Here is a 56,041-nt window from a genome sequence, read left to right as displayed (position 1 = left end):
CACCTTCTTCGATCTCTTCTTTCAGGCCGTCATAAAGATCGTCGAACATCTGTTCGACAAGTTCGTCGTCGTTGAGTTCGGACAGGACGATGTCTTCTTCATCGGACATGGGGCATTTCCCTGTGCTGGGCGGGCCATCGGCCCGTGGTGGCATTTTTTCCGTTTTGGCCATTTCGTCGCAGTTAGACTGTTACGATTGCGACCTTGGCGGTTCCGGGACCGACCTATACGTCAAATTGTTTGCGATCACGATGGAATTATCTGCAACAACATCCTGCATTCTGTTCACAAACGGGGAAAAACCAGGCGCCCAACATCGGGGGCTAAAAGGGCGGTTCGCGCAGTTTTCCTTGTCGCATGGCGATACAGGGTTTATTGATTCCCGAATGAGAACGTAACAGGAACAAATATGCCTGCACTCAACATAAAGGCCCGCGGCGTGGCCAGCAATGAATCAGGCAGATTCGAACGCTTTGCGACCGAAGCCTGCGATGACGGCTGGGAGATGGAAGAGGAGCTTCCGACGCTCAGAACTGAAGTCCGAGAAGAGGTAGCGCGCAGTGTGGTCACCTACAACCGATCGCCCGATCTGCCGTTCGACCGCTCGATTAACCCGTATCGCGGGTGCGAGCATGGGTGCGTGTACTGTTTTGCCCGTCCGACCCATGCCTATCTAGGGTTGTCGCCGGGATTGGATTTTGAAACCCGGTTGATCGCCCGGCCAAACGCGGCCGAGGTTCTGAGGAAAGAACTGTCCTCGGCCCGGTACAAAGTAGCGACCATTGCGATGGGAACGAATACCGACCCGTATCAACCGATCGAGAAACAGCACAAGATAACGCGGGCTTGCCTTCAGGTCTTGCGAGAGTTCCAGCATCCTGTCGCGATCGTGACCAAAGGCGCGATGATCGAACGGGATTTGGATATTCTTGCCTCCATGGCGAAACTTGGGCTGGTTCGGGTCGGTGTTTCGTTGACTACTTTGGACCCTGGCCTATCTCGGCGGATGGAACCGCGCGCGCCATCCCCTGTAAGACGGCTGGCGACGATCCGACGATTGGCCGATGCAGGTGTGCCGGTGCGCGTCATGACATCGCCTTTGATACCGGGTCTGACGGATCATGAATTGGAAACCATGCTGGACGCCGGGGCCGATGCCGGGGCAGATGCAGCAAGCTGGATCATGCTGCGCCTTCCGCGCGAAGTATCTGAGCTGTGGCAATCCTGGTTGCAGCAGCATGAGCCGGCGCGGGCCGAAAAGGTCATGTCCAAGCTACGCGAGATGCACGGTGGTCGTGACTATGATCCGCGCTGGGGGCACCGCATGCGGGGTGAAGGTGAGTATGCTGGTATAGTTGCCAAGCGGTTTGCATTGGCAGTCAAACGATTGGGGTTGGCCACAAAAACAGCACCGTTACGGTGTGACCTGTTTTCCAGGCCCGCGCAGGCAGGGGATCAATTGACCCTTTTCTGAAACGAAAAACGCCCCGGACGGAGGTCCGAGGCGTTTCGAATTTGCCACCGGTAATCAGCGGTTTTCGATGTCTACGTAATCGCGGGTCGTTTCGCCGAGATACAGCTGACGTGGACGACCGATCTTGTTCTGAGGATCTGCGATCATCTCTTTCCACTGGCTGACCCAGCCAACAGTGCGCGACAGTGCGAAGATCGGTGTGAACATTGAAGTGGGGAAACCCATCGCCTCGAGGATGATGCCCGAGTAGAAGTCCACGTTCGGGAACAGTTTCTTTTCGGCAAAGTACGGATCTTCCAGCGCCTGCTTCTCCAGCGCCTTGGCAACCTGCAGCTTGGGATTGTTCTCGACGCCAAGCAGGTCCAGTACTTCGTCGGCCGATTGCTTCATAACCGTCGCGCGCGGGTCGAAGTTCTTGTAGACACGGTGGCCAAAGCCCATCAGGCGGAACGGATCGTTCTTGTCCTTGGCGCGGTCGATGTACTCCGGAATGCGATCGACGGAACCGATCTCTTCCAGCATTTCCAAACATGCTTGGTTCGCACCGCCATGAGCAGGGCCCCAAAGGCAAGCAACACCAGCCGCGATACACGCGAACGGGTTTGCGCCCGAGGATGACGCCAGACGTACGGTCGAAGTCGAAGCATTCTGTTCGTGGTCCGCGTGCAAAGTCAGAATCCGGTCCATCGCACGGCTGAGGATCGGATTGACCTCATATTCTTCTGCCGGCACGGCAAAGCACATGCGCAGGAAATTGGACGCATAGTCGAGATCGTTGCGCGGATAAACGAAAGGCTGGCCGATGTGGTACTTATAGGCCCAGGCCGCGATGGTCGGCATCTTGGCGATCAAACGGTGCGAGGCGACCTCACGCTGATGCGGGTCGGATACGTCGGTCGAGTCGTGATAGAACGCCGACATTGCGCCAACGACACCCACCATGATCGCCATTGGGTGCGCATCCCGACGGAAGCCGCGATAGAAATATTGCATCTGCTCATGCAGCATTGTGTGGCGCGTGATGGTGGTTTCGAACTGCTCAAGGTCTTTGGCTTGCGGCAGCTCTCCGTACAGCAGCAGATAGCATACCTCTAGGAAATGCGATTTTCCGGCCAGCTGGTCGATCGGATAGCCACGGTGCAACAGCTCACCTTTTTCGCCGTCAATATAGGTAATGGTACTGTCACAGCTTGCGGTCGACGTAAAACCAGGGTCGTAGGTGAACACTCCGGCATCGCTGTACAGCTTACGGATGTCGATGACGTCAGGTCCAGCGGTCGGAGAATGAACCGGCAACTCGTACGTTTCACCATGGACTGTCAGAGTGGCTGTTTTATTGCTGTCGGTCATAGTGTCCCTTCCTCATTCTTACGCATGTCGAATCGCTGTCCGACCTTGCGGGCAACGGCTGCGCGCGGGCGCGCAGTCCGGGTGTTAGCGGAGCAGCGTTACCCAAATATGAAGATTGGGTTTACGTCGCTGCGTCAGAAAGCCGGGCCAGGGTTTCTTCCTTCCCCAGCACAAGCATCATGTCAAAAACTGAAGGCGTCACTGCCCGACCTGCCAACACGGCCCGCAACGGGCCCGCCAGTTTGCCGAACTTAACCTCTTTCGCTTCTGCAAACGAATTTAGGGTTTGCTCCAGTTCGTTTCGCGTCCAGCTAGCATTTTGCACGTGCGGCGTCAATTCGTTCAGTATACCATCGGATACTGAGGCCAGTGCTTTTGCGGCCTTTTCATCCGGCTCAATTGGGCGAGATGTTAAGACAAAGTGAGCTTTTTCAAGAAGTTCCGGGAAAATGCGCGCACGATCCTTGAGGCAATACATCGCACGTTCCAGATCACCGGATTGTGTTTCCGTGAGGTCAGGCAATTTCGCCGCCGCTAAATAGGCTTCGATCTCTTGCCGCAATGCAGCATCAGCCGCGATGGCGATATGCTGTCCACACAGATTTTCCAGCTTTTTCAGGTCGAAACGGGCAGGGCTTTTGCCGATTCCATCCAGATCGAACCACTCCTTTGCCTGTTCGTCAGTAAAGAATTCATCATCGCCATGGCTCCAGCCCAAACGCGCCAAATAATTGCGCATTCCAGCTGCGGGGTAACCCATGGCCTGATATTCCTGCGCACCCAAAGCGCCATGGCGTTTGGACAGCTTTTTACCATCCGGCCCGTGGATCAGGGGGATATGCGCCCAGACCGGGACGTCCCAGCCCATCGCCTCATAGATCATCATCTGCCGCGCGGCGTTGTTCAGGTGGTCGTCGCCACGGATTACATGGGTCACGCCCATATCGTGATCGTCGACCACAACTGCCAGCATATAGACCGGAGTGCCGTCCGACCGCAGCAGGATCATGTCGTCCAACTGATCGTTGCGAATGGTCACGTCACCCTGAACCTGATCGCGGATTACCGTCGTGCCGTCCTGAGGCGCCTTGATGCGGATCGCAAACGGAGCGTCCGGATGGGAGGACGCGTCTGCATCGCGCCAAGGGCTGCGGAACAGGGTCGATTTCCCCTCGGCCCGCGCTTGTTCGCGGAAGGCCGTTATCTCGTCCTGCGTTGAAAAGCACTTGTAAGCCTTGCCCTCAGCCAGCAACTGATGCGCTACCTCGGCGTGACGTTCGGCACGCTCGAACTGGCTGATCACATCGCCGTCGTGATCCAGACCCAGCCACTCCATGCCTTGCAAGATTGCGGCGGTTGCTTCGGGCGTCGAACGTTCGCGGTCGGTGTCTTCGATCCGCAACAGGAACTTGCCACCACGTCCACGTGCATAAAGCCAGTTGAACAATGCGGTGCGTGCCCCGCCGATATGCAGAAAGCCGGTTGGGGACGGAGCGAAACGAGTGACGACCTGATCGGACATTGTGTGGATTAACCTTTTGGTAACCGTGTCGGGCATAGTTTGGCGCCTGTCTAACGAGCCGGAAGGACGGGGGCAACCATGCGTGTTCTGGCACGGGTCGAGACCGCATTACTGAACCAGACAGGGTATTTGTTTCAGTGGTCTCCGGTGTGTTTGGCAGTCGGTATTGGTCTGTATTTCAGCCTGCGGTTTGAACCGGGGTGGATGATCTATGCAGGCCTCGTTGCCGTGATCGCGATTTGCTTAGGCTTGGTGCGCTGGCTTCCGTCTGGCTGGGCTGCGTTGACAACAGGGGGGGCGCTGATCGCTGCCGGGTTTATCCTGGCGGGCGGGCGCGCCCACACGGTGGCAGAGCCGGTCCTGTCCTGGCGTTATTACGGCCCGGTCGAGGGGCGGGTTGTAGCCATGGATCGCTCTGCGTCGGATGCGCTGCGGATTACGCTGGATCGGGTGCGTATAGGGGATGTGCCCGGTGACCGGCGGCCGCAGCGCGTCCGGCTTTCCTTGCACGGAGGCGCACGTTCGCTGGCGCCCGGCCAAAGGATCATGACCACTGCCCATTTGTCGCCCCCTCAAGGTCCGGTGGAACCGGGAGGATTCGACTTTCGGCGACACGCGTGGTTTCAACGGCTGGGGGCCGTGGGATACACCCGAGTTCCGGTGCTGATCGCTGCGCCCCCGCAGCCCGAAGGCATCCGCATTACGGCATGGCGAATGGTGATTTCCCACCATGTCCGCACGATCCTGCCGGGTGAGATTGGCGGGTTTGCGGCCGCCGTCACAACGGGTGATCGCAGCGGTATGGGGCAAGAAACGCTAAAGTCACTGCGCGCATCCAACCTGGCGCATCTGTTGGCGATTTCGGGCCTCCACATGGGCCTGCTGACCGGGTTCGTCTACTTGATGTGCAGGCTTTTGTTTTCTACCATTCCTGCGCTGGCTCTCAGATTGCCTGTGCGCAAACTGGCGGCTGTCTGTGCGATGGTCGCGGCCACGATCTACTTGTTACTGTCTGGGGGGAATGTCGCCACGGAACGCGCCTTTGTCATGGCGAGTGTCATGTTGATGGCCATACTGATCGACAGACGCGCGATTTCCCTACGGGCCGTTGCGGTCGCCGCACTTATTGTACTCAGTCTGCGCCCCGAATCCTTACTTAGCCCGGGGTTTCAAATGTCTTTTGCCGCAACGACAGCGCTTGTGGCGGTGTTCGGAGCGTTGCGTGACATTGGACCGATGCCGGGGCCAAAGTGGCTGAAACCTGTTGCGGGCCTACTGATGTCCTCAGCTATCGCGGGATTTGCAACCGCGCCAATTGGTGCGGCGCATTTCAACACATTGTCTCACTATGGTCTTCTGGCCAACATGCTGTCGGTGCCGGTCATGGGCATGGTTGTCGTCCCTTCGGCCGTGGTGGCAGCACTGCTGTCGCCATTCGGCTTTGAGATAGTGCCGCTGGCACTGATGGGGCTGGGTTTAGAGTGGATTCTTGCGGTTTCGCAATGGGTATCGGGATTTGACGGCGCGCAAGGATATGTTGTCAGCCCGCCGACCCCTGTCCTGCCGCTAATTGCGCTTAGCGGCCTGTGGCTTGCGCTGTGGCAAGGACGGGCCCGATGGGTTGGGGTGGCACCAATGGCCGTGGCGTTGATGTTATGGGGGCAGGGAAATCGCCCTGAAATACTGGTTGCGGATAGTGGCGGTCTTGTTGGCGTAATGACTGAACAAGGACGCGCCTTGAGTAAGAAAAAGGGAAGCGGGTTTGTCGCAACCGTCTGGCTGGAAAATGATGGGGACGGGGCAGATCAGTTGCAGGCGGCCAGCCGTTGGCCGCATGATTCCGGCACCATTCAACGGTATGACTGGCAGGGCAAAGAGGTGTTGCACGTTACAGGCAAACGCGCGGCGCGCGGGTTCAGTGCCTGCAATACCGATCAGATCGTGATTTCTGCCGTGGCGCTGCAACTGTCCGGCGGCTGTGAAGTCTTCGATCCGAAACGGCTGCTGGCAACGGGAAGCCTGTCCCTGTCGGGCGGCAAGATCACAACGTCTAAAGAGGCGATGGGCGACAGGCTCTGGTCCCCGAACACATCCGGGAACCGGGATACCAAGCAGTTTTAGTAGCTGCGGATCAGCCCAACCAGACGACCCTGCACCTTGACCTTATCTTCCGGCAGAACGCGGGTTTCATAGGCGGGGTTCGCGGCCTCAAGCGCAATCGCCTGACCTCGGCGGAAGAACCGCTTCAATGTGGCTTCCTGATCTTCGACAAGAGCAACAACGATATCGCCGTTATCGGCAACCGAGGTTTCCCGGATTACCACTACATCTCCATCGTTGATCCCTGCGTCAATCATCGAGTCGCCGCGCACTTCCAGTGCGTAATGCTCACCCTTGCCGGATACCATTGAACCGGGCACGGCGACGCGGTGCGAGACATGGCTGATCGCCTCAATCGGGACGCCGGCGGCGATGCGGCCCATCACTGGCAATTCCATCGCATCCACGGTCACCGGCTCAAAATTCGCGGGGCGGGGGCCGGACGGCTTGTCGCCTTCTATCACACGCGGCTTGAAGGCCACTGTGGGTTCTCCACCCAGGCTTTCCGGCAGTTTGACGATTTCAATGGCCCGCGCACGGTGCGCCAGACGCCGAATGAACCCACGTTCCTCTAGAGCCGTAATCAATCTGTGGATGCCAGATTTGGACCTGAGGTCCAGCGCGGCCTTCATTTCATCGAAACTGGGCGGAACACCATCCGCCTGAACGCGTTTGTGAATGAATTCCAACAAATCCAACTGCTTCTTGGTCAACATTGCTCACACCTCGTCGGTCATGCGTTTTCTTTTGTTCTACGCATGTTCACGTTTTGTGTCAACGGATTTGAGCGGGATTTAGATCGGCAGGTATTGAACCTCATCCCCGGCAGGTCGGGCGGGGTCATGCGGAATCCTCACCAACAGAGCGTTTGCCTGCGCCAAAACGCTGAGCAGTGAACTGTCCTGATCGGAACATGCGCGAATGCCGGTTTCATCCAGCATAGCCCGCATGTAATGCTCACGCGGACCGTTTTCGCCGAGCGGTTCAGCAAGCCTTGCGGTTCGCAATGGGGGCAGTACCTGTTCGACACCCAACATCCGACGCACCATTGGCAACAGGAAGAGATAGCCGCAAACCATTGCACTAACAGGATTTCCGGGCAAGCCGACCATTGCCGTTTGTCCCAATCGACCCGCCATCAGGGGTTTGCCGGGACGCATTCGGATCTTGTAGAAAGATTGCTCCATTCCCAGCCCGGTTGAGACATCTGACACCAGATCGTAGTCTCCAACCGATGCGCCGCCGATGGTCACAACCAGATCCGCTCCTTCGGCCAGTCCGAAGGCAGTTTCAAGCGATGACACCGTATCGCGCGCGACCGGAAGGATGCGGACGTGCGCGCCAGCGCCCTCCAGCAGTGCTTTCAAGCCAAACGTATTGGATGCGATGATCTGATCGGGGCCCGGGGTTTCGCCCGGCATCACCAATTCATCACCGGTGGAGATCAGCGCAATAACAGGCTTTCGAGTCACTGGTACGGTCGCAATATTCATCGCCGCCATCAGCGCGATGTCCTCGGCGCGCAACTGACGTGGGGCCGAGATCTTTGTGCCTGCTTTGAAATCGACGCCCGCAGGTCTGATATTCGATTTTGGGCCGGGCAGGTCCGAGATTGTGATCAGGTCGCCGCGACGTTCGGTATCTTCTTGTATGACAACGAAATCAGCACCTTCGGGAACCGGGGCACCAGTGAATATGCGCACCGCCTGTCCGGGCCCGACGCGACCGGTGTAGCGGTTGCCAGCTGCCGACTCGCCGATGACCTTGAACATGGCGTGCAGCTCGACCTCGGTCGATTTCAGCGCGTAGCCGTCCATCGAGGACGCTTCAAATGGCGGCTGGTCGCGGGTGGCCTCGATATCCTGAGCCAGAACACGACCTGCGGCGTCGGACAAAGCAACGGTCTCGGCTGGAAGGGGCGAGACCAGTTCAAACAACAGCGCGCGGGCCTCTTCGACGGTGATCATTTTGCTTCGTAACGCCCTGATTTACCGCCATCTTTCAGCAATACACGGATACCGCCAATTTCCATCGCCTTATCCACGGCCTTGGTCATGTCATAGACCGTTAGCGCAGCCGTGGACACGGCGGTCAGCGCCTCCATCTCGACACCGGTCTGGCCCGATGTTTTGACTGTGGCTTCGACCAGCACGCCGGGCAAGTCGGGATCCAGCGTCAGTTCGACTGCAACTTTGGTGACTGGAAGCGGGTGACACAAAGGGATCAGATCAGGCGTTTTCTTTGCGCCCATGATGCCCGCAAGACGTGCCACGCCCAGAACATCACCTTTCTTAGCGCGGCCTTCGGAAATCAGATCAAAGGTGTCCTGCGCCATTTTGATGTGACCAGCCGCCACGGCGACGCGGTCGGTGACTTCCTTGTCCGAGACATCGACCATATGGGCCTGTCCCTGAGCATCAAAATGGGTCAAGGGCATCACATGACTCCGGGGATCAGAGGGCTTGCGAGAAGGTGGCGGGTGGCTGCTGCCACGTCGTCCTGACGCATCAGGCTTTCACCGATCAGGAAGCTGCGCGCGCCGTAACGTGCGATGTCGGCCAGATCTTCAGGCGTGCTCAGACCGCTTTCGCAGACGATCGTCCGGCCCGCTGGCACAAGCTTGGACAGATGCCGTGTGGTATCAAGAGATGTCTCGAAGGTCTTGAGATTACGATTGTTTATCCCAATCAGTGAGCTTTTCAGCTCTGCTGCACGTTCCAACTCGTTCTGGTCGTGAACTTCGATTAGGACATCCATACCCCAGTCGAATGCAGTCTGTTCCAGTTCAGCGGCTTGCGCGTCGTCGACCGATGCCATGATGATCAAGATGCAATCCGCACCCAAAGCACGCGCCTCGACCACTTGATAGGGGTCGTAAATGAAATCCTTGCGCAGCGCCGGAAGCTCCGTGGCAGCCCGGGCTTCGGTCAGGTATTCCTTTGCCCCCTGAAAACTGGGTGTGTCTGTCAGCACCGAGAGACATGCGGCTCCACCTTCTTCGTAGGCTTTGGCCAGCGCGGGCGGGTCGAAATCCGGGCGGATCAAACCTTTGGATGGGCTGGCTTTCTTGACTTCGGCTATCAGGCCATACCCCCGACGCGCCGCTGTTCGAAGCGCATCGGCAAAGCCGCGGACCTCGGGCGCATTGCCGGCCTCGTTTTCCAGCGTTTCCAGCGACTTCTGCGCTTTGTCTGCCGCAATTTCCTCAAGTTTATAGGCTTTGATCTTATCCAGAACCGTCTCGGTCATGCGGCCTCCTGCGTAATTCGGGCCAGCGCCGCGATTTTGTCTTTGGCTTTTCCGCTGTCGATGCTTTCCCGCGCCTTTGCGGCGCCGTCTTTCAGGTCATCGGCAGCGCCCGCAACCACAAGGGCTGCGGCAGAGTTTAATAGCACCGCGTCCCGGTAGGCCGAGGGCGCGCCGTCCAGCAAGGCGCGGAACGCAACGGCGTTTTCTTCGGGCGTTCCGCCAATGATGTCTTCGAAGGGATGAACTGGCAGACCTGCGTCTTCGGGATGCAGTTCAACCTCTTTCACAACGCTGTCTTCCAGCGCAGCGACCCAGCTTACACCGGTGATCGTCAACTCATCTGTGCCATCCGATCCGTGCACCAACCAGGCGTGTTCAGCGCCGAGCAGTCCCAACGTTTCCGCCATTGGGCGGATCAAGTCGCGACTGAACGCACCGGTCAGTTGACGCCGAACACCAGCGGGGTTGGTCAACGGGCCAAGAATGTTGAAAATCGTACGCGTCCCAAGCTCTTGCCGGCTGGGCATGACATGCGCAATCGCAGGATGGTGCATGGGGGCCATCATAAAGCCAATGCCGACTTCTTGCAGAGCCTTTTCAACGGTTTGCGGGCCAACCATAACGTTGATTCCCAATTGTCCCAGCGCATCTGCAGCGCCTGATTTGGAGCTCAGGTTTCGGTTGCCGTGTTTGGCGACAGTTACGCCCGCGCCGGCAACGACAAACGCCGTGGCGGTCGAAATGTTCAGTGTGCCTTTGCCGTCGCCACCGGTGCCGACGATATCCATCGCGCCCGCCGGGGCCTTGACCGCATTGCATTTCGCGCGCATCACGGCGGCAGCGGCTGCATATTCGTCTACCGTTTCACCACGTGTGCGCATCGCCATCAGCAGGCCGCCAATCTGGCTGGGCGTGGCTTCGCCGTCAAACAGAATACCAAAGGCCTGTTCAGCCTCGGCACGCGTCAGGGGCCGATCGGCTGCGGCTCCGATCAGTGGTTTCAGAGCGTCGCTCATGCAGGAACTTTCATCTCGGACAGGAAATTCTTGAGCAGAGCGTGGCCATGCTCGGAGGCGATTGATTCCGGGTGGAACTGGACGCCGTGAATGGGCAATTCTTTGTGTTGCAGGCCCATGATGGTGCCGTCTTCCAGTTCTGCTGTGATCTCAAGCGTGTCGGGCAGGGTGTCACGATTCACAATCAGCGAGTGATAACGGGTCGCCTCAAACGGGGTGGGCAGGCCCGCGAAAACACCTTTCCCAGTGTGATGCATCATTCCCATCTTGCCATGAACGATTTCGTGGCAGCGGACAACGTTGCCGCCAAACACCTGTCCAATCGTCTGATGGCCAAGACAGACGCCCAACAGCGGCGTCTTTGTTTCAGCTGCCGCTTCAGTCAACGCCAGGCAAATCCCTGCCTGATCCGGGTCACATGGACCGGGGCTGAGAAGGATCCCCGCCGGGTTCATCGCCATGGCTTCTTGCACATCCAAGGCGTCATTCCGCCGAATGACCATTTCGGCGCCAAGTTCGCCTAAATAATGTACCAGGTTGTAGGTAAACGAGTCGTAGTTGTCGATCAGCAGCAGCATTTGGGCACTTGTCTCGGCTTGGGCATTTCGGACTGGCGATACAGCCCCTGGCCACGGTATAATGTCGGGACATACATGCTCAGGCTTGCGGGGCAGCGTCAAGAGGACATCCTGTTCAGGGCGCAATCGCAGGCCAAAGGCGCGGTAAACGGCGTTGAGGCGATCGAAGCAGGATGAAGGCGAGAGGCAGTTAAGATGGGCGGATTTCTAGGCGGGATGATCGCAGGGGCGGTCGTTGTTGGTCTGCTTGGTGCGGTACTATCCCTGAATACCCCGTTGACCCGAAAACCGGTTGTGAACGCCGAGGCGCCCGAGCCTGCACCGGCGGCGGCCCCCGAGGTCAGCACCGAAGCGGCCGAGACGGTGGCAGATGCCGATCTGGTGACCGCGCCGCCGGTGGCATCCGATGCTTCCAGGGATCAAACGGACAATCTTGCCGGACTGGCGGACGTGGAGACTGTGCCAGACTCTGAGCCGACGATCAGTGAGGCTGTCACGCAGGTCGAAGGGGTCGAAATACCTGACACGGCTGAGGTAACCATATCAAACGAGGCACCGGTTGTGCCGCAGTCGCCTGCGCAATTGCAGCCATTGCCCAGTACCGAAGGTGAGCCGATCATCTCGGAAACCGCGCCCGAGCCGCCGGTTGCACTCAAGGAAGAAGAAACCATCGTTGAGGTTGAGCCGCAGCCTGCGCCGGAGGTTCTGGAAATACTGCCCGAGCCGGAAGTAGAACAGGTGCAGCCCGAAGTTGCTGAGACCCAGCCTGAAGTCGCAGAGGCATTGCCGGCAATCATCGAAACAGAAAATGAACCCGAGCCGAAGCCCGAACCCACGGCAATCGAACCGCAGACGCCTGAGGTCGATCCACTTGAGAACAACCCGATTGCCGTAGAAGGGGAAGAAGACCCGCAGCTTAAGAAGCTGCCCCGGATCGCGGCGGTCCCGCAGATCGGCGGTGAAGAAACGGATACCGACGGTTTGACCGTTGGCAAACGAGTCGTCCCGCTGACTGAACGCGATGACGCGCCGGTCTCCGAAGATGAGCAACCCGCGATACTTCTGCCCGGTAAGCCAATTGATGCCTATGCCGCCAAGTTCGAAAACCCCGAAGCCAAACCGCTAATGTCGATCATTCTGATTGATGATGAAGGGGCCTTTGGAGCCGAGGCGTTGAAGGATTTCCCGTATCCGCTCAGCTTTGCTGTCAGCCCGTCTGACCCTGATGCGGCCGAAAAAATGGCCCGCCATCGCGCAGCGGGTTTCGAGGTTCTGGCCCTTGCCGATTTGCCCAAGGCGGCCAGCGCACAAGATGCTGAGGTTTCGATGGCTGTGTGGCTGGACACTCTGCCGGAAACCGTTGGTATTCTGGAAGGCGTGGGAACTGGAATTCAGGGTAATCGCAAACTGGCCGATCAGGTGGCTGCAATTGCCGGTGATACCGGGCGCGGGCTTATCACCCAGGACAATGGCCTGAACACCGTCCAGAAACTGGCCGCTCGCAATGGCATCCCTTCCGGGGTCATCTTTCGCGACATCGACGGTGCCCGTCAGGACCCAACGATCATGCGACGTTTCTTGGATCAGGCGGCGTTCCGGGCTGGTCAGCAGGGAACTGTTGTCATGTTGGGACGGCTGCGCCCGGACACGATCTCGGCCCTGTTGCTATGGGGACTGGAAGATCGCGGTGGCCGCGTGGCCATGGCCCCGATTTCAGCGGTCATGACGCAAGAAGCTCAGTAAGGCTGATAATGAAAAACGGCTGACCATGAGGTCAGCCGCTATTCTTTAAGAGTTGCCAGAGCCAGTAAACCGGGCCGCGTCTGCAGCCGCACGCCGAATGGCGTTCGATTTGTGAACGGTTTCCATGAATTCGGCCTCGGGGTCGCTGTCATAGACCACGCCTCCGCCTGCCTGAATATAGAGCTTCTGGTCTTTCACGATGGCCGTACGCAGGGCGATACACATATCCATGTCGCCGCCAGCACTGAAATACCCCACACCACCGCCATAAACGCCGCGCTTTTCGGGCTCGAGCTCGTCAATGATCTCCATAGCGCGAACCTTTGGCGCGCCTGAAACGGTGCCCGCAGGCATTCCCGCAAAGAAGGCATCCAGCGCGTCTTTGTCCTCGGCCAACTCACCAACCACGTTGGATACGATGTGCATCACGTGGCTGTAGCGTTCGATGATGAACTCTTCGGTAGGGCGCACAGTGCCGATCTTTGCCACGCGCCCGGTGTCGTTACGGCCCAGATCCAGCAGCATCAGATGTTCTGCCAACTCTTTCTTGTCGGCCAGCAGATCAACCTCGTTGGCCTTGTCCTCTTCGGGGGTCGCGCCGCGTGGCCGAGTGCCGGCGATGGGGCGGATCGTGACCTCATCTCCGAAAACGCGGACCAGAATCTCGGGGCTGGCGCCCACGACCTGAAAGCCGCCAAAGTTGAAATAGAACATGAAGGGCGACGGGTTCGTGCGCCGAAGCGAACGATAGAGCGCGAAGGGAGGTTGCGGAAAGTCCTGAGTCCAGCGCTGTGCCGGAACAACCTGAAAGATGTCGCCCGCGCGGATGTATTCCTTGGCCTTTTCGACCGCTTCTAAATAGCCGGATTTGGTGAAATTCGACGCCGGTGCCGCGACCTCGGACGCATCGCCAAGATCGCGCGTCTCGGCGGGCATGGCGCGTTCCAGATCGCGCACCGCGTCCATGACACGTTCTGCGGCCTGTGCATAAGCAGCCTTGGCCGACTGGCCCTCGCTGACCCATGCAGGTGACACAACCGTAACCTCGCCCTTAACGCCGTCCAGCACTGCAATGACCGAGGGTCTGAGCATGATGGCATCAGGCAGGCCAAGCGGATCGGGGTTCACGTCGGGCAGGTATTCCACCAGCCGCACCATGTCATAGCCGAGATAGCCGAACAGCCCGGCAGCGGCCTGGGGCAGGTCGTCCGGCAGGTCGATCTTACTTTCCGCCAGCAGCGCTCGCAGGTTATCCATCGGGTTGCCGGTTTGGGGTGAGAACGCATCGGGGTCGAACCGCGCCGAGCGGTTCAGCTCGGAGGTCTCGCCTTGGCACCGCCAGATCAGGTCCGGCTTCATCCCGATGATCGAATAGCGGCCACGAACCTCACCACCGGTAACCGATTCCAACATGAACGCGTCTTTCTGCGCGCCTGTCAGCTTGAGCATCAAGGAAACCGGCGTGTCCAGATCAGCGGCTAAGCGGGTGTAGACAACCTGATTCTCGCCTGCCTCATAGGCGCGGGCGAAGCTGTCGAAGTCGGGGGTCAACGCCATATTCAGTCTCTTTTAATAGCTCGCCTGAACAGCATTCAGGGCCTGCTGATCCACGACGGGACGGGCACGGACCTGTGCATCGCGGACAAACGCATCAAAGATGTTCTGGGCCAAAGCCTGATCCAACTGGGCGGTAAGGGCCGCTTGCACCTGACGCAGTTCATCTGTTTCGGCAGGCGGCAACAGTTCATCCAGACGCACGATAAACGCGGTTCCGGCACCGGGAATGACGCGCAGGCCACCTTGCTCCATTTCAAAGACCTGAGTCATGAAATCTGCAGGTACATCTTGCAAAAAGGCCGTGCGGGTCAGGGCGTTTTCTACCCGGAACGGCAATCCGGTAGCCGTAAAGTCACCATCGGTCTGCACCTGCTCCAGAACAGCATTTGCCTGTTCTTCCAACGCCTTGTTGGTTTCGGCCTGGGTCCAGGCGGCAACAACGCGGTCACGTGCAGACTCAATCGGTTCCGGCCGGGGTTCAAGGACCTCATTCAGGCGCAGGGCAAAGATCGAGCCATCTTCAAGAAACGCTACCTCGGGAAAATCGCCGTCCTGCACGGCTTCGGCTGCACTACGGAACTCGTCATAGGCGGCGACGCCTTCACCGGTTTGCGCGGTCCAGTCGATCTGGCCCAGCTCCATTTCGGTCTCGGACGTCAGTTCTTCCAAAGTCGCGCCGCCGGCCAGCAGGTCATTGATGTCCTCGGCCTGCGCCTCGATCTGGCGGCGGGCGCGATCGGCTGCCAATTCCTCGCGCAGGGCAGGGGCGGCATCTTCAAACGACGTGTTGTTTTCGGCAAGCGAGCCATTGATGCGGAACAGCGCCGGTCCGAAGGTGGAAGGCAGCGGGCCGACAACAGCGTCCAGATCGGCAGCAAAGACACCATCGGCGGCTTCGCCCAGATCCTCGCGGGTGACGTCGCCAAGATCGATATCGCTGAGCTCAAGCTGGCGATCCCGCACCAGTTGTTCGAAGGTTGCACCGCCGACCTCTAGCTGAGCCATGGCCGTTTGTGCTGCTTCTTGATCCGGAAAGGTCAGGCGTTCAACTAGGCGACGCTCGGGCTGTTGGAATTCAGCCGCGCGCTGTTCGTACAAACGCTTTACCGAATCCTCGTCGACTTCCACGTCGTCGAGCAGCATTTCGGGTGACAGGATCGCATAAGTCAGCTTTTTGGTGCGAGGCAGGGTGAACAGCTCAGTGTTCTCATCATAAAACGTTTGGACCTGCTCGTCGGTCGGGGCGGCAACAGGTGCGGGCAGGGCGTCAGGAGCCAAAGTTGCGACGGTGAAGCTGCGGCGGGCACCAACGTAGTCGGTCAACACCTGCGTGAGGGTTTCGGGCATCTTCACACCGCTAACCACGGCACTCTGCACGATTGTGCGGGATGTTTCCTTGCGCAGGTCCGATTCGAACTCGGTATCGGACATGCCGACCTGTTCCAGTTGGAACTGATACGCGTCGCGGTCAAATGTACCGTTGACGCCCTGAAAAGCTGGAATCGCAACAATTTCTTCCTGCAGGTTCTCATCACCGATCGAGATACCCAACAAACCGACCTCATTGTCCAGCGCTGCTAAAGCCGTCAGGCGCGACAAGGCAAGACGATCCAGACCAAACTCAATGGCCTGCGACATTTGCAAAGGCTGGCCTGTCTGTTGTTCAACCGCGCGGATCTCGCGCTGCAGCTCGCGGACATAGTCATCAACCGAGATATCCTCGTTCCCGACCTGGGCCACCGAACGCACGGTGCCAGAGAGGCTGGTTGCGCCAAACCCTGCAAGTCCGAGCATCAAAAGGCCCATGAGAATCCAGACAAAGGTCTTTGATAACTTTTTTACGCCTGCGGCCATTGTGCCCTCTTCGTGCTTTTGTCGGCAGGTAACTGCCCCGTCGGTTGCGGCCCTGAATACGACGCGCACCGTCGGGGAGCAAGCTCAGAAGGACAGAGCAGCCAGCCGTTCGAACAATTGCCCCAATCCGGCGCGGTCCAGATTGGCAAATGCGATACGAACCTGACGTTTTCCGGCCGCATCATTTTCGGGCATGAACATTGTGCCGGGCAGCAGCAGGATGCCGGCCTCGGGGACCAGTCGTTGGGCCAGTTCGTTCGATGGGATATCGAACGGGTGTTCGAAATAGGCGAAATAAGCGCCCAGACCCAGCAGCCGCCAACCCTTGTCCGTCAGGCTTGGCAACAGCTCGGCAATTGCGGCGCGGCGGTCGAGGATCTCATCCCGTTCACCTGCCAGCCATTGCGACAGGTTCTGCATTCCCCAAAGGGCTGCGTGCTGGCCAATCTGGCTTGGGCAGATGGCGACCGTGTCCAAAAACTTTTCAATCTCGGATAGCAGGTCAGTGCCGGTCGCAATCGCGCCGACACGGTGGCCGGTCAGCCTGTATGCTTTGGAAAAGGAATAGAGGTGGATCAGGGTTTGATCCCAGGCAGGCTGGGCGAACAGGTCATGCGGTGGGCCGCTGCGGCTGTCGAAGTCCCGATATGTTTCGTCCACGATCAGCCGGATGCCGACCTCCTGCGCAAGATCAAAGAATGCGCGCACCAAAGGGGCAGGGTATTCCACTCCGCCGGGATTGTTCGGGGTCACCAGAACGATAGCGCGTGTTTTGTCAGTAATCAGGGCAAGGGCTGCGTCCGGATCGGGCAGCAGAGCGTGATCGGTTGGCAGATCCACGGTTCGGACGCCTGCCATGTCCAGCCACATCTTGTGATTAAAGTACCAGGGCGTCGGAACAATCACCTCGGCATCCTGATCGGTGATTGCTGTGATCGCAGCCGCAAATGCCTGATTGCAGCCCGAGGTGATTGCGACCTGATCGCTGGACACCTGCGCGTCATATTGAGTCCCGATCTGACGGGCGAGTTCAGATCGCAAGGCAGGATTGCCCAGAACCGGCCCGTAAAGATGGGCGCTGTCTTCGGTCACGGCAAAGCTGGCAATCGCTTCGCGCAACGCCAGGGGCGGTGGATCGACCGGGGCCGCCTGGCTGACGTTGATCAGGGGACGGTCATCAGGAAACTCCACCCCCTCCAACCAGCGCCGCGCCTCCATGACCGGAGGGGCAAATGTCGCGGTGGTACGGGACTGGGTCATGACGGGCCTGTCCTTTGTAAGGCTTTGCCTCACTCTTTGTGGGTTGAGAGGGTTCTTTTAGTCGGTCCCGCGGTAGGGCTCGACATATTGCAGGGCCATATCCCAAGGGAAAAAGATCCAGGTGTCCTGGCTGACCTCTGTGATGAACGTGTCCACCATCGGACGACCCTTGGGCTTGGCGTAAACTGTCGCGAAATGCGCTTTGGGGTACATTGCGCGCACCAGCTCCAGCGTTTTGCCGCTGTCGACCAGATCGTCGATAATCAGAATACCTTCGCCGTCGCGCATCAGCTGGGCATCGGGGGCTTTCAACACCTCGGCTTCGCCTTGGTCCTGATGGTGGTACGAGCGCACGCTGACTGTGTCGACGGTGCGAATGTCCAGCTCGCGGCTGACGATCATCGCAGGTGCCATACCACCACGGGTGATGGCCACAACTGCGCGCCATGCGCCGTCATCCGGGCCTTGCCCGTCCAAACGCCAGGCCAAGGCGCGGGAATCACGGTGAATCTGATCCCAGCTGATGTGAAACCCTTTTTCGTGGGGCAGGCGATCCTTGGCGCTCATGTCTTTATCCCTTTTCGACGTCAGGTGCGTCGACGGCTTTCATGCCGACAATGTGATAACCCGAATCCACATGCAGGTTTTCACCGGTCACGCCGCTGCTGAGGTCAGACAGAAGATACAGAGCTGATTTGCCGACATCGTCGATGGTCACGTTGCGACGCAGGGGCGAGTTATACTCGTTCCATTTCATAATATAGCGGAAGTCGCCGATACCGCTGGCGGCCAGCGTCTTGATCGGACCGGCCGAGATCGAATTCACGCGGATACCGTCCTTGCCCAGATCCTCGGCCAGGTATTTGACCGAAGCCTCAAGCGCGGCTTTGGCGACACCCATCACGTTATAGTGCGGCATCACCTGCTCAGCACCATAATAGGTCAGAGTAATTGCGCTGCCGCCCTCGGACATCATCTTCTCGGCCCGTTGCATCACGGCGGTGAAGGAATAGACCGACACGTCCATGGTCAGTTTGAAGTTCGCACGCGACGTGTCGACGTAGCGGCCCCGCAGTTCGTTCTTGTCCGAAAAACCGATGGCGTGAACAACAAAGTCCAGCTTGCCCCATTTCGCTTCCAAAGATGTGAAGAGCGCATCAATCGATTCTTCGTCACTGACGTCGCAGGGCAGAACAATTTCGCTGCCAAGCTGTGCCGCCAGTGGATCAACGCGTTTCTTAAGTGCGTCGCCTTGATATGAAAAAGCCAGCTCCGCGCCGGATTCGGACAAAGCACGGGCTATTCCCCATGCGATTGATTTATCATTGGCCAGTCCCATGATGAGGCCGCGTTTGCCGGCCATCAACTGATTTGACATGTTTGGTTCTCCGCCTGTCTTCGCGTTATGTTGGGATGGTTTATGCCATTGGGTGCGCTGCATCAAGGCCGCGCGCTCTTGCCCGTGGCGGGTTCTCGCCCTAGGGTGGACTTTATTAGTTTCCAGGGGATGGGAATGAGCGAACGTAGCGGCATATTTGCCGGCACCGATCCGTTTGAAATAGCGGGGCGGTGGCTGGCTGAGGCCAAAGAGAATGAACCGAACGATCCGGATGCGATCGCTTTGGCGACCGTCGATTCGGACGGCATGCCGAATGTGCGCATGGTTCTTCTGAAAGAGATCGAACCGGCGGCTTTTGTGTTCTACACCAACTACGAAAGTGCCAAGGCGGCCGAGTTGGACAGCGCCGGAAAAGCTGCGTTTGTGATGTATTGGAAATCTCTGCGGCGGCAAATCCGAGTTCGTGGTACAATAACCAGAGAAAGCGGGCCGCAGGCAGATGAGTATTATGCGTCCCGCTCGCTAAAAAGCCGATTGGGGGCCTGGGCGTCCAAGCAGTCTCAGCCTCTCAGCAGTCGCTCGGTTCTGATGGCCGAGGTGGCCAAGGTAACAGCCAAGTTGGGCCCGAACCCGCCACGCCCGCCGTTCTGGGGCGGCTATCGGCTGGTGCCAACCGAAATCGAATTCTGGGCCGATGGGGCCTTTCGGTTGCACGACAGGTTCCGATGGCAGCGGGATCAAGTGGGTTCCGACTGGCAGATACAGAGGTTGAATCCATGACGTTCGCGTATCGTGAAATGCAAGAGGCCGAAAACAAAAGGTTTTTTCAGCTTGAATTTGCGCGCCATTCCCATACACATCGGACCCTTAACGAAATGACAATTTTCGCGATGGGAACGCCGTGCCAGAAGATCTGAACAACATGTACCGCGTCCGTGGACACGTGAAATGGTTCGACCCTGCAAAGGGATTCGGATTTGTTGTGTCTGATGAGGGCGGTCCGGATATTTTGTTGCACGTCAATGTGTTGCGCAATTTCGGCCAAAGTTCGGTCGCGGATGGTGCGGGCATAGAAATCATGACCCATCGCACGGACCGTGGTGTTCAGGCGGTTGAGGTCATCAGTGTCGATCCGCCCGCCCGGACGGACACGATGATGCTGGCTGATTTTGCCGAGCTTGATCCTGTTGAGATCGCCGCTGCCCCGCTAGAGGCCGCGCGAGTCAAATGGTTCGACAAAGGCAAAGGCTTTGGGTTTGCCAATGTTTTTGGCCGCGGTGAAGACGTGTTCCTGCATATCGAAGTGCTGCGCCGCTCTGGCCTGTCGGATCTGCAGCCGGGCGAGGCCCTCGCGATGCGTGTCATTAGTGGCAAGCGTGGACGTATGGCGGCTCAGGTATTGGCCTGGGAAGCTGCTTTGGACGACTGAGTGATTCATGCCAAAGTTTCTTCCGGGTCTATTAGCGATTTTGTTGCTTTGGTCCGGAATGACCTGGGCTGCGTGCAAGCCTGATCAGATCGACATCAAGAACGACTCGGCGCAGATCCGATTCAATATCGAATTGGCGATTAGCCCGCAGGATCGGTCGCGTGGACTGATGTTCCGCGAGTCGCTGCCAAACCGTTCGGGCATGCTGTTCGTTTTTGACCCGCCGCAACCGGTGGTGTTCTGGATGAAGAACACACTGATTCCCTTGGACATCATTTTTATCGATAGGGCTGGGACCGTGACGCATGTTCATCAAGGTGCGATTCCCGGTGATCTGACACCAATCGAAGGTGGCGATTCCGTCTTTGCGGTTTTCGAAATCAACGCGGGACTCGCCGCGCGCTACTCAATTAAGCCCGGAACCGTCATGCGACACGAAATTTTTTCGCAAGGTCCTGCAATTTGGTCCTGTTAGGGCTTTTCAAATCAGATTGGCATGGTTAGGAAGGCGCACGGTTCGGGGCGTGGCGCAGTCTGGTAGCGCACCTGTTTTGGGTACAGGGGGTCGTAGGTTCGAATCCTGCCGCCCCGACCACTTCTTCCACTTATGTTGGCGATCCACCCAACGCTTGGTAAAGCGCGCCAAGCGCCTTATCCAGCGTTTCGCTTTCCACTGGTACTTTGACCGACGGGCCGCTTTTGCGTGGGACGTTGAAATACAGCTCGGCATCGACGCGGTAGCCCGAGTTGTTCTTGGTCGTTGTTAGCCGCATCACGCTTTTGGGCAGGTCCTGAGGGTATCCGTCATAGTTGAGAATCAGAAACGCGGTTGTGTCCGGGGGCAGAAACTCGGTGCATTCAAATACCCGATTCCCTTTTTTTTCAAAGCGCTCCCCCGGGCCGTCGCAGCTGATCTCGAACGTGTCGAACAGTTTTTTTGGGTAGCTGTCGAATTGAGCGCTGCGAGCCGGTGGGGGCACATCTTGTGGTGTACAGGCCACGATCAGGGCCAGAATCGGAATTAAACGTAACAACGACATCTGTCCGTTCCCCTTTGAGTGATCGCGCCCGGCGGTCTACCCAGCGCCGCGGTCCAAAATGACCGCTTCGTGATTCTACGCCAACGTAGACACCTTAGCGTTAGATTATCAAATTCCGATAACTGTGCGGGGAAACACAGTTAATTTACCTACGGGTTTTTGGAATCGCTGGGTGGACTTGGTGGATGAAACTGTGGAGGAATCAGAACAGGGTGTCCCGAAGCAAGTTGTCAGAAATGGGTCAACACAAAAGATATCAAAAATGACCTAAAAATGGCGTTGACGATCTATGGGTGGATACGCCAAGTTGTATGGGCCGGAAGGGATGCCACAAAATCTGGTACCAAAACCAGTATAAGGCACAGGGCGAGGGTCGGAAAGCACATCATAGTAACGTGCAACCGTTTGATCGGTTTTGCGCTGCGGAATGCAGCGGCTGGTCAATTGCGCCCAATTTTATACGGCATGGCGATCGGTCCGCGTCTGAGGACCTGACGCTGAAAGACAAGTTGATTGAATCTAGGGCGTGCGGACATGAAGATTGACAGGAAATTTACGAAACCGGGGCAGGACGCTTATGCGGAACTGGACTTTGTCTCAGCAACGTCTGAGATCCGAAACCCGGATGGCACCATCGTTTTTCGCCTGGACAACATCGAAGTGCCCACGCGCTGGAGCCAGGTTGCCAGCGACGTCATTGCGCAAAAGTATTTCCGCAAAGCAGGCGTCCCGTCCAAGCTGAAGAAAGTTAAGGAAAAAGACGTCCCCGAATTCCTGTGGCGTTCGGTCCCCGCCGATGGCGCAGAATTTGATGGCGAGACGTCTTCGAAGCAGGTTTTTGACCGCCTTGCAGGAGCCTGGGCTTATTGGGGCTGGAAAGGTGGCTATTTCTCGACCGAGGAAGATGCGCGCGCTTACTTTGACGAGATGCGTTATATGCTGGCGACACAGCGCGCCGCGCCGAACAGCCCGCAGTGGTTCAACACCGGTCTGCACTGGGCTTACGGAATCGACGGTCCTGCGCAGGGTCACCACTATGTCGACTACAAAACCGGCAAGCTGACCAAGTCGAAATCCGCTTACGAACATCCGCAGCCGCACGCATGCTTCATCCAGTCCGTTGATGATGATCTAGTGAACGAAGGCGGCATCATGGATCTATGGGTGCGCGAGGCGCGCCTGTTTAAATACGGCTCGGGTACCGGGACCAATTTCAGCCACTTGCGCGCAGAAGGCGAAGCACTGTCAGGTGGCGGCAAGTCCTCGGGCCTCATGGGCTTTCTCAAGATCGGCGACCGCGCCGCTGGCGCGATCAAATCAGGCGGGACAACCCGTCGAGCAGCAAAGATGGTAATCGTCGATGCCGATCACCCGGACATCGAGAAATTCATCGAATGGAAGGTGATCGAAGAGCAGAAGGTGGCCTCGATCGTTGCCGGATCGAAGATGCACGAGAAGATGCTGAACGGCATTTTCGAGGCCATCCGCTCATGGGATGGTGCGCGGGACGATGCGTATGATCCCAACAAGAATGACAGCTTGAAGAAAGCGGTTCGCGAGGCCAAAAAGGTTGCGATCCCCGAGACTTATATCAAGCGCGTGCTTGATTATGCAAAGCAGGGCCACGACAGCATCGAGTTCCCGACCTACGATACGGATTGGGATTCGGAAGCCTACAGCTCGGTCTCGGGCCAGAACTCGAACAACTCGATCCGTGTGACCAACGCATTCCTGACCGCAGTTGAAAAAGATGCGGATTGGGAACTGATCAACCGGACGGATGGCAAGGTTTCCAAGACCGTCAAGGCGCGCTATCTGTGGGAGAAAGTCGGCCATGCGGCATGGGCCTGTGCTGATCCGGGTATCCAGTTCCATGACACCGTTAATGAATGGCACACTTGCCCCGAAGACGGGGCAATCCGCGGCTCGAACCCTTGCTCGGAATACATGTTCCTCGATGACACGGCCTGTAACCTGGCGTCGATGAACCTGCTGACCTTCCTCAAGGATGGTGAGTTCCAGGCGGAAGACTACATGCACGCCTCGCGCCTGTGGACCCTGACGCTGGAAATCTCAGTCACGATGGCGCAGTTCCCATCCAAAGAAATCGCGCAACTGTCCTATGATTTCCGCACCTTGGGTCTGGGCTATGCCAACATCGGCGGTCTGCTGATGAACATGGGTTACAGCTACGACTCGGATGAGGGTCGGGCGATCTGTGGCGCACTGACCGCGATCATGACCGGCGTGGCCTATGCCACCTCGGCCGAGATTGCCGGAGAGCTTGGACCCTTCAAGGGCTACGAGCGCAACGCAGACAACATGCTGCGTGTCATCCGCAACCACCGCCGTGCCTCGCAAGGTGTGACCGATGGGTATGAGAAACTGGCCGTGAAGCCGGTGCCTCTGGACCACGGCAATTGCCCGGACAAGCGTCTGGTCGATCTGGCGATGTCGGCTTGGGACGAGGCGCTGAGCCTTGGCGAAAAGAACGGATACCGTAACGCGCAAGCCACGGTGATCGCGCCCACTGGGACCATTGGTCTGGTGATGGATTGCGACACGACCGGGATCGAGCCGGACTTTGCACTGGTGAAGTTCAAGAAGCTTGCGGGTGGTGGTTACTTCAAAATCATCAACCGCTCGGTGCCGTCGGCGCTGGAAAAGCAGGGCTATTCCTCGTCTCAAATTGAAGAGATCGTGGGTTACGCGGTTGGCCACGGCACCATCGGCAACGCGCCGGGGATCAACCACACCTCGCTGACCGGTCACGGGTTTGGCCCAAATGAGCTGGCCAAGGTGGATGCTGCACTGGAAAGCGCCTTTGATATCCGGTTCGTCTTCAACCAGTGGACACTGGGCGAGGATTTCTGCACCGGCGTTCTGGGCATCCCGGCGACCAAGCTAAATGATCCGACCTTCGATCTGCTGCGCCATCTGGGCTTTACCAAGGCGGATATCGACGCGGCCAACGACCATGTCTGCGGCACCATGACGCTGGAAGGCGCGCCGCACTTGAAGGAAGAGCATTATTCGATCTTCGACTGCGCCAACCCGTGCGGCAAGAAAGGTAAGCGTTTCCTTGGCGTTGATAGCCACATCACCATGATGGCTGCGGCCCAAAGCTTCATCTCGGGTGCGATCAGCAAAACGATCAACATGCCGAATGACGCGACCATCGAGGATTGCCAGAAGGCTTATGAGCTCAGCTGGTCGCTCGGTGTGAAGGCCAATGCGCTATACCGTGACGGCTCGAAACTGTCGCAGCCTCTGGCGGCAGCGCTGGTCGAGGACGACGACGAGGCGGCAGAGGTGCTGGAGAGCGGCACGGCCCATGAAAAAGCCGTCGTTCTCGCCGAAAAGGTCATCGAGAAGGTCGTCGTCAAGGAAATCATCCGCAGCCATCGTGAGAAACTGCCGCATCGCCGCAAGGGGTATACCCAGAAAGCGATCGTCGGTGGCCACAAGGTCTATCTGCGGACAGGTGAGTTCGAAGACGGCAAGCTGGGCGAAATCTTCATCGACATGCATAAGGAAGGCGCTGGCTTCCGGGCGATGATGAACAACTTTGCCATCGCAGTGTCGGTTGGCCTGCAATACGGTGTGCCGCTGGAAGAATTCGTCGACGCCTTTACCTTCACCAAGTTCGAACCGGCGGGAATGGTGCAGGGCAACGACTCGATCAAGAACGCGACGTCGATCCTGGATTACATCTTCCGCGAACTGGCCGTGTCTTATCTGGACCGCACCGATCTGGCCCATGTGAAACCCGAAGGTGCCACATTTGATGATCTGGGCCGGGGCGAGGAAGATGGTCTGTCCAACGTATCCGAAATCAGTGACAGCGCCGCGTCCAAGTCCTTGGAGGTGTTGAAACAAATAAGCTCGACCGGTTATCTGCGCAAACGTCTGCCGCAGGATCTGGTGGTGTTCAACGGCGGCCAACCCGAAGTGAACGGCATGGCAGAACCGGCCGCGCAATTCGAAGTTCCGGTTGCGGAAACTGCCGTTGCCACGGGCATGGACGCACGGACCAAGGCCAAGATGCAGGGGTACGAGGGCGATCCTTGCGGCGAATGCGGAAATTACACGCTGGTGCGCAATGGCACCTGCATGAAGTGCAACACCTGCGGGGCAACCAGCGGGTGTAGCTAAGGAAAACGCCCCGTCAGGCGGGGTGTAGGGATCAGGGTTTCCCCTCGGATGTCCGATCCCGACGAACACGGAGCAAGGCGTTGAGACTTACCAAATACGCCTTGGTCCACTCGGTCGACATGCCCGTGTCGACCGGGAACAGGGTGGGGCGGAATATTTGCTCTTTCCCACTCTCTCACGGGACGGGTGCGCTCGTCCCATGCGACGTCCAGGCCGCAGGCAAACAAAACACCGGGCGGTCAACGAATGGAGCCTGGATGGCGAAACTGACAGGGGGCTTCGGTCCCCTTTCTTTTTGCCCCCCCGAGTCGGTGATTTAGGCAGGGCCTTGCCGGAACGGCACAGGCGCATCGGGCAAGAACCGCCGAAACGTGGATTGTACATTTCGCCCAGCGGTTGATTGCAGACGCGACTCGGACAAACACGCGGAGAATGGCGCGAAACAGGACGTGTTGCCGGGTTGGGGTGACGACGTTCTTCGATTTGGTGTCTGTGGTGCCTGTCCGGACGAAAACACACACACAAATACCACTTAGGAGGCATCACAATGAAACCGCAAAACTTGGCAATCATTTCCGCATTCGTATTGGGCCTGCCGGCGATGGCTGCTGCGCAGTCCTCGGCGGACACCAATGGCGATGGAGTTCTGACCATAGAAGAAGTTCAGGCCGTTCTGCCCGAGGTTGACGCCGATGGTTTCTCGGCGATGGACGCCAACGGCGACGGGTCGCTGGACGCAGATGAAATTGCCATCGCGCAGGAAGCAGGGTTGCTACCGCCCAGCAACGGTTAATCCCGCGAAGGCATCGGCGGCCCGCACCCCCACGGGCCGCCATATTTCAATGGGTTACGCGGGCAAGTAAATGTTGAATCTACCGCGCAGTTCGGCGTCCAAAAGCGGATCGAATCTGGCCGGAGACGGCGTCGAGAGGATCTCTTCCTTCCGCTTCACCGCCTTTTCGATCAAATCGGGTTTGCCAATTTCAACCCATTCCTTCGGAGACGACCGGTCGCCAAAAGTCGGGTAGACATAGTCCGCCTGCATGCGGCTCAGCGTTGCATCGGTTCCCAGATAATGACCGGGTCCGCCGATACAGACTTCGGCCATCTGATCCAGTGCCAGCGTTTCGTCCGTCACTTCGATGCCGCGAACACAGCGTTGCGCTTGCCCGATTAAATCATCGCTGAGGATCAGGCTTTCATGGCAGAATCCCAGCAGCGAGGCATGCATGCCTGCGGACTCATACACCATGTTCAAACCTGAAAGCCCGGCCATGACGTTCGAGCACATCTGCTCCCACCCGGCTTGCATGTCGGGCAGTTTCGCATCCGATGCACCGGCGGCCGCGCCGCCCGGCAAGTCGTAGAAGTGGTGCATTTGGGCGCAGCCCGCTGTCAGGAGTGCTTGTTCGCCAGACCCGATGGACATCGCACCTGTGCGCAGATCAAGGCCAAAGGGCCAAGTGCCAAAAATCGCAGAAGCGCCGGGACTTACGGCGTTTACATAAACCAACCCAGCCAGGCATTCGGCGGTGGCTTGCGCGATTGCACCGGCGATTGTCGAAGGCGCTGTGGCTCCGGCCATTCCTGCCGACAGCAGCAAAACGGGCATGCCCGCCTTGATGCATTCTTCCAACACCTCGCAGCTTTCGGTCGCGAACTTCATCGGCGGAACAACAAAGCAGTTCGAGTTCGACATAAAGGGCCGTTCTCGCCACTTATCCTCGCCACCAGCGATCATGTGCAGCATCTCAATCGCAGGGGCCACATGGCTGGGTTCGGTGAAGGACGTGCCGATATGTTTGAACGTTCCTGACGTGGTGGCGTAGACCGTGTTCAAATCCATCTCGAGGTTGTCGGCGATGTCGCGGCACACCATCGGGCGCTGAACAAAGTGAATGTTTTCAAGTTGTTCACAGATTCGGGACGCGTCGTGCAGGTCTTGAAGTGTCGAATCCCGGTATTCCTGCCCGTGAACATCAACCATGCTGACAGCCGCGCCGGCAGTACCAAAGTGGACGCGGTTGCCCGACAGTTCCAGATCGGAGTTGCCATCTCTTGAATGCAATGTGACCGAGCGATTGGCCTTGGCGATTGTGTCTTCGACCAAGGCGCGGGGGAAGCGGATACGCCCGTCGTCACCCAAGATACAGCCAGCGCCGACAAGATAGTCGATCCCGCTCTGTGGGGCGTCCGCCAGACCAATGGTTTCCAGCGCGGTCAGCGCGGCTTGGTGGATACGCTCGATCTGCGCCGGGGTTAGCACCTTCAGCATGCCGCCCTCCATGCCGGGGCGGATCGGGCGCAGATGTTCGGGCAGCGCTGTGGCACGGGCCGCACGGCGCGCGGCACGACCGCCGCTGCGCGATGAATTTCGGGTTTGTTCGTTCATAATTTTAGGTCCGGTCGAGAAAGTACGTTCAGGGTGAGTGTACTCAGACCACAACTGGCCGCCCACGCGCGGCACGCCCGCGATCCGCACCAATGGTACGGCTGATCAGGCGAATCTTCCAAACGTCACTTTGCATACGGGTCCTCATTTGGTGATGTGAACTCTCTCAATATGAAGGCGCACAATCTGTCCTGTTTGCGACCTGAGGGGCCAAAAACGAAGCGTTGTGCCCTGTCGGCATCACGTTCTTGCCGCAGGGTAAAGTTTTTTCCCGAATGTGGGAAATTCTGTTAAGCTTCTATCACTTATTTAAGAGTGGTCCGTGATCTCAATGGATTTTTAACGATTGCAGACCAAGTTTTATGTGATGAAGCCCATCGTTTGGTGGGCGCGCTGCAAGGAATTTTGGAGAGGTTGATGAAAGCCCTGATGGCCCTCATGACCACTTGCCTGACAATCGGCACTGCACCGGTGTATGCAGAGGATTGGACGGGGGCGTATGCGGGCTTCAGCTTTGGTTATGCGGATGTTGATGGCCCAAATAATTCTGGCGGAAACGACACGACTTTTGGCCCGCTTGTTGGTTATGACCATGACTTCGGTAATTTCGTTCTTGGCGGTGAGCTGGAATACAATCGACTTTCTCTGGATCTGGGGCAGGGTGAAGGCAGCGTGGACAGTCTGACCCGCCTTAAGTTGCGCGGTGGTTATGATTTCGGACCGGCCCTGGGCTATGTCGTCGTGGGCGCGGCCCGGTTGGATGCGTCACCGGAAAATGACACCGCTGCAGTGTACGGCATCGGAATTGCCTATCCCATCGGCGACAGTTTCGTCATCAGTGGTGAGGCCTTGCGACAGAATTTTAACGACGTCACCCGAAGCCAGGGCGATATTGACGCCAACGTGTTCAACCTGCGTACAACCTTCCGGTTTTAAGGCCGTCTATTCCGCCGCGTGACTTTCCGCCAGGGCGGCGGCGAAATCGCAAATCGTTTTGAGTGCTGCAGCAAAGCGGTCGTCGTCAATTGTCATAGCAACGCGCACGTGACCTGCCGCCGCTTTGCCAAAACTTTCACCCGGCATGACAGCAATTGCGTGAGTGTCCAGCAGCGCGTTGGCAAAGTCCTCGCCGCTCATCCCCGTGGCGCGGATATCCAACATCAGGTACATCGCACCCTGCGCGGGCACCAGGCCGACGATGTTTTGTTGAGCCAGAATGTCGACCGCCAATGCGCGACGGCGCCGGAACGGGGCCGCTATTTCCTCTTCAAGGTCATGACCCGCGCTCAAGGCAAAACTGGCGGCGTCCTGAATGAACCCGGGCACGCCGTAAGTTGTGTGCGTTGCCAGATTGATGAGATGGGCGATCACCTCCTCGGGGCCGACCACCCAACCGCATCGGGACCCGGTCATCGCGTGTGACTTGGACATCGAACCAACGACCAATGTACGCTCGGCCATTCCGGGCAGCGTACGTGGCGAGATATGCTCACCCTCCCAGACCTGCGTGTCATAGACCTCATCCGAGATCAGCCACAGGTCGCGGTCACGGCAAACACCTGCGATACCGTTCAGCGTCTCGCGCGAATACACGACGCCAGTGGGGTTGTTCGGGCTGTTGATCAATAGCGAAACCGCACCATCTGCCGCCGCATCGATCTGCTGCGCGCGCGGCTGGAATGCATCCTCGGCGGTGGTCTGGATGGCCAGTGCTGTCGCACCGGCACCCCGGATCGTGCCGGGGTATGTCGCGTAATAGGGATCGAGATACAGACCGACATCACCGGGATCGCACACCGCCACGTGGGCAGCAAAAAGGGCAGATTGGCCGCCCGGGGTGATCAACACGTTGTTTCGGCTTGTCTTCTGACCAGTGCGGCCCTGAATGCGCGCGGCAACGGTATCGCGCAGCAAATCAGACCCGGGCACCACAGCGTAGCCGGTGTTTCCCTGACGTGCCGATAGATCCATGGCATCCAGAATGGTCGGGTGCGTGCGAATGTCATGCTCACCAATGGTGAGTTCAGTAATGACGTGCCCTTCGCTGGTCATCCGACGCGCACGATAAAATACATCCCACCCATCACTGCCACCTCCGGTCAGATGAGTGATACGCTGCGACAGTTTCATGGCACGCTCCGATCTTGTCTTCAGCGCAGAATGGGCCAGAGGCATCGGAAAATGTCAATCAGCTTCGTGGGGGCAAAGTGGACTGCACTTTTTTCGTCAGGGAAGACCGAACCAGATCGTAGGATGTGGCCAGCCGATGACGCATCTCATCCTCGTCACAGTCAAACGGCAGGCGGATCCAGCTGCGATGAAAATAAGGGGCCTTTGTGCCAATTCCGGCGTCTATCAACATCTGGGCTGTCTCGATATCCGGCGTTTTGACGGACACGCCGTCATTGGCAGTGCCGATACAGGCAAACATTTTACCACCGACCTTCCATGCGTCATGGCCACCGCCCCAGGGGTCGGAAAGGTCAGCGCCTGGAAACGTGCGGCAAATTGAATTGACGAATTCACGGCTCATGGTCGAAAGGGTGCGCCACCTTGAGATTGAACTCAAGTCTTGGCTGAACGCTTTGTCCATGTTAGGGGAAGGACATGAACCGTATGACCTGCATCATTATCTGCTGCATTACCTGCTGATTTATCAAGCGGGCCGGTTTCTTTCGTTTTCATCCCTGAGACAAGTTGCTAAGCCCGCGCCAACGCGACACGCTTTGCCGTTCTTAGGAGCCGACCGATGACGACGATCAAACTGCACAACACACGGACACGGACGAAAGAGGATTTCGTTCCGATCGATCCTGAAAACGTGCGGATGTATGTCTGTGGTCCGACGGTCTATGACCGCGCCCATCTGGGCAATGCGCGACCCGTAGTGGTTTTCGATGTGCTCTATAGGTTGCTGCGCCATGTCTACGGCGCGGATCACGTGACCTATGTACGCAATTTCACCGACGTGGATGACAAGATCAACGCGACCGCGCTGGCGCGTCAGAAAGCAGGCGCTGAGGGCACGCTGGAGCAGTTGGTGCAGGAACGGTCGGATGAAACCATCGGCTGGTATCTACATGACATGGGCGCGTTGGGCGCGCTTGAGCCCGACGAGATGCCGCGTGCGACTCAGTACATCGCGCAAATGGTTGCGATGATTGAGGATTTGATCGCGAAGGGGCACGCCTACGCAGCCGAAGGGCACGTTCTGTTCGCGGTTGACAGCTGGAAGGAACACTACGGCGCTTTGTCTGGTCGGTCGGTGGATGACATGATCGCCGGTGCCCGGGTTGAGGTTGCGCCATACAAGCGGAACCCGATGGATTTCGTGCTGTGGAAGCCCTCGACCGATGAGTTGCCGGGGTGGGACAGCCCTTGGGGCCGTGGTCGTCCGGGCTGGCACATCGAATGCTCGGCCATGAGCTATGAGCTTTTGGGTGAGAGCTTTGATATTCACGGTGGCGGAAACGACCTGATGTTCCCGCATCATGAAAATGAGATCGCGCAGAGCAAATGCGCCCATCCGCACGGTGAGTTCGCGCGATACTGGCTGCACAATGAGATGTTGCAGGTCGAAGGCAAGAAGATGTCCAAATCGCTGGGCAACTTCTTCACCGTGCACGACTTGTTGGAGCAGGGCGTACCGGGCGAGGTGATCCGCTTTGTGTTCCTGCAGACGCATTATCGCAAGCCGATGGATTGGACCGAGAAGAAGGCCCGCGAGGCTGAAGCGACGTTGCGCAAGTGGCGGGCGCTGACAGCGGGCATCGAGCCCGCTGCCAGCGCTGCGCCCGCTGTGGTCGCTGCACTCAGCGATGACCTGAACACTGCGGGCGCGCTCACAGAGTTGCACCGTTTGGCTGCAGATGATGATGCGGCGGGATTGTTGGCGAGCGCACAGGTGCTGGGCCTATTGTTGTCAGAAATGGGAGCATGGGCTGACACAGCGTCGGTGGACCTGTCGTCTCACGCAGATCGGTTGGCCGATGCCCGCGCGAGTGCAATGCAGAACAAGGACTTCTCGGAGGTTGACCGTCTGAAAGCGGCCTATGTTGCAGCAGGGCTGGAAGTACGCATGAGTAAGGATGGGGTCGAACTGGTTCCGGGCACCGGGTTCGATGCGGCCAAGCTGGAGGGCGTATGATGACTAAAGAACGCCTCTACCTCTACGACACTACTCTGCGCGACGGGCAGCAGACACAGGGTGTGCAGTTCTCGACCGCTGAGAAGGCGCAGATCGCGCAGGCTCTGGACGAGTTGGGCGTGGACTATATCGAGGGCGGCTGGCCGGGGGCGAACCCGACGGACAGCGCGTTTTTTGATGCGGCTCCCAAAACGTCAGCCTGCTTGACGGCCTTTGGGATGACCAAACGGTCGGGCCGGTCGGCTGAGAATGACGATGTTTTGGCGGCGGTGATGAACGCGGGTACGCGGGCTGTCTGTCTGGTGGGTAAGTCGCACGATTACCACGTGACCCATGCGCTTGGCATCTCATTGGATGAGAATGTCGAGAACGTACGCGCCTCGATTGCACATATCGTAGCGCAGGGGCGCGAGGCGCTGTTTGATGCCGAGCATTTCTTTGACGGCTACAAGGACAATCCGGCCTATGCGCTTGAGGTCTGTCGGGCCGCGATGGATGCCGGTGCGCGCTGGGTTGTTTTGTGTGACACCAATGGGGGCGCTTTGCCCGCAGAAGTGTCGCAGATCGTGTCCGAGATGGTCGCGGCGGGCCTGCCGGGGGACCGGCTGGGTATCCATACCCACAACGATACGGAAAACGCGGTGGCCTGTTCTTTGGCGGCTGTCGATGCGGGCGCGCGGCAGGTTCAGGGAACCTTGAACGGATTGGGAGAGCGTTGCGGAAATGCGAACCTGACCTCATTGATCCCGACGCTGCTGCTGAAGGAACCTTATGCATCGAACTTTGACATCGGCGTCAGTGTCGAAGCGCTGGCGGGTCTGACCCGCGTCAGCCGCATGCTGGACGAGATCCTGAATCGGGTGCCCAGCAAGCAATCGGCCTATGTCGGGGCGTCCGCATTTGCGCACAAGGCAGGGCTGCATGCCAGCGCGATCCTCAAGGACCCGACGACCTATGAACATGTGGATCCGGCGTCGGTTGGGAACACACGGATCATTCCGATGTCGAACCAGGCGGGGCAGTCGAACCTGCGCCAGCGCTTGATCGAGGCCGGTTTGTCGGTCGAACCCGGTGACCCGTCCCTGGGCCGTATCCTCGAACGGATCAAGTTGCGTGAGGCGGAAGGTTATTCCTACGACACCGCGCAGGCCAGCTTTGAGCTGCTGGCGCGGGATGAACTGGGTCAACTGCCTCAATTCTTTGAGGTAAAGCGGTACAAGGTCACCGTTGAACGGCGCAAGAACAAGTACAACAAGATGGTCAGTTTGTCTGAGGCCGTTGTTGTGGTGAAGGTCGATGGTGAAAAGAAACTGTCGGTCAGCGAGTCTCTGGATGGGTCCGGCGGTGACCGGGGTCCGGTGAACGCGCTGGCCAAGGCGCTGGCCAAGGATCTGGGGCAGTATTCGCGGATATTGGATGATATGCACTTGGTCGACTTCAAGGTACGTATCACGCAGGGCGGCACCGAGGCCGTGACCCGCGTCATCATCGATAGTGAAGACGGGCAGGGGCGCCGGTGGTCCACCGTCGGCGTCAGCGCGAACATAGTCGACGCCTCGTTCGAGGCATTGCTGGATGCGATCCAATGGAAACTCGTGCGCGATTGCGGCCCACAGTCGGCAGTCGCCGAGTGAGTGCGCCTTTTGACGATGACGTCAAGGCCTGTGCCGCGCTGTTGCATCGGGCCGATCCCGACCGGTTCATGGCGGCCATGGCGGCACCAGTGTCCGCCAGGGCGGTGTTGTTTCCGATCTATGCGTTAAATATCGAGGTCGCCCGGGCACCCTGGGTGACGCAAGAACCGATGATTGCCGAGATGCGCCTGCAATGGTGGCGCGATGCTTTACAAGAGATTGCCGAAGGTCCAACCGTGCGTCGGCATGAGATCGTTACGCCGCTGTCGCGTGTCTTGTCCCCTCATCTTGCGTCGATGATGGATGAATATGTGGCCGTAAGGCGTTGGGATATCTATCGCGACCCGTTCGAGGACGAAGATCATTTCGACGCGTACATAAACCACAGCGCGGGCACGGTCACGGTGGTAGCGGCACAAGCGCTGGGGTCGGCGGATGAGGATGTCGTGCGGGACTTTGGCTATGCCGTTGGGGTCGCCAACTGGTTGCGCGCCATCCCGGACCTTGAAGCGCGCGGGCGAATTCCGCTGCTGGATGGCACGCCTGCGGGTGTTCAGCGTCTGGCCGAAAAAGCGTACGGGCGGTTGAAACGGGCACGTACTCAACGATACTCGGTTTCGGCAAAAGCTGCTGCCGCGTTGCATGCCGGTTGGCAAACTGAATTGGTTCTAAAGCAGGTCATTGCGCGCCCGGACAGGGTCGCTTCTGGAACCCTTGGGCCGGGTGAAATCCGCCGCCGCCTGTCGCTGATGGTCCAGGCGGCAACGGGGCGCTGGTAGTTACTCCCAGCCGCCGGCGCGCATTTCGGCCGAGATTTTCAGCTGCACCAAGTCTGACGTTCCCGGGGCAAACATCCCGACGCCGTATTCGCTGCGTAAAAGCTGGCCAGCAGCTTCGACGCCAACCCAGTCACCTTTGTAATAATCGAAAAATCCGGCCAGGGGATGTTCGCCCATGAAGGTCAGGTCGATCTCAAGCGTTGCGGGCTTGGTCTGATCCTTGATTGTCAAATCACCGATCATTTGCAGGGTGCTTGCACCGGTTTGCACCGCCGAGGTCGAGACGAATTTGATGTTTGGGTAAGCTTCGACATCGAAGAAGTCACCGCTTTTGAGGTGATCGTTGAGCGGCCCCCAACCGGTTTCGACACTTGAGGCGTCGATTGTGATATCCGCGCTGGTTGCGGTGACATTTTCAGGGTCAAACTCGACCGTGCCGGATACGGCGGTCCATTCGCCGGATTGTTCGGTCAGTCCCGCGTGGTTGTAGTAGAACCGGATTTCGGTGTGACTTTGATCAAAGTGATAGGTTTCGGCAAGGACTGGTGTGGCCAGTGCCAAGACGAGGGCAGATGCGGTAAACAGCTTCATGACATTTCTCTGATTTGCAGGGTTGATAATTAACATGTAAATGCATCTAAATTGATGAGCAAAGGAAAACCACAATCCTCGCGGAGGCGTGATGAGCGGATTTGAAGAACGAGAGGCGGCCTGGATCGCTCTGAACCAGACACGCACCCGGATCTTTTCCCGGGCTGAGCGCGCGCTGGTGGCAGCGGGATATCCACGGCTGCACTGGTATGACGTGTTGTGGGAGTTGGAACGAGCACCAGACGGCCTGCGACCTAAACAGCTGGAGCAACAGCTGCTGTTTGATCAGTCCAGCTTTTCCCGTCAGGTCGCACGGATGGCGGAGGACGGATTGTTGACGCGCCATGCTGCAGCGGGGGACGGACGGGGAAAAATCCTGCGCATTACCGAAAAAGGCCGTACCCTGAGACGGCAGATGTGGGATATCTACCGCATGCACATTGATGAGGGGATCGCCGAGGCACAGAGATTAGGTGCCTTTGCACCGATACTGAACATTAACGATTAGGCCGTTCGGGGCCGCATCGTCAGCCACAAAAGCGCGCCGCCCGCCAAAGTCAGAAGGGGGATCATCGCGACGTTCACCGCGGTCCAACCTTCAATCGGAGAGCCGCCAGAACAGTTCATCAGCCCACCGGAAGCCAGTGAGGCAAACGTGACGCCACCAAACACCAGCAAGTCGTTCAACCCCTGCATGCGTCCGCGCTCGCTGACTTCATGAGATTCAGCCAACATGGTGGTTGCGCCGATAAAACCAAAGTTCCAGCCGATGCCCAGCAGGATCAGCGCGACAAAGAAATTACCCAGCTCAACGCCCTGTAAAGCAACCACTCCGGCCGCGGCAAGAATGAGTAGGCCCAGTGCCACGATCCGTTCGACCCCAAAACGTGCGATCAACTGTCCGGTGAAAAAGCTGGGAATGTACATCGCCAACACGTGGCTGGTGACGACATCCGCCGCGTCATTGGCGCTGAACCCGCAGCCCACGACGGCCAGCGGTGTCGACGTCATCACAAGGTTCATCAGCGCGTAGGACACCATGGCGCAGATGATTGCAACCGCAATACGCGGCGTTTTCAGAAGCTCGATCCGGGACCGACCTTTGGGGGCATCAGCGGCAGGTTTGGGCGGGGTCGGGATGTCGAGAAAAAAGAACAGGGCCGAGCCAATGACGTTCACTGCGATGACAGCGATATACGTACCGAGAAAAGGGATGACATACGCGGTCGAGGTCAGTTTGACGATCTGAGGCCCGATGATTGCCGCTGCCAGACCGCCCGCCATGACATAGGAAATCGCTTTGGGACGGAATGCGTCTGATGCGGTGTCAGCAGCAGCAAAGCGGTAGAAACCGTGCGCGCTCATGTAAATGCCGGTCAGCAGGCTGCCAGCAAGAAACACAGGGAATGACCCCAGAAACAGGCCATAAGCGCCGACAAGCCCGCCGCAAGCGCCTGCCGTTGCCCCCACCAGAAATCCAGCCCGGCGACCCCAGCGTTGCATGATGGCCGAGATCGGCGTGGCCGCCAGCATTGAGCCAAGGACGATCAAAGATATGGGCAGAGTCGCCAGGCAGGGATTGGTTGCCAATGATTGGCCGGCCAGCCCACCGACGATAAAGATCATCGGCATCTGTGCGCCAAGCAGGGCCTGCGCGGCCACCAGAACGGCGACATTGCGTTTGGCCTGACTGTTGTCCGGGGTTGTGGCGGTCATGGTCATGAGCACATGCGTAATGTCGAAAACGATTGTGCACAAGCGGGTTGCATCTGCGGCAAAGCGGCCTAACGTGCAGTCGATCATCGAGGCCGGAGAGCACATGTCCGTTGGACGGATCATAGAAACACCCGACTGCGTGGAAGAAGGCGCGACCTGGCTGGCCGAAAGCTGCCCGCGCATGGCCTATGCGATGGAACAGACCGGTCCGTTGCCCTTGCGCCGTCGCCCGGACGGGTTTGCGCAACTGCTTAGCGCCATAGTCAGCCAGCAAGTGAGTGTGGCCTCGGCCAATGCGATCTGGAACCGGTTGAAGGATGCGAAACTGACCGGCCCGCGCAAAATTATGTGGGCCACCGACGATGATCTGCGTGCAGTTGGGTTAAGCCGGCAAAAAACCCGCTACGCCCGCGCTTTGGCTGAGGCGCGCATTGACTACAAAGCCTTGCGGGACGTTTCAAACGATGACGTAGTGGCGATCCTGACCGAGGTGTCGGGTATTGGTGTCTGGACCGCCGAGATCTACGCCATGTTTTCGCTCGGTCGCGCTGACGTGATCGCGCCGGGCGATCTGGCGCTGCAAGAGGCTGCGCGCATCCTCTATGATTTGCCCGATCGGCCGACCGACAAACAGCTGCGCCAGATGGCCGAAGCCTGGTCGCCCTGGCGGTCGGTTGCGGCGCGGGTTTTGTGGGCCTATTACCGGGTGGCAAAAGAACGAGAAGGGATCAGATGACACGGGTTTTGAATGCGCTCCGAAAAGAGCCGGTTTCGGGCGATACACGCTCGGTCGTGGTGTTCGTGCACGGCTATGGCGCCAACGGGGCCGATTTGCTGGGGTTGGCCGATCCGCTGGGGGAACATCTCCCCGACACGTTGTTTGTGTCACCCGATGCACCGGAGCAGATCCCCGGAATGCCCAACGGATATCAGTGGTTTCCGATCCCGTGGATTGACGGGTCGTCCGAAGAAGAAGCACGCCGTGGCATGGAAATGGCCGCCGACGATTTCAACGCCTTCCTCGATGCGCTTATGGTGGATGAAGATGTGCTGCCCGAGCAGGTGGTCCTGTTTGGGTTCTCGCAAGGTACGATGATGAGCCTGTACGTCGCGCCGCGCCGCGAAGACCCGGTGGCTGGTATTGTTGCGTTCTCTGGCCGGTTGTTGGAACCGGACTTGCTGCCCGACGAAACCGTCAGTCGAATGCCGATCCTTTTGGTGCATGGTGATGCCGACGACGTGGTTCCACCGCAATCTCTGCCCGAAGCCGCCGAAGCACTGCAGGCTGCAGATTTCAAAGAAGTATATGCGCATGTCATGAAGGGCACCGGCCACGGGATTGCCCCCGACGGTCTTAGTGTCGCGCTTGCCTTCATGCGCGACAAGCTGAGCCTGTAGCCATGATCGCGGTTCGTCCCATGATGCCTGAGGACGTGGCAGTTGCCTGCCAAATTCTCAACGAAATCATTGCTATCGGCGGGACGACCGCGTTTGAAACACCGTTTTCCGAGGCGCTGTTTGCTCAAGTCTACCTGAATGGCGCAGACAAAATCTGTTGCCACGTTGCCCTGGATGAACAGGGTGAGGTGGCCGGATTTCAATGGTTAGGCACCAATGAGGACTTGCCAGAAGATTGCGCGGATATCGCAACCTTCACCCGGCGAGAGCCGGTGTTGAAAGGGGCAGGGCGGGCGTTGTTCTCGGAAACCACGACCTATGCCGCAGCCGTTGGGTTCCGTGCGCTCAACGCGACCATCCGCGCCGACAACCGGCAGGGGCTTAGCTATTACGACAAGATGGGTTTCCGCGACTACTCGGTCACATATGCTGTTTCTCTGCAAGACGGAACGCCGGTCGACAGGGTTTCGAAACGGTTTGAATTGAAGAAGGATACGACATGCTGATTGTCACCGGAACGGTTGAAGTCTCGACAGATGGCGTCGGCAAAGCCATTGAGGCGGCACAGAAAATGGTCGCCGAGACTGTGAAAGAGCCCGGCTGCCTGATCTATGAATTCAGCCAGATACTCGGGCAATCTAACAAGTTCCGTGTTTATGAAGAATGGCAGGATCAGGCCGCGCTCGAGGCGCATTTTGCAGCCCCGCATATGGCCGAGTTTCAGGCTGTTCTGGGCGAAGTGGGCGTTGTTTCGAGCGACATCTACCGGATTGTCGGGGGAGAAAAGCAACCGCTGCGCTAAGTGATCAGTTCCACAGGTGACCTTCAGCGAATTCCACCGAGTTTCCGGCGGGGTCCCGAACATACAGCGATCGTGCCCCGCTTGGCCAATCGAACTCGGCGTCTATGGGGATGTTCCACTCCAGCAGATGCTTGCGCATTTCGTCTATCTCTGTCCGCGATAAAGTCATGCAGACGTGACCGGGACCGCGTGCGCCATGCGGCGGGACGGGAAGCTTCGGATTCTCCGGCGGCTTTGCCGTCTCATCTGCGTTGAACAGCAACAACACCGATCCGCCGACGCGGAAAAATACATGTCGGTTCGCGACGCGTTGGATACATTCTAACGCCAGTATTTCACCATAGAATCGTTCGGCCGCGTCCAGATCGCCAACATAAAGCGCGGCCTCAAGGATACCCTCTGGGGATGGTGTGCTTCGGGTGACTTTCATGCCTTAAGTCTATTACAAAAGGACGTTTTTGTCACCTGCGCGGTCGGCGGTCCCGTTTACGTTGCGGCGCGGAATCTAATGTAGGGGCTGTCAAGCTGTCCCATTGGCCGGGCGCCAACCCCTCTAGCGTCCAGTCCCCGATCCGGGCGCGGATCAGGCGCAGGGTGGGATGACCGACCGCTGCCGTCATACGTCGAACCTGCCGGTTGCGGCCTTCGCGCAAGGTCAGCTCAATCCAGCTGTCCGGTATAGTCTGGCGGACGCGGATAGGTGGGTTTCGTGGCCACAGGCCTTCGGGCTCATCCATCAACCGGGCCTTGGCCGGGCGCGTTTTACCGTCCTTCAGATCGACCCCGTCGCGCAGCGCTTTCAGCGCAGTAGCATCGGGCAGACCTTCGACCTGAACCCAATAGGTCTTGGGCATCTTGTGCTTTGGGTCCGATATTTGCGCCTGCAGCCGACCGTTGTCGGTCAGCAGCATCAGGCCCTCGCTGTCGCGATCCAGACGTCCAGCCGGATACACACCGGGCAGGTCGATAAAATCCGACAAAGTGCTGCGCGGCGAGTCGGCGTTTGCACGGTCGGTAAACTGCGGCAAAACATCGAAGGGTTTGTTGAATCGTATGAACCAGCTCATGATCTCGCCATAGCCCGCCGGGCACAGCGAATGCAACCTGTGGATAACTGTCATGCCTCTGTTACGGATTCGGCATACCCAATACCCGAGATGTTGTGGAAACTCAGGGCTTGTCAGAGTTTTAACACGATATATAGTTAAGTTAAGGCCGGGGCGGGTGTTCCCCGCTCTGGTGTCAATAACGGGCAGAGCAGAGCGAGGAGCGATTCCGATATGGACGGAGAATTCAGGACCGAATTTGTCAGGGAACCGGGTGCCCTAAAGCACCATCCGGCATTGGTTTTGAACGCCGATTATCGCCCCTTGTCCTATTACCCCTTATCCCTGTGGCCCTGGCAAGAAGCGATCAAGGCGGCCTGGCTGGACAGGGTGGACATTGTGGCCGAATACGACGAGGTCGTCCGAAGCCCAAGTACCGAGATCCGAATACCGTCGGTCGTTGTCCTGAAAGACTATGTAAAACCCAGAAAGCGCGTGGCCTTCACGCGCTTTAATTTATTTTTAAGGGACGAGTTCCGCTGCCAGTATTGTGGAAGCCGGGACAACCTGACCTTTGACCATGTTGTTCCGCGGGCTGCCGGGGGTGTGACCAGTTGGCAGAACGTTGTGGCGGCGTGCAGCCCCTGCAACCTGAGGAAGGGATCGAAGTCGCTGCGGCAGGCGGGCATGTCGCTGCGCAAACCGCCGCGTCAGCCAGATGCCGAGGCACTGCGAAACATCGGACGCAAGTTCCCCCCGAACCACCTGCATGACAGTTGGATCGACTTTCTGTATTGGGATGCCGAACTGGACGCGTAGTAACGCTTATTTCGCACGGAACGCGGCCAGCCAGACCAAAACTAGGCCAGCAGATAGCAGAGCGTTCCACCCGGCCATCGACAGGCCGAACATCTCCCACGGGATATCATCACAGCGCACAAGTGGCGCGGACATGATCTGATCCATCAATTCTTCAGCGGACAACCCGCCAATATCACCCGACGTGCAGCTGGTTGGACCTTCCCACCATTTCTGCTCGACACCTGCGTGGTACATGCCAATCCCGGCAGTCACCATCGCAGCAACTGCACCCAAAAGGGGCAGGGGGCGGATGCCCGGAAAGGCAAAGGCCAACACGCCAATCAGAACGGCCGCGCCGTGGGGATAGCGTTGCCAGATGCACATTTTGCACGGGGCCATGCCGCCCAGGTGTTGAAACGCCCACGCGCCCAGCAAGAGTGCAGCGGAACCGCCAGCCGCTATCAGGATCAACAGTTTTTTGCGTGTCATAAGAACTTCACCGCTAAGAACCCACCGAACAGCAGGATGACAAACAGAGTGAACATAAGCCCCAGACGCTTTTCGATGAAGTTGCGAATGGGTTCACCAAAGCCCCAAAGCAGCCCGGCAACAACAAAGAACCTGAGCGCGCGGGCCAGAATCGACGTGGCGATGAATGTGCCCAGCGGCATGCCCGTCCAACCGGACATGATGGTGATTACCTTATACGGGAATGGGGTAATCCCTGCGCCCAGCACGGCCCAGAATCCGAAATCGTTGAACTTGGTGTTGAACTCTTCCATCGCATGCGCCTTGCCCATGGATTCGAGGATGGGTTGGCCGATGCTTTCATAGAAGAACGCGCCAATAGCATATCCCAGCATGCCCCCCAGCACCGACGCCACCAGGGCAACTGTCGCGATCAGCCATGCACGCGACGGGCGCGCAAGAATCATGGGAATCATCAGAACGTCCGGGGGAATCGGAAAGAACGAGCTTTCGACAAATGCCACAATGGCCAGAGCCCAAAGCGCGTGCGGGTGTTCGGCCAGACGAATGGTCCAGTCATAGAGCGATCGCAACATCAGATGTTAAAACCCCGTTCCTTTGTTGCGTCAGCCAAACCATGCGCCTGATGGGCCGTCAACCGTGCCCAGAGAAAACAAACTGAATATCGGTTGTTTTTTGCCTCTGGACCTTCCCGAATATGAGCGCTAATCCAGTGTTCGTGGCCCAAGTGGCGGAATGGTAGACGCAGGGGATTCAAAATCCCCCGTCCTAACGGACGTGCCGGTTCGAGTCCGGCCTTGGGTACCAAGGTAAAAACAGAGGGTAAGGGGAACCTGCTCTCTGTTTTTTCTTTTTTGGCGTTTCAAATGCTCATGTTGCCACTTTTGACCAGGGTATCGAAAACGTTGGGTTTGTGACGGTCCTTGGGAAGCTTGACGAAAATCTGAGTGCCGCGGTGCGCGCGGGCAGTTTCTTAGAGCGAGTTTTCCGGCAAACTCAGGAAAAAGCGAACAGACTAGGGTTGTTCGGGGCGAATCTGTTCCCAGTTTCTGCGCTCACTTACTGCGTCGCAGGATCAGCCACGCCAGAAACCCGATATAGGCGAAAACGCTTAGGTTCAGTGCGGTGTCGATCAATTGGCCACTCATGATCGATCCTCTTGCGCCAGACGTTTGAAGAGGCAGACAACAAGAACGGGCACGATAAACACGAAAGCGATGGCTGACAGCGCTATGATGGACCGAACCAGAGAGATATCGCCCACCAGAATCATCGCCATCCCTAACGCGCCAAGGATAATGCCCCAAATCGTACGAATTCGGGGAGAGGGGTTGTCGTCGCCTCCGGTCCCTATCATCGCAAGGGTGAACCCGGCGCTGACGACGCTGGTGACCACGAACAGGAACGCGGCCAGGATTGTTGCTATTCTTGTGATGCCGTCCAGCGGGAAGCGCTCAAGCAACGCAAATGTTGTTGCGTCGAGGTTCTCTGCGTTGACGGCTGATAAGGCTCCGTCCTGACGCAAAGCATCGAAAAAACCCAAGCCGCCAAAAACGCCGAACCACAGGATAGAGAAAAGTGTAGGGGTGACGACGACTCCGATCAGAAACTCTCGGATCGTGCGTCCGCGGGAAATCCGGGCGATGAAAATGCCCACGAAGGGTGACCAAGCCAGCCACCAGATCATATAGTTCAGCGTCCAGCCGTGGAACCAGTCGACCAACTGGTCGTCGAAGAATTCCGCGGTCGAGAACCCTGCAGGCAGGACACCGAACAGGTACCGTCCGAACCCGGAAACAATGCCGTCCATCAGATAAGAGGTTGGGCCGAGCACCAGAAGATAGACCATCATCCCGACGGCGATCAGCATTGCCGCGTTGGACAGCAGGGCCATTCCGTCGCCCAGATCGCGACGCAACGGTATGATGAACGCAATACACAGCGCGGCAAAAACGGGCAGGGTCAGCACGCCTGAGGTTTCTATACCCAACAGGCCTGCCAGTCCGGTTTGGATCTGAAATACCCCCATCGCCATCGAGCCCGCCAAACCGACGGCAATTGCGACGATCGAGAGTAGATCGAAAATCCACCCCAGCGCTTTTGTCCATCCTGCTTCGCCAAGTGCGTCGGTGACTGGGGCACTCAGCAACAAAGTGCGATTTCGGCGATAGGCAAAATAGGCGATGACCAATCCGACGATTCCGTAAATCGCCCAGGCGTGGAACCCCCAGTTCAAGTAGGTCACGAACATCGCATAACTGGCCGCTTCTGCGTCGCTATTATATTGACGCAGCACTTCGTAGTGGGTCAGCGGCTCGGCTGCGCCATAGAACAGTAGACCGACACCCATTCCTGCGGCGAATAACATCGCGATCCATGCGGTCGTTGAAAACTCTGGTTCGGCTGTGTCAGCGCCAAGGCGGATATCTCCAAATCGTGACAGGGCCAGAAAGAGGACCACAAACAAAAGCCCGCTGACCTCAAGCATGATGAACCAGCCGCGGCTGTTGAATTGCGTCTCAACCGCCGATGCAGCAATGCGACCCAGGCCTTGCGGGTCAGCAATGCCCCAGGTTGCGATGGCCGCACTAAGGGCTAGGGCGATCACAAGCATCGGACTGGGTGATTTGCCGTCCACTGTCCAGAACCCTTCCGCGTAAATTCATGAAACATCGGGTCGTTTGGCCAAGCCTAGGTTGCGGAATCCAAACTTTCAAAGTGTTTTTGGATATTTAGCTGGCGCAGTTTCTCATGATCCGGCCCAGTGATGCCGATCTGTGCGAAACCGCCCCGTTAAAGGGGGAAACTTTCGGAAATCTCCTCACATCTGCGGATCGGGGCCTTCATACCCCGCGCAGGGGTTGACAAGCGGAGTGTCTGAATGAAACGTCAAAGGCGTTGGGAGACTTTTAAATTTCAGATGCTTGACCCGTTGCAAGACGGGTTCGCTTGCCGTACCGGCAAGGTCCCTGGATGGGGGCCGCTGAACTGTCTCTCATCCACAATAAGAGTTGGGAGTTCTCAAAAATGAAAAATAGCAGCAAGCTTAGCCTGGGCGCGGTCGTTACCGCAGCTCTTATGGCTCCGGCCGCTTATGCAGAAGAGTTTATCACCATTGGTACCGGCGGTGTGACCGGCGTGTACTATCCGACTGGTGGCGCGATCTGCCGTCTGGTGAACAAAGGCCGCAAAGAGCACGGCGTGCGTTGCTCGGTCGAGTCGACCGGTGGTTCGGTCTACAACATCAACACCATTCGCGAAGGTGAACTGGAGTTTGGTGTTGCCCAGTCCGACTGGCAGTACCACGCCTATAACGGCAGCTCGAAATTCGAAGAGGCTGGCCCCTTCGAAAACCTGCGCGCCGTCTTCTCGGTACACCCCGAACCGTTCACCGTTGTCGCACGTGCCGATTCCGGCATCACCAACTTCGAAGACCTGAAGGGCAAGCGCGTCAACATCGGCAACCCCGGTTCCGGTCAGCGTGGCACGATGGAAGTCCTGCTGGGCGAAATGGGTTGGACCACCGACGATTTCGAACTTGCGACCGAGCTGAAAGCGGCTGAACAGTCGGCGGCTCTGTGTGACAACCAGATCGACGCGATGGTTTACACCGTTGGTCACCCGTCGGGTTCGATCCAGGAAGCCACCACAGCCTGTGACTCGGTTCTGGTGAACGTCAGCGGCGACGCCGTCAGCAAGCTGGTAGACGACAACTCGTTCTACCGTACTGCGACAATCCCTGGTGGCATGTACCGTGGTTCGGATGGCGACACCTCGACCTTTGGTGTGGGCGCGACGTTCGTGACCTCGGCAGACGTGTCGGATGACGCGGTTTATGCGGTTGTCAGCTCGGTCTTCGAGAACTTCGACGACTTCAAAAAGCTGCACCCTGCATTTGCCAACCTCAAGCCCGAAGAGATGATTGCAGATGGCCTTTCGGCTCCGCTGCATCCGGGTGCCGAGAAATACTACAAAGAAAAAGGCTGGGTTCAGTAAGCCAGACCTAAAGCAGGGTGCCCAACGGGCGCCCTGCAACCAAAACCCGAACAAATCGGGTGGTTCAGAAGGCCAAAAATGGCCGCGACGGGGAGACATTTCATGAGTTCCGACACACAATCCAATCGTCCGCTATCCGAAGAAGAGCTACAGGATCTTGTGGCCTCATCCGATGCGGGTGGACGTAATCCGGTCGGTAATGTCGGGATATTCCTGGCCGTTGTGGCCGCGATCTGGTCGATCTTTCAGGTCGTCCTGGCCTCGCCACTTGCGAACTATGTGCTGCCCGGCAGCGTTGTGAACAACGCGCGGCAGTTTCACCTGGCCTTTGCGTTGTTTCTGGCCTTTGCAGCCTATCCGGCGCTGAAATCAAGCCCGCGCAACTATATCCCGGTTCAGGATTGGATCATGGGGCTGCTGGGCGCGTTTGTCGCGCTGTATGGCTATTTCTTTTACAACAAGATCGTCGATGCAGGCGGTCTTGCGGATGACACCGACAAATGGGTCGCCCTTGTTGGTCTGCTGTTGTTGTTCGAGGCCGCGCGTCGCGCGCTTGGCCCCGCGATGGCGATCATTGCGACGATTTTTCTGGTTTATGTCTTCTTCGGTTCATCCGACTGGGTGCCCGAAGTTATCCGCTGGAAAGGCGCAAGCCTGAAAAAGGCGATGAGCCACATGTGGATCACCTCTGAGGGCGTGTTCGGTATTGCCTTAGGTGTCTCCACCAAATTCGTCTTCCTGTTCGTGCTGTTTGGGGCCTTGCTGGATAAGGCTGGGGCAGGGAACTACTTTATCAAGATGGCATTCGGCGCCCTTGGCCACCTGCGTGGTGGTCCGGCCAAAGCAGCTGTTGTCGGTTCGGCCGCGACCGGCCTGATCTCGGGTTCGTCCATCGCCAACGTTGTGACCACCGGTACATTCACCATCCCGCTGATGAAGCGCGTCGGGTTCAGCAGTGAACAGGCCGGATCGGTCGAGGTTGCCTCCTCCGTGAACGGACAGATCATGCCACCCGTGATGGGGGCTGCGGCCTTCCTGATGGTGGAATATGTCGGCATTTCTTATGTCGAGGTGATCACCCACGCCTTCCTGCCTGCCGCGATTTCCTACATCGCGCTGGTCTACATCGTGCACCTTGAGGCCGTGAAGCGGAACATGCCCACGCTGGGCGACCGCGACGTAAAGCTGGCGCGCACGGTTGTCGGGATGCTGTCCTTCTTCCTGGTCTTTGCTGGGCTGTGCTACGGTTCTCAGTTCCCGGTCGAAGCGGTGACAAACTGGGTGCCGTCATCGGCTGGGCTGGTCCTCAGCCTGATTGTCTGTGCCATCTACGTGGCTCTGCTGTATCTGGCCGCTCAGGTGCCGGATCTTGAGCCGGATGATCCAAACGCAAAAGAAGTGACCTTGCCGGTCATAGCTGATATCTACAAGGCCGGACTACATTACCTGTTGCCGATCATCGTGCTGGTTTACTTCCTGATGATCGAGCAGAAGTCACCGGGTCTGTCCGCCTTCTGGGCCACGACGCTGTTGTTCGTGATCCTGCTGACGCAAAAGCCGCTCAAGGCGATATTCCGCGGGCAAAGCAACGTCTACAACACGTTCATTGATGGCGTCGCTGACCTTTGGCAGGGCATGATCGACGGCGCGCGGAACATGATTGGTATCGCGCTGGCAACGGCAACAGCCGGCGTTATCGTGGGCACAGTGACCCTGACGGGTGTCGGACAAGTGATGGCTGACCTGGTTGAGTTTCTGTCAGGCGGCAACCTGATCCTGATGCTGATCATGGTCGGCCTGCTGAGCCTGATCCTGGGCATGGGCCTGCCGACCACCGCAAACTATATTGTGGTCAGTTCGCTGATGGCGGGTGTGGTTGTTGAGCTGGGTGCGCAAAGCGGTCTTATCGTTCCCTTGATCGCGGTGCACCTGTTCGTCTTTTACTTTGGGATCATGGCAGACGTGACCCCGCCGGTTGGATTGGCAAGCTTTGCGGCTGCCGCAGTATCCGGTGGTGACGCAATCAAAACCGGGTTCATCGCGTTCTTTTACAGCCTGCGCACCGTGGCCTTGCCGTTCGTGTTCATCTTCAACACCGACCTGCTATTGATCGATGTGACGTGGGTCGAGGGGATAACGGTGGCGATATTTGCGACAATCGCCATTCTCGTCTTCACAGCCGGCACAATGGGTTACTTCCTGACCCGCAGCCGCATCTATGAAAGCATCGCGCTGATCCTGGTGGCGTTCGCGCTGTTCAGGCCCGACTTCTTCATGAACCGCATCGCGCCGCCGTTTACCTCGGTTGAACCTTCGGCATTCGTAGAAACCATAGGCGAAACCCCTCCGGGGACCGAAGTGCGCATGGTCATCAGCGGGCCAGACTTTGACACGCTTGAGATGACGGACACGACGGTTGTTGTTCCCGTTGGCAGCGAAGAGGGAGGCCAAGCGCGCGTAGACGCGATGGGTCTGCTGCTGCTTGAAGAAGACGGACTGGTCAAATTGGAAGAGCCGCTGTTCGGGACACCTGTCGCGGATGACCTGGATATCTTCGACTATTACGGGGATGAGGCCGTCCGCCTGACCTCGGTCAGTTTGCCCGCCAGCCAGCCACCCAAACAGTTGATCTACATTCCGGCAATGCTATTGCTGGGCCTGATCGCTTTCCTTCAGCGCGGCCGTGCCGCCAGACAAGAGGTGACCGCATGACAAACGCTGTTCTCTGTGCCGTCGATATCAGCAACGGCGATCTTGATACGCATGTTCTGAAGAAAGCTGCGAAGCTGGCCGATCAGGATGGTGCGCAACTGGATGTGGTAACCGTTCTGCCGGATTTCGGGGAAAGCTGGGTGTCTGGCTTTTTCGAAAGTGATTTTCACGACAAGGCGCTGGAAGAGGCGCACACCAAACTGGCCGAGATGTGTGTGTCCACACTGGGTGCGGATCGGAATGAAAAGATCCGCCATGTGGTCGCGACGGGTACTGCCTATCAGGAAATCCTGAAAACTGCAGAAAGCGCCGGCAGCGATCTGATCGTGATCGGTGCGCACAAACCCGACTTGAAAGATTATCTGCTGGGCCCGAATGCTGCACGGGTCGTGCGCCATTCGGACGTCTCTGTCTACGTGGTGCGCTAAGAAGACCGGGCGGATCAGTACCCTGTCATCTCAAGATATCCCCGTCCGGAATGGCTGCCGCTGATCTGGACGGGACCTTCCCAATATTCAAACCGGGTGGCCATCCACGCGTCGGGTGTCAGCGCTGACACCTCGACGTCCAGATCCCGGTCAGGCAATGTGACGCGCCATCGGACAGGTATGTCGCGGCCAGCAACAGGCGCGGTCGTCAGCGGCTCAAACGCGACTGAACCATCGGGGATCGCGGTCGTCGTACCATCGGCGGCGATCCACGTGGCCGCGGTGAAATCACCTCGGTCGCCGCGCAACCGAAAAGCCATCATCTTGTCGCCATCGTCAAAGCTGAGCGAGAACCAGTCCCAGCCGCTTTGATCTGCGGCCAAAGGTTGTGATGACCATTCGCGGTCCTGCCACCCTTGTCCGGTGACGGCGACATCTCCACCCGGCAGGCGCAAGACGCCTTCGACTTCGTAAAACGGCTGGGAATAGTAATAGCTGGCTTGCCCGTCGCCGGATTTCACCGAATATCCGTTCTCGCCGTGAAAAACGAACGGCCCGTTGGCTTCGAGTTTTAGGTCATAGCCGAAGTCCGCACCGTTCGCAGACAGGCTGACCGCGTTTGGATCTGACCCGCGCATGTGCCATTCGTCGATCCACGCCTCGAATGGCGCTGCCGTAACCCCTGCCTGACCGATGCCGCCGCGCGACAGACGCTCCGCGAAATAGTGTTTGTCGGGCGTGGTCACCGCAGCATGGCCCATCCATATCTGCGGGCTTTGCCACCCTTCAGCCTCATACGGTTTCAGTGCCGATCGGAACAGGGTCCACTGGATACCATAATCGCGCTCATCTTCACCTTTTAGGTTTGCCGTCAGGTACCACCATTCAATCCGGTAGTCCGGGTGGGGGCCGTGATCCTGTGGGAATTGAAAAGTATAGCCCGGCTGGGGCAGGGCAAACCCTTCGGCAGAACCACCCAGGCCTGCGTATCCCTGCGCGCGGGCAATGCCCGGCAAGGCCAGCAGCAAGACGATCAGCCAGATCCTAACGTTCATTGGCAAACACCTTCAGTAGATCCGCAGGCGGCAGGCGCAGCAAACGGGCGGCAGGCAGGGCCGCGGCAACGGTTGCCGCAAGCAGGGTCAGACCCAACAGATAGACCCAGTCGACAGGGAACAGGTACATCGGCAGCCTCCAGCCAAACGCTTCGACGTTGATGACCGTCAGCAAGGTCCACGCCAAAGCCAACCCCAGCGGCAGAGCCAGCAAGGCGGTCAAGGCGGCCAGCAGCACGCTGCGCAAAAGCTCAAGCCGGGCCAGTTCTGCACGGGTCAGGCCAAGTGCCCAGATGGGCGCAATCTGGGGCAGGCGCTGGGTCCACAATGTCAGCAGACTGGTCAGAATGGCGAACCCTGCAACCCCCAGCGTCAGGATGTTCAAGGCAGAGGTCACAACGAATGTCTTTTCGAACACCTGCATGGATTGCGCCTTCATTGCGGCTTGCTGGACGACTGCTCGGCGGGGCAGGTCAAACTGCTCGCGCAAGGCCTGGGCCAGCTCTGTGGTCCTGTCAGGCGCGACACGAATGCCAAACCGGCGCGCCTCAGCGCCGGGCGCGATCTGATCAAGTTGGGCCATAGAAACGATGGCCTGACCGGTTGGGTTGCCATAGTCCGAATAGACACCTGCGATGGTCATCGTGTCGGCGGGTGTGATGGCCAAAGAGTCGCCAGGCCAAAGGTTTTCCCGGCGGGCAAGTTGTTCGTTGATCAGCACAGCGGTTCCGTCGTGGACCCGGTCCCAAACACGTTCCGAGGTGCTGATAAGCGGCCATTTCTCACGATAAGTCTGATCGTCGATGATACCATAGAGAAACAAGGGTCCCGACGAATGCGCCAGTTCAACGCTTCGGATCGGCAGGATGGCATCTACCTGCGGGTTCAGCCATTCCGCGATGTTCCGACCCTGCTGATCGGTGGTGGCCGTGACGTAGAGCTCGGATGTCAGGCGCTGATCCAGCCAGCCAGTAAAGGTCAGCCGAAAGCTGGAAACCATTGTGCCCACACCGATATTCGCGGCAAGCGCCAGCAACAAGGCCATCAGCGCCAAAGATAGGCCCGGCAATTGAGCGCGCATGTCCGACCAGACCCATTGGGCGATCGGCCCTTTCGCTGAACGCTGAAACAGGATCAGGACGCGCGACAAGGCATAGGGCAATACCAACGCGGACCCGACCAGCATCCCGGCGACCATGACGAAACCGGCCACCAACCCTCCGAACAACAACAGGGTCAGAATGCCACCGACAATAGCGGCGACACCGGCAAGGGCGACGACCCAGCTGCCCGAAGCCGCGCTGCGCCAGGCCTGTAAGCCTGCGCCGCTTAGAATCGGCATTCGCGACAGGCGATACAAGGCGTGTCCGCTGGCCAGAAAAGTGCCACCCAAGGCCATCGCCAACCCGGACAGTGCCCATTGTGGTTGCAATGATATCTGGCCGCTGACAGGTGCGCCGTAAAGTCCACGCAAACTTGCAGCCACATCCGGCAACAGCGCGCCTGCAAGGAAAAAGCCAAGCACCAAACCGAGTACTCCGCCGACAATCGCCAGCACGGAAAGCTCAGCCATGATCAGCCAAACCAGCCGCCGCATCGAAACGCCCAAAGCGCGCACGGTCCGGATCATGCCGCGCCGTTGGGCAAAGGCCAGGCCCACGGTTCCGTGCACGATGAACAGTCCCACCGCAAAGGACAGCAGGCCAAAGGCGGACAGGTTCAGGTGAAAACTGTCGGTCAGTTGTGCGGTATCCAGTTGTTCCTGTGCCGGGACCCGCTCCAGTTCGGGGGCAATAGTCGACAGCGGTGGAATTGAACCGGGCTGATCCGGTAAAATGATCAGGTGCGAAATCTCTCCCGGCTTCTTCAGTAACGACTCGGCCACACCAATGTCGGTCAGGATCAGATCGGGCGGTAAGGCATCGCTGATCAGGATCGGAGGCAAACCGGTCTGGCCGGCCAATAGCGGCTCCAAAACCGGGGTCGTCAGCAATCGCCCCGGCGCGGTCAACATATCGGCAGGGTCGGGTGGCGTGACGCTTTGTTCCATCTGCGTGACGGCGGGCAGGGCGGGATAGGCCACCATATCAACGCCAAGGACCCGTAATGTCTGACCCTGAACCCGCAATGGGCCTTCCAGTACCGCAGCAACCTGCCAGCCCGCGCGCCTCAGCTCGACGTAACGCGACAGGGGGATCGGGCCGGAGGGGTTGTGCAATTCGTCAAACCGACCTAGCGCCAGTTGATCTGCGGCCCGGTCATAGCTGGCACGAGCCTCGGCATTAATGGCCTGCACCGCAGACCAAAGACCGGTTGCAAGGGCCAGGCCGATCAGCAGGGTCGCCAGTTGCAGCCGGTGTGCCCGCCAATGAGATGCCAGCGCCTGAATGACGGTCAGCGTCATGCGATAAGCCCGCCAGACAGATGCACACGCCGATCCAAACGGGCCGCAATCTCGTGCGAATGGGTGACCAAAAGCAGCGCGGCTCCGGTATCTGCGACAAGAGCCAACATGAGGTCAAGAACGGTGGCGCTGGCGGTTTCGTCCAGGTTTCCCGTAGGTTCATCCGCCAGTAGCAATTTGGGCCGGGCGGCCATGGCACGACCGATGGCAACGCGCTGTTGTTGCCCGCCCGACAGGTTCTCGGGATATCGATCAAGCAGATCGGAAAGGCCCAGCCGCTGGGCCAGATGGGCGCACCAATCGGGGTCGTGGCACCCGGCCAACCGGGCATGAAACGACAGGTTTTGACCTGCTGTCAAAGATGGGATCAAGTTAAATTGCTGAAACACCAGCGACAAGGACGTGCGGCGCAGGGCGGCCCGGCCTGGATCATCCAGATGCGACAGGGCTACGCCGTCTAGTGTGATTTCCCCGCTGTCCACGGTGTCCAATGCAGCGGCAAGGTTCAGCAAGGTGCTTTTACCGCTGCCGCTTTCGCCAGTCAGGGCCAGTGTTTGGCCGCGATTCAGCGACAATGACACGTCGCGCAGGACCGGCCGACCACCGGGATAGGATTTCTGAACCTTGTCAAATTTCACAAGCATGTTCGCCCTCATTTTTACAAGGATTTGCAACAGTTTCGCCAACTGTCCAGCGCTGACACGTCATAGGTTCCTTTCGCCGCACTATGAACATGGGTGATCGGGTTGTCTCAGCCGGAAGGGCAGGTCATTGTGAGGCGATCTGTCGTCGGTACAATTCAGGATGCGAAAACATGACCTTGTCACAGCAGATCCTTTGGGGCAGCACGTTTCTCGGGCTTTGCTTTCTGGTCGAAATCTTTCTTCTGACCATGTGCACGTTGGCCATCAATAGGCTGATCGAGCGTTGGGAAGCCAGAGGCGCTATTTTGGCAACGGCCGGACCAATTGCAACCGCGCTGGCCTTTATCGTCGCGACCCACACCATTCAGGTCTGGATTTGGGCCATCGTCTGGGTATTTGGCGATGTTTTGCCTGACTGGAACACAGCGCTGTATTTCTCGCTGGTTTCCTTCACAACGCTTGGCTACGGCGACATCGTCTTGGGCGAAGACCTGCGGATTTTCGGTACTTTTGCTGCAGTTACAGGCCTGTTGGCCTTTGGGTTGTCCACAGCCTATATGGTCGCCCTTATGACCCGGGTGTTTCAGGAAAGGTTCATGGCCTAAAGGATGGGTGAGAATAATCGCGCCAGCGGAGCGCCGAGGCGTATGTGCACTGGTTGCTGTTCCAGATAGCGCGTCAGCTCATAGCTTTTGGCAAAGTCTTTTTGCAGCATCGCATCGACTGCGGCTGTGGTATGGGGATCAAAGAACAGGGCCATTGCCTCGAAATTCAACCGAAATGATCGATTGTCCAGATTGGTCGTGCCTACTGCGGCCAGTGAGTTATCCACAACGAAGACCTTTTGATGCATGAACCCGTCCGTATAGCGCAGGACTTGTGCACCACAGGCGCGAACTTCGTCAAAATAGGCGAAAGCCGCCAGCCACGGCAGGCGGTGATCAATGACATCAGGAACAAGAATGCGCACATCGACACCGCGCAAAGCTGCGTGTTTCAGGGCGGTCATGATATCGATGTCGGGTACGAAATACGGCGATGCGATCCAGATCCGGTTTCGTGCCTCAGTGATGGCGGCGAAGAACATCATTGACCCGGTTTCGGTTTCATCGCCTGGGCCTGTTGCGACCAGCAATGCGTTGATATCCTGATCCGCCTCGGACCCGGCCCAATCCAACTGGTCGATCAAGTCCTCTTCATGCGCCCAATGCCAGTCTTCGATGAAGATCAACTGCAATTGCCGGACTATGTGGCCGGTCAACCTGACATGGGTGTCGCGCCAATGTCCGAAATGCGGGTCTTCGCCCAGATACTCGACCCCGATGTTGTGACCGCCGATAAATCCCGTTTCGCCGTCGATAACCACGGTTTTGCGGTGGTTGCGGTAGTTCAATTGGAAACGGAATTTTGGTCCGCGTTGTTCTTTTGGATCCGAAACCGCAATACCGGCCTCGCGCATCTCTTCGATGTAGTCATTGGAAAGGGCGTAACTGCCTACGGCATCCATCATGAACCGGACGCTGACTCCGCGTTTGGCTGCTTCGATCAACTTGTCTTTCAGCTTCTGACCCAGCGCATCGGCCCGAACGATATAGAACTGGATCAGGACGTAAGTCTTGGCCGCATCAATCGCCTCAAAAATCGCATCGAAGGTGGCCTGGCCATCGACCAACAGCTCTGCCCCGTTGCCGCGCGACACGGGCATATGCGCCAGCGCCTCGAACGGTTTGGGGTTGATAAGCAATTTGTCGGCATCGGGTTTTGAGTAGTCGGCGAAGGTCTTGATCCCCTGAACCACGCGCTGACTTTCCTTGCGCGCGATACGGTAACCCCGAAATCTATGATGTCCCAAAAACAGGTAAAGCGGCACGCCAAACATCGGGGCCGAGATCAGGAAGACCACCCAACCGACCGCGCCCTGAGGTGTTCGCGCGGTTTGGGCCGCGCGGACAGAAAAGAAAACTGCTGTTGTATAAAGCGCAAAGACGAAGGCGGAAACAAGCAGTGTCCACATAGGGTTATCGGGCTCCGTGGTGGTTCAGTTCGCCCCAGTGTAGATGCGCGACCAGTCTTGCGCCATATCTACAATCACCCAACCCATGTCTGGCCCTTTGTCCAATCCATCGACCAGTTTGCCGATTGGGCTTTCCCGGTCATAGGCCCATTCACGTTCTGCATCGGTATGGTGAATCAAAACACCCAACCGTGGCCCATCGCCTGCCGTGGTCCATTCCAACATGGCAAAATCGCCATCCGAATTTCCCCCGGCCAGAATCGGGCGTCTGCCGATCGTCCTCTCGATGTTGATCGGTTTGCCTTCTTTGTCGTCCACAAAAGCGATGCCATCGGCTTTGGTGATAACCGGTTCGCCTTCCGCGCTGTCATAAGTGGTGTCCATGTATGTACCCAGAATCTGTTCGGGCGGAATGCCATAAGCGTCTTCGGCGAAGACGCGCATAAAGTGTACTCCACCGCCGGAGACGATGTAGGTCTTGAACCCTTTGTCTCGCAGATACCGCAGCAACTCGACCATCGGCTGATAGGTCATCTGGTCAAAGGGCAGGTCGGTTTCCGGGTGGCGGGCGGTTTCCAGCCAGTCGGCTACGGAAGCTTGGAAATCATTCACTGAGACACCTGAGTGCGAGGCATTCAACACCTCGATCAAAGCATCATGACCACCTTCCGCGACCGTCTTCAGATCGCCTGTCGCTGCGGCCTGCAAAACGGGCGTAGTCAGGATCGAGGGGTCATCCTCAGCCATCTGAGCTAGCCGGTCCATCGCAAAGATTAGTTGAAAATACACAGGCTGTTCGGCCCAAAGCGTGCCGTCATTGTCGAAAACGGCGATCCTTTCAGCCGGCGTCACGTATTCCGGGCGCTGTGGGTCGGTCACGGCGGCGACAAACTCGATGATCCTGTCTTTGCTTTCGGTCTCGGTCCAACTGGGCAGAGGGTCCGCAAGCAGGGACAGAGGGACACAGGACAGCAGGGCGCTTAGAACAAAATGTCGCATGAATTTCTCGTTCAATTTCAAGATGAAAAGGGCCGCCTTTTAAGGGGCGGCCCGATTGGATTTTAGATACGACTTAGTTGTTTGTCGGTGTCGTCAGCTTGTCCATGACCTGATCCAGGTTGAAGCTTGCCGCTTTCTGGCGCGGCGGGAATTCCTGGAAGGTTGCCAGGAAGTTGCCCACGTATTCCTGTGCCGGAACCAGGAAATATGCCCGATCCAACAACCAGTCATAATATGTGTTGGAGGTGCGATAGGCGCGCTCATAAGGGTCACGACGCAGGTTCACGATCAGAGGAATACGCAGCTCGGTCCAGGGCTCGATCCATGC

Annotated in this window: 53 protein-coding genes and 2 tRNA genes (2 of these 55 only partly in view); 24 read left to right on the top strand and 31 right to left on the bottom strand. The window is 58.0% G+C overall.

Annotated elements, in window-relative coordinates; genetic code table 11:
* Window positions 1-109, bottom strand: the 5' portion of a protein-coding gene (locus tag AC2FI8_RS15870; RefSeq protein WP_496738501.1) for a corrinoid protein. 590 nt of this gene lie to the left of the window's left edge; the window shows 109 of its 699 coding nt (coding positions 1-109); its start codon is at window positions 107-109; its stop codon lies beyond the left edge, outside the window.
* A 300-nt stretch (window positions 110-409) separates the two neighbouring features.
* Here AC2FI8_RS15870 and AC2FI8_RS15865 point away from each other — a divergent pair, with 300 nt between their 5' ends.
* Complete coding sequence (locus AC2FI8_RS15865; protein WP_496780083.1) at window positions 410-1,474, top strand: PA0069 family radical SAM protein; 1,065 nt, start codon at window positions 410-412, stop codon at window positions 1,472-1,474.
* A gap of 54 nt (window positions 1,475-1,528) precedes the next feature.
* Here the strand turns inward: AC2FI8_RS15865 and gltA are convergent, their stop codons facing one another.
* Complete coding sequence (gene gltA, locus AC2FI8_RS15860; RefSeq protein WP_496780081.1) at window positions 1,529-2,824, bottom strand: citrate synthase; 1,296 nt, start codon at window positions 2,822-2,824, stop codon at window positions 1,529-1,531.
* Window positions 2,825-2,945: 121 nt separating this feature from the next.
* On the bottom strand, window positions 2,946-4,346 hold the full coding sequence (gene gltX / locus AC2FI8_RS15855) for a glutamate--tRNA ligase (RefSeq protein ID WP_496780102.1): 1,401 nt from the start codon (window positions 4,344-4,346) through the stop codon (window positions 2,946-2,948).
* A gap of 78 nt (window positions 4,347-4,424) precedes the next feature.
* Here gltX and AC2FI8_RS15850 point away from each other — a divergent pair, with 78 nt between their 5' ends.
* Window positions 4,425-6,467: a ComEC/Rec2 family competence protein gene (locus AC2FI8_RS15850; protein WP_496780079.1), complete on the top strand. Its 2,043-nt coding sequence runs from the start codon at window positions 4,425-4,427 to the stop codon at window positions 6,465-6,467.
* Here AC2FI8_RS15850 and lexA read toward each other — a convergent pair.
* From lexA to AC2FI8_RS15820, 6 genes are all read right to left on the bottom strand, one after another.
* Window positions 6,464-7,162: a transcriptional repressor LexA gene (gene lexA / locus AC2FI8_RS15845; protein ID WP_496727167.1), complete on the bottom strand. Its 699-nt coding sequence runs from the start codon at window positions 7,160-7,162 to the stop codon at window positions 6,464-6,466. The two genes, AC2FI8_RS15850 and lexA, sit on opposite strands and share 4 nt — an antisense overlap.
* Window positions 7,163-7,240: 78 nt before the next feature.
* On the bottom strand, window positions 7,241-8,413 hold the full coding sequence (locus AC2FI8_RS15840) for a molybdopterin molybdotransferase MoeA (RefSeq protein WP_496780077.1): 1,173 nt from the start codon (window positions 8,411-8,413) through the stop codon (window positions 7,241-7,243).
* On the bottom strand, window positions 8,410-8,883 hold the full coding sequence (gene moaC / locus AC2FI8_RS15835) for a cyclic pyranopterin monophosphate synthase MoaC (RefSeq protein ID WP_170413610.1): 474 nt from the start codon (window positions 8,881-8,883) through the stop codon (window positions 8,410-8,412). Before moaC ends, AC2FI8_RS15840 begins: the two co-directional genes overlap by 4 nt.
* Window positions 8,883-9,695, bottom strand: coding sequence for an indole-3-glycerol phosphate synthase TrpC (trpC, locus tag AC2FI8_RS15830; protein ID WP_496780076.1), 813 nt, complete (start codon window positions 9,693-9,695; stop codon window positions 8,883-8,885). The genes moaC and trpC overlap by 1 nt, the downstream gene beginning before the upstream one ends.
* Window positions 9,692-10,711 carry an anthranilate phosphoribosyltransferase gene (gene trpD / locus AC2FI8_RS15825; RefSeq protein WP_496764688.1) on the bottom strand — a complete coding sequence of 340 codons (1,020 nt, stop codon included), beginning with the start codon at window positions 10,709-10,711 and terminating at the stop codon, window positions 9,692-9,694. The genes trpC and trpD overlap by 4 nt, the downstream gene beginning before the upstream one ends.
* On the bottom strand, window positions 10,708-11,289 hold the full coding sequence (locus tag AC2FI8_RS15820) for an anthranilate synthase component II (RefSeq protein WP_496764690.1): 582 nt from the start codon (window positions 11,287-11,289) through the stop codon (window positions 10,708-10,710). Before AC2FI8_RS15820 ends, trpD begins: the two co-directional genes overlap by 4 nt.
* Before the next feature lie 195 nt (window positions 11,290-11,484).
* On the opposite strand from AC2FI8_RS15820, the gene AC2FI8_RS15815 reads away from it, so the two are divergent.
* On the top strand, window positions 11,485-13,032 hold the full coding sequence (locus tag AC2FI8_RS15815) for a divergent polysaccharide deacetylase family protein (protein ID WP_496780075.1): 1,548 nt from the start codon (window positions 11,485-11,487) through the stop codon (window positions 13,030-13,032).
* Window positions 13,033-13,077: 45 nt separating this feature from the next.
* Here AC2FI8_RS15815 and trpE read toward each other — a convergent pair whose 3' ends face one another.
* From trpE to fabI, 5 genes are all read right to left on the bottom strand, one after another.
* Window positions 13,078-14,589 (bottom strand): anthranilate synthase component I, encoded by a 1,512-nt coding sequence (gene trpE, locus AC2FI8_RS15810; protein WP_496780073.1) that lies wholly within the window; start codon window positions 14,587-14,589, stop codon window positions 13,078-13,080.
* 12 nt (window positions 14,590-14,601) lie between these two features.
* Complete coding sequence (locus tag AC2FI8_RS15805; RefSeq protein WP_496780070.1) at window positions 14,602-16,443, bottom strand: peptidyl-prolyl cis-trans isomerase; 1,842 nt, start codon at window positions 16,441-16,443, stop codon at window positions 14,602-14,604.
* 84 nt (window positions 16,444-16,527) lie between these two features.
* Window positions 16,528-17,703, bottom strand: a complete 1,176-nt coding sequence (locus AC2FI8_RS15800) for an aminotransferase (RefSeq protein WP_496780068.1) — start codon at window positions 17,701-17,703, stop codon at window positions 16,528-16,530.
* A gap of 57 nt (window positions 17,704-17,760) precedes the next feature.
* Window positions 17,761-18,270, bottom strand: a complete 510-nt coding sequence (gene gpt, locus AC2FI8_RS15795) for a xanthine phosphoribosyltransferase (protein ID WP_058271741.1) — start codon at window positions 18,268-18,270, stop codon at window positions 17,761-17,763.
* A gap of 4 nt (window positions 18,271-18,274) precedes the next feature.
* Window positions 18,275-19,081: an enoyl-ACP reductase FabI gene (gene fabI, locus AC2FI8_RS15790; protein ID WP_496764700.1), complete on the bottom strand. Its 807-nt coding sequence runs from the start codon at window positions 19,079-19,081 to the stop codon at window positions 18,275-18,277.
* 135 nt (window positions 19,082-19,216) lie between these two features.
* On the opposite strand from fabI, the gene pdxH reads away from it, so the two are divergent.
* The 4 genes from pdxH (at window position 19,217) to AC2FI8_RS15770 (ending at window position 21,066) form a co-directional block, all read left to right on the top strand.
* Window positions 19,217-19,822, top strand: a complete 606-nt coding sequence (gene pdxH, locus AC2FI8_RS15785) for a pyridoxamine 5'-phosphate oxidase (RefSeq protein WP_496780066.1) — start codon at window positions 19,217-19,219, stop codon at window positions 19,820-19,822.
* 142 nt (window positions 19,823-19,964) lie between these two features.
* On the top strand, window positions 19,965-20,471 hold the full coding sequence (locus tag AC2FI8_RS15780) for a cold-shock protein (protein WP_369934646.1): 507 nt from the start codon (window positions 19,965-19,967) through the stop codon (window positions 20,469-20,471).
* 7 nt (window positions 20,472-20,478) lie between these two features.
* Window positions 20,479-20,946, top strand: coding sequence for a DUF192 domain-containing protein (locus tag AC2FI8_RS15775; RefSeq protein WP_496780064.1), 468 nt, complete (start codon window positions 20,479-20,481; stop codon window positions 20,944-20,946).
* 43 nt (window positions 20,947-20,989) lie between these two features.
* Window positions 20,990-21,066: transfer RNA gene (locus AC2FI8_RS15770), tRNA-Pro, on the top strand.
* 10 nt (window positions 21,067-21,076) lie between these two features.
* On the opposite strand, the gene AC2FI8_RS15765 is transcribed toward AC2FI8_RS15770, so the two are convergent.
* On the bottom strand, window positions 21,077-21,511 hold the full coding sequence (locus tag AC2FI8_RS15765; RefSeq protein ID WP_496780062.1) for a hypothetical protein: 435 nt from the start codon (window positions 21,509-21,511) through the stop codon (window positions 21,077-21,079).
* Window positions 21,512-22,045: 534 nt separating this feature from the next.
* Here AC2FI8_RS15765 and AC2FI8_RS15760 point away from each other — a divergent pair.
* Window positions 22,046-25,666 carry a vitamin B12-dependent ribonucleotide reductase gene (locus AC2FI8_RS15760; RefSeq protein WP_496780060.1) on the top strand — a complete coding sequence of 1,207 codons (3,621 nt, stop codon included), beginning with the start codon at window positions 22,046-22,048 and terminating at the stop codon, window positions 25,664-25,666.
* A gap of 547 nt (window positions 25,667-26,213) precedes the next feature.
* The gene (locus AC2FI8_RS15755) at window positions 26,214-26,459 is read left to right on the top strand and encodes an EF-hand domain-containing protein (RefSeq protein ID WP_108859061.1); all 246 of its coding nucleotides are present in this window, start codon (window positions 26,214-26,216) and stop codon (window positions 26,457-26,459) included.
* Between the two features lie 54 nt (window positions 26,460-26,513).
* On the opposite strand, the gene AC2FI8_RS15750 is transcribed toward AC2FI8_RS15755, so the two are convergent.
* Window positions 26,514-28,058 carry a trimethylamine methyltransferase family protein gene (locus AC2FI8_RS15750; RefSeq protein ID WP_496780058.1) on the bottom strand — a complete coding sequence of 515 codons (1,545 nt, stop codon included), beginning with the start codon at window positions 28,056-28,058 and terminating at the stop codon, window positions 26,514-26,516.
* A 417-nt stretch (window positions 28,059-28,475) separates the two neighbouring features.
* Between AC2FI8_RS15750 and AC2FI8_RS15745 the strand changes: the two genes are divergently transcribed.
* Window positions 28,476-28,994 carry an outer membrane protein gene (locus AC2FI8_RS15745; protein ID WP_496780056.1) on the top strand — a complete coding sequence of 173 codons (519 nt, stop codon included), beginning with the start codon at window positions 28,476-28,478 and terminating at the stop codon, window positions 28,992-28,994.
* A 6-nt stretch (window positions 28,995-29,000) separates the two neighbouring features.
* On the opposite strand, the gene AC2FI8_RS15740 is transcribed toward AC2FI8_RS15745, so the two are convergent.
* Window positions 29,001-30,188, bottom strand: a complete 1,188-nt coding sequence (locus AC2FI8_RS15740; protein WP_496780052.1) for a pyridoxal phosphate-dependent aminotransferase — start codon at window positions 30,186-30,188, stop codon at window positions 29,001-29,003.
* Between the two features lie 58 nt (window positions 30,189-30,246).
* Complete coding sequence (locus AC2FI8_RS15735) at window positions 30,247-30,591, bottom strand: MmcQ/YjbR family DNA-binding protein (RefSeq protein WP_496780050.1); 345 nt, start codon at window positions 30,589-30,591, stop codon at window positions 30,247-30,249.
* A gap of 216 nt (window positions 30,592-30,807) precedes the next feature.
* Between AC2FI8_RS15735 and cysS the strand changes: the two genes are divergently transcribed.
* The 3 genes from cysS to AC2FI8_RS15720 are packed head-to-tail and all read left to right on the top strand — an operon-like array spanning window position 30,808 to window position 34,618.
* Entirely contained in the window at window positions 30,808-32,205 is a 1,398-nt protein-coding gene (gene cysS, locus AC2FI8_RS15730) for a cysteine--tRNA ligase (RefSeq protein ID WP_496780048.1), read from the top strand.
* Entirely contained in the window at window positions 32,205-33,839 is a 1,635-nt protein-coding gene (gene cimA / locus AC2FI8_RS15725; RefSeq protein WP_496780046.1) for a citramalate synthase, read from the top strand. Before cysS ends, cimA begins: the two co-directional genes overlap by 1 nt.
* Entirely contained in the window at window positions 33,836-34,618 is a 783-nt protein-coding gene (locus AC2FI8_RS15720) for a squalene/phytoene synthase family protein (protein WP_496780044.1), read from the top strand. The genes cimA and AC2FI8_RS15720 overlap by 4 nt, the downstream gene beginning before the upstream one ends.
* On the opposite strand, the gene AC2FI8_RS15715 is transcribed toward AC2FI8_RS15720, so the two are convergent.
* Window positions 34,619-35,209 (bottom strand): YceI family protein, encoded by a 591-nt coding sequence (locus AC2FI8_RS15715; RefSeq protein WP_496727145.1) that lies wholly within the window; start codon window positions 35,207-35,209, stop codon window positions 34,619-34,621.
* A gap of 91 nt (window positions 35,210-35,300) precedes the next feature.
* Here AC2FI8_RS15715 and AC2FI8_RS15710 point away from each other — a divergent pair, with 91 nt between their 5' ends.
* Window positions 35,301-35,717 (top strand): MarR family winged helix-turn-helix transcriptional regulator, encoded by a 417-nt coding sequence (locus AC2FI8_RS15710; protein WP_496733349.1) that lies wholly within the window; start codon window positions 35,301-35,303, stop codon window positions 35,715-35,717.
* On the opposite strand, the gene AC2FI8_RS15705 is transcribed toward AC2FI8_RS15710, so the two are convergent.
* On the bottom strand, window positions 35,714-36,931 hold the full coding sequence (locus tag AC2FI8_RS15705) for an MFS transporter (RefSeq protein WP_496780101.1): 1,218 nt from the start codon (window positions 36,929-36,931) through the stop codon (window positions 35,714-35,716). The two genes, AC2FI8_RS15710 and AC2FI8_RS15705, sit on opposite strands and share 4 nt — an antisense overlap.
* A gap of 97 nt (window positions 36,932-37,028) precedes the next feature.
* Between AC2FI8_RS15705 and AC2FI8_RS15700 the strand changes: the two genes are divergently transcribed.
* Genes AC2FI8_RS15700 through AC2FI8_RS15685 form a run of 4 tightly spaced genes read left to right on the top strand, consistent with a single transcriptional unit; the run spans window position 37,029 to window position 39,125 of the window.
* A complete protein-coding gene (locus AC2FI8_RS15700; RefSeq protein WP_496780039.1) occupies window positions 37,029-37,661 on the top strand; it encodes a DNA-3-methyladenine glycosylase family protein in 633 nt (210 codons plus the stop codon).
* A complete protein-coding gene (locus AC2FI8_RS15695; protein ID WP_058271726.1) occupies window positions 37,658-38,323 on the top strand; it encodes an alpha/beta hydrolase in 666 nt (221 codons plus the stop codon). The genes AC2FI8_RS15700 and AC2FI8_RS15695 overlap by 4 nt, the downstream gene beginning before the upstream one ends.
* A gap of 2 nt (window positions 38,324-38,325) precedes the next feature.
* A complete protein-coding gene (locus AC2FI8_RS15690; protein ID WP_496727141.1) occupies window positions 38,326-38,829 on the top strand; it encodes a GNAT family N-acetyltransferase in 504 nt (167 codons plus the stop codon).
* Window positions 38,823-39,125 carry a putative quinol monooxygenase gene (locus AC2FI8_RS15685; RefSeq protein WP_496727140.1) on the top strand — a complete coding sequence of 101 codons (303 nt, stop codon included), beginning with the start codon at window positions 38,823-38,825 and terminating at the stop codon, window positions 39,123-39,125. Before AC2FI8_RS15690 ends, AC2FI8_RS15685 begins: the two co-directional genes overlap by 7 nt.
* Window positions 39,126-39,129: 4 nt before the next feature.
* On the opposite strand, the gene AC2FI8_RS15680 is transcribed toward AC2FI8_RS15685, so the two are convergent.
* Window positions 39,130-39,555, bottom strand: coding sequence for a VOC family protein (locus tag AC2FI8_RS15680; RefSeq protein WP_496727139.1), 426 nt, complete (start codon window positions 39,553-39,555; stop codon window positions 39,130-39,132).
* A 31-nt stretch (window positions 39,556-39,586) separates the two neighbouring features.
* Window positions 39,587-40,192: an rRNA large subunit pseudouridine synthase E gene (locus tag AC2FI8_RS15675; protein ID WP_496727183.1), complete on the bottom strand. Its 606-nt coding sequence runs from the start codon at window positions 40,190-40,192 to the stop codon at window positions 39,587-39,589.
* A gap of 213 nt (window positions 40,193-40,405) precedes the next feature.
* On the opposite strand from AC2FI8_RS15675, the gene AC2FI8_RS15670 reads away from it, so the two are divergent.
* Window positions 40,406-40,990, top strand: a complete 585-nt coding sequence (locus AC2FI8_RS15670) for an HNH endonuclease (RefSeq protein ID WP_058278012.1) — start codon at window positions 40,406-40,408, stop codon at window positions 40,988-40,990.
* Window positions 40,991-40,996: 6 nt separating this feature from the next.
* Here AC2FI8_RS15670 and AC2FI8_RS15665 read toward each other — a convergent pair whose 3' ends face one another.
* Complete coding sequence (locus AC2FI8_RS15665) at window positions 40,997-41,461, bottom strand: disulfide bond formation protein B (protein WP_058278011.1); 465 nt, start codon at window positions 41,459-41,461, stop codon at window positions 40,997-40,999.
* Entirely contained in the window at window positions 41,458-42,036 is a 579-nt protein-coding gene (locus AC2FI8_RS15660) for a YqaA family protein (RefSeq protein ID WP_058278010.1), read from the bottom strand. Before AC2FI8_RS15660 ends, AC2FI8_RS15665 begins: the two co-directional genes overlap by 4 nt.
* Window positions 42,037-42,182: 146 nt before the next feature.
* Between AC2FI8_RS15660 and AC2FI8_RS15655 the strand changes: the two genes are divergently transcribed.
* Window positions 42,183-42,268 (top strand) — tRNA-Leu (locus AC2FI8_RS15655).
* Window positions 42,269-42,605: 337 nt separating this feature from the next.
* Here AC2FI8_RS15655 and AC2FI8_RS15650 read toward each other — a convergent pair.
* Window positions 42,606-44,099: a BCCT family transporter gene (locus AC2FI8_RS15650; RefSeq protein ID WP_496780037.1), complete on the bottom strand. Its 1,494-nt coding sequence runs from the start codon at window positions 44,097-44,099 to the stop codon at window positions 42,606-42,608.
* 389 nt (window positions 44,100-44,488) lie between these two features.
* Between AC2FI8_RS15650 and AC2FI8_RS15645 the strand changes: the two genes are divergently transcribed.
* From AC2FI8_RS15645 to AC2FI8_RS15635, 3 genes are all read left to right on the top strand, one after another.
* Window positions 44,489-45,457, top strand: coding sequence for a TAXI family TRAP transporter solute-binding subunit (locus AC2FI8_RS15645; protein ID WP_058271718.1), 969 nt, complete (start codon window positions 44,489-44,491; stop codon window positions 45,455-45,457).
* A gap of 102 nt (window positions 45,458-45,559) precedes the next feature.
* Window positions 45,560-48,169: a TRAP transporter permease gene (locus tag AC2FI8_RS15640; RefSeq protein WP_496780035.1), complete on the top strand. Its 2,610-nt coding sequence runs from the start codon at window positions 45,560-45,562 to the stop codon at window positions 48,167-48,169.
* On the top strand, window positions 48,166-48,597 hold the full coding sequence (locus tag AC2FI8_RS15635) for a universal stress protein (protein ID WP_496780033.1): 432 nt from the start codon (window positions 48,166-48,168) through the stop codon (window positions 48,595-48,597). Before AC2FI8_RS15640 ends, AC2FI8_RS15635 begins: the two co-directional genes overlap by 4 nt.
* Window positions 48,598-48,611: 14 nt before the next feature.
* Here AC2FI8_RS15635 and AC2FI8_RS15630 read toward each other — a convergent pair whose 3' ends face one another.
* The 3 genes from AC2FI8_RS15630 to AC2FI8_RS15620 are packed head-to-tail and all read right to left on the bottom strand — an operon-like array spanning window position 48,612 to window position 52,700.
* Complete coding sequence (locus AC2FI8_RS15630) at window positions 48,612-49,652, bottom strand: lipocalin-like domain-containing protein (RefSeq protein WP_496780031.1); 1,041 nt, start codon at window positions 49,650-49,652, stop codon at window positions 48,612-48,614.
* A complete protein-coding gene (locus AC2FI8_RS15625) occupies window positions 49,642-52,056 on the bottom strand; it encodes an FtsX-like permease family protein (protein WP_496780029.1) in 2,415 nt (804 codons plus the stop codon). The genes AC2FI8_RS15630 and AC2FI8_RS15625 overlap by 11 nt, the downstream gene beginning before the upstream one ends.
* Window positions 52,053-52,700 (bottom strand): ABC transporter ATP-binding protein, encoded by a 648-nt coding sequence (locus AC2FI8_RS15620; RefSeq protein WP_496780027.1) that lies wholly within the window; start codon window positions 52,698-52,700, stop codon window positions 52,053-52,055. The genes AC2FI8_RS15625 and AC2FI8_RS15620 overlap by 4 nt, the downstream gene beginning before the upstream one ends.
* Before the next feature lie 170 nt (window positions 52,701-52,870).
* Between AC2FI8_RS15620 and AC2FI8_RS15615 the strand changes: the two genes are divergently transcribed.
* The gene (locus tag AC2FI8_RS15615; RefSeq protein WP_109311846.1) at window positions 52,871-53,305 is read left to right on the top strand and encodes an ion channel; all 435 of its coding nucleotides are present in this window, start codon (window positions 52,871-52,873) and stop codon (window positions 53,303-53,305) included.
* On the opposite strand, the gene cls is transcribed toward AC2FI8_RS15615, so the two are convergent.
* The 3 genes from cls to AC2FI8_RS15600 form a co-directional block, all read right to left on the bottom strand.
* Window positions 53,302-54,714: a cardiolipin synthase gene (gene cls / locus AC2FI8_RS15610; RefSeq protein ID WP_496780025.1), complete on the bottom strand. Its 1,413-nt coding sequence runs from the start codon at window positions 54,712-54,714 to the stop codon at window positions 53,302-53,304. The genes AC2FI8_RS15615 and cls overlap by 4 nt on opposite strands.
* 24 nt (window positions 54,715-54,738) lie before the next feature.
* Window positions 54,739-55,713 (bottom strand): HAD family hydrolase, encoded by a 975-nt coding sequence (locus AC2FI8_RS15605; protein WP_496780023.1) that lies wholly within the window; start codon window positions 55,711-55,713, stop codon window positions 54,739-54,741.
* Between the two features lie 73 nt (window positions 55,714-55,786).
* A protein-coding gene (locus tag AC2FI8_RS15600; protein ID WP_496780021.1) for an arylsulfatase crosses the window boundary here: on the bottom strand, window positions 55,787-56,041 show its 3' end. It continues 1,356 nt past the right edge of the window; 255 of the gene's 1,611 nt are visible here — the last part of the coding sequence; its start codon lies off the right edge, out of view — the gene reads right to left on this strand; the stop codon is at window positions 55,787-55,789.

This window comes from Ruegeria sp. CDSB029 (assembly GCF_059611125.1).
Note: the sequence above shows the minus strand (reverse complement) of the source record. Positions and strands in the feature narration are given on the sequence as shown.

What these genes read in the sequence shown, in the direction of transcription:
- AC2FI8_RS15865 (WP_496780083.1), top strand. Translation starts at nt 410, where the DNA reads ATGCCTGCACTCAACATAAAGGCCCGCGGCGTGGCCAGCAATGAATCA.
- gltA (WP_496780081.1), bottom strand. Translation starts at nt 2,824, where the DNA reads ATGACCGACAGCAATAAAACAGCCACTCTGACAGTCCATGGTGAAACG.
- gltX (WP_496780102.1), bottom strand. Translation starts at nt 4,346, where the DNA reads ATGTCCGATCAGGTCGTCACTCGTTTCGCTCCGTCCCCAACCGGCTTT.
- AC2FI8_RS15850 (WP_496780079.1), top strand. Translation starts at nt 4,425, where the DNA reads ATGCGTGTTCTGGCACGGGTCGAGACCGCATTACTGAACCAGACAGGG.
- lexA (WP_496727167.1), bottom strand. Translation starts at nt 7,162, where the DNA reads ATGTTGACCAAGAAGCAGTTGGATTTGTTGGAATTCATTCACAAACGC.
- AC2FI8_RS15840 (WP_496780077.1), bottom strand. Translation starts at nt 8,413, where the DNA reads ATGATCACCGTCGAAGAGGCCCGCGCGCTGTTGTTTGAACTGGTCTCG.
- moaC (WP_170413610.1), bottom strand. Translation starts at nt 8,883, where the DNA reads ATGCCCTTGACCCATTTTGATGCTCAGGGACAGGCCCATATGGTCGAT.
- trpC (WP_496780076.1), bottom strand. Translation starts at nt 9,695, where the DNA reads ATGACCGAGACGGTTCTGGATAAGATCAAAGCCTATAAACTTGAGGAA.
- trpD (WP_496764688.1), bottom strand. Translation starts at nt 10,711, where the DNA reads ATGAGCGACGCTCTGAAACCACTGATCGGAGCCGCAGCCGATCGGCCC.
- AC2FI8_RS15820 (WP_496764690.1), bottom strand. Translation starts at nt 11,289, where the DNA reads ATGCTGCTGCTGATCGACAACTACGACTCGTTTACCTACAACCTGGTA.
- AC2FI8_RS15815 (WP_496780075.1), top strand. Translation starts at nt 11,485, where the DNA reads ATGGGCGGATTTCTAGGCGGGATGATCGCAGGGGCGGTCGTTGTTGGT.
- trpE (WP_496780073.1), bottom strand. Translation starts at nt 14,589, where the DNA reads ATGGCGTTGACCCCCGACTTCGACAGCTTCGCCCGCGCCTATGAGGCA.
- AC2FI8_RS15805 (WP_496780070.1), bottom strand. Translation starts at nt 16,443, where the DNA reads ATGGCCGCAGGCGTAAAAAAGTTATCAAAGACCTTTGTCTGGATTCTC.
- AC2FI8_RS15800 (WP_496780068.1), bottom strand. Translation starts at nt 17,703, where the DNA reads ATGACCCAGTCCCGTACCACCGCGACATTTGCCCCTCCGGTCATGGAG.
- gpt (WP_058271741.1), bottom strand. Translation starts at nt 18,270, where the DNA reads ATGAGCGCCAAGGATCGCCTGCCCCACGAAAAAGGGTTTCACATCAGC.
- fabI (WP_496764700.1), bottom strand. Translation starts at nt 19,081, where the DNA reads ATGTCAAATCAGTTGATGGCCGGCAAACGCGGCCTCATCATGGGACTG.
- pdxH (WP_496780066.1), top strand. Translation starts at nt 19,217, where the DNA reads ATGAGCGAACGTAGCGGCATATTTGCCGGCACCGATCCGTTTGAAATA.
- AC2FI8_RS15780 (WP_369934646.1), top strand. Translation starts at nt 19,965, where the DNA reads ATGTACCGCGTCCGTGGACACGTGAAATGGTTCGACCCTGCAAAGGGA.
- AC2FI8_RS15775 (WP_496780064.1), top strand. Translation starts at nt 20,479, where the DNA reads ATGCCAAAGTTTCTTCCGGGTCTATTAGCGATTTTGTTGCTTTGGTCC.
- AC2FI8_RS15765 (WP_496780062.1), bottom strand. Translation starts at nt 21,511, where the DNA reads ATGTCGTTGTTACGTTTAATTCCGATTCTGGCCCTGATCGTGGCCTGT.
- AC2FI8_RS15760 (WP_496780060.1), top strand. Translation starts at nt 22,046, where the DNA reads ATGAAGATTGACAGGAAATTTACGAAACCGGGGCAGGACGCTTATGCG.
- AC2FI8_RS15755 (WP_108859061.1), top strand. Translation starts at nt 26,214, where the DNA reads ATGAAACCGCAAAACTTGGCAATCATTTCCGCATTCGTATTGGGCCTG.
- AC2FI8_RS15750 (WP_496780058.1), bottom strand. Translation starts at nt 28,058, where the DNA reads ATGAACGAACAAACCCGAAATTCATCGCGCAGCGGCGGTCGTGCCGCG.
- AC2FI8_RS15745 (WP_496780056.1), top strand. Translation starts at nt 28,476, where the DNA reads ATGAAAGCCCTGATGGCCCTCATGACCACTTGCCTGACAATCGGCACT.
- AC2FI8_RS15740 (WP_496780052.1), bottom strand. Translation starts at nt 30,188, where the DNA reads ATGAAACTGTCGCAGCGTATCACTCATCTGACCGGAGGTGGCAGTGAT.
- AC2FI8_RS15735 (WP_496780050.1), bottom strand. Translation starts at nt 30,591, where the DNA reads ATGAGCCGTGAATTCGTCAATTCAATTTGCCGCACGTTTCCAGGCGCT.
- cysS (WP_496780048.1), top strand. Translation starts at nt 30,808, where the DNA reads ATGACGACGATCAAACTGCACAACACACGGACACGGACGAAAGAGGAT.
- cimA (WP_496780046.1), top strand. Translation starts at nt 32,205, where the DNA reads ATGACTAAAGAACGCCTCTACCTCTACGACACTACTCTGCGCGACGGG.
- AC2FI8_RS15715 (WP_496727145.1), bottom strand. Translation starts at nt 35,209, where the DNA reads ATGAAGCTGTTTACCGCATCTGCCCTCGTCTTGGCACTGGCCACACCA.
- AC2FI8_RS15710 (WP_496733349.1), top strand. Translation starts at nt 35,301, where the DNA reads ATGAGCGGATTTGAAGAACGAGAGGCGGCCTGGATCGCTCTGAACCAG.
- AC2FI8_RS15705 (WP_496780101.1), bottom strand. Translation starts at nt 36,931, where the DNA reads ATGACCATGACCGCCACAACCCCGGACAACAGTCAGGCCAAACGCAAT.
- AC2FI8_RS15700 (WP_496780039.1), top strand. Translation starts at nt 37,029, where the DNA reads ATGTCCGTTGGACGGATCATAGAAACACCCGACTGCGTGGAAGAAGGC.
- AC2FI8_RS15695 (WP_058271726.1), top strand. Translation starts at nt 37,658, where the DNA reads ATGACACGGGTTTTGAATGCGCTCCGAAAAGAGCCGGTTTCGGGCGAT.
- AC2FI8_RS15690 (WP_496727141.1), top strand. Translation starts at nt 38,326, where the DNA reads ATGATCGCGGTTCGTCCCATGATGCCTGAGGACGTGGCAGTTGCCTGC.
- AC2FI8_RS15685 (WP_496727140.1), top strand. Translation starts at nt 38,823, where the DNA reads ATGCTGATTGTCACCGGAACGGTTGAAGTCTCGACAGATGGCGTCGGC.
- AC2FI8_RS15680 (WP_496727139.1), bottom strand. Translation starts at nt 39,555, where the DNA reads ATGAAAGTCACCCGAAGCACACCATCCCCAGAGGGTATCCTTGAGGCC.
- AC2FI8_RS15675 (WP_496727183.1), bottom strand. Translation starts at nt 40,192, where the DNA reads ATGAGCTGGTTCATACGATTCAACAAACCCTTCGATGTTTTGCCGCAG.
- AC2FI8_RS15670 (WP_058278012.1), top strand. Translation starts at nt 40,406, where the DNA reads ATGGACGGAGAATTCAGGACCGAATTTGTCAGGGAACCGGGTGCCCTA.
- AC2FI8_RS15665 (WP_058278011.1), bottom strand. Translation starts at nt 41,461, where the DNA reads ATGACACGCAAAAAACTGTTGATCCTGATAGCGGCTGGCGGTTCCGCT.
- AC2FI8_RS15660 (WP_058278010.1), bottom strand. Translation starts at nt 42,036, where the DNA reads ATGTTGCGATCGCTCTATGACTGGACCATTCGTCTGGCCGAACACCCG.
- AC2FI8_RS15645 (WP_058271718.1), top strand. Translation starts at nt 44,489, where the DNA reads ATGAAAAATAGCAGCAAGCTTAGCCTGGGCGCGGTCGTTACCGCAGCT.
- AC2FI8_RS15640 (WP_496780035.1), top strand. Translation starts at nt 45,560, where the DNA reads ATGAGTTCCGACACACAATCCAATCGTCCGCTATCCGAAGAAGAGCTA.
- AC2FI8_RS15635 (WP_496780033.1), top strand. Translation starts at nt 48,166, where the DNA reads ATGACAAACGCTGTTCTCTGTGCCGTCGATATCAGCAACGGCGATCTT.
- AC2FI8_RS15630 (WP_496780031.1), bottom strand. Translation starts at nt 49,652, where the DNA reads ATGAACGTTAGGATCTGGCTGATCGTCTTGCTGCTGGCCTTGCCGGGC.
- AC2FI8_RS15625 (WP_496780029.1), bottom strand. Translation starts at nt 52,056, where the DNA reads ATGACGCTGACCGTCATTCAGGCGCTGGCATCTCATTGGCGGGCACAC.
- AC2FI8_RS15620 (WP_496780027.1), bottom strand. Translation starts at nt 52,700, where the DNA reads ATGCTTGTGAAATTTGACAAGGTTCAGAAATCCTATCCCGGTGGTCGG.
- AC2FI8_RS15615 (WP_109311846.1), top strand. Translation starts at nt 52,871, where the DNA reads ATGACCTTGTCACAGCAGATCCTTTGGGGCAGCACGTTTCTCGGGCTT.
- cls (WP_496780025.1), bottom strand. Translation starts at nt 54,714, where the DNA reads ATGTGGACACTGCTTGTTTCCGCCTTCGTCTTTGCGCTTTATACAACA.
- AC2FI8_RS15605 (WP_496780023.1), bottom strand. Translation starts at nt 55,713, where the DNA reads ATGCGACATTTTGTTCTAAGCGCCCTGCTGTCCTGTGTCCCTCTGTCC.